Source organism: Micromonospora lupini str. Lupac 08 (assembly GCF_000297395.2).
GTDB classification, from domain to species: domain Bacteria; phylum Actinomycetota; class Actinomycetes; order Mycobacteriales; family Micromonosporaceae; genus Micromonospora; species Micromonospora lupini.
Window position 1 is genome coordinate 1,795,785 of the sequence record NZ_HF570108.1, and the last position, 55,950, is coordinate 1,851,734.

Here is a 55,950-nt window from a genome sequence, read left to right on the forward strand (position 1 = left end):
CTGCGACTCTGAGGAGTGAAGTCGTCACCATCGATGGATTTATCGATGACGCTCTTTACTGTTAATAAAGTTTAAATTACCTTGAGGGCACCTCACCGCACCTGGAGAAGGAGCTGCCCCCATGCGTCGAAGAATCACCGTCCCGCTGGTGGCGGCGGGCGCTGTCGCCGCCACCCTCACCGTCGCCGCGCCCGCCCAGGCGCACGGCTACGTCTCCGCGCCACCCAGCCGGCAGGCGCTCTGCGCGCAGGGCCGGGTGCCCGACTGCGGGCAGATCAAGTACGAGCCGCAGAGCGTCGAAGGGCCCAAGGGCCTGAAGAGCTGCAACGCCGGCATCGCCCAGTTCGCCGTCCTCAACGACGACAGTCGGGGCTGGCCGGCCACATCGGTCGGCAGTTCGCTGACCTTCACCTGGGTCAACACCGCCCGGCACGCCACAAGCAACTGGGAGTACTGGATCGGCAACACCCGCGTCGGCGTGGTCAACGGCAACGGGCAGCAGCCGGGCGCGACGGTCTCGCACACCGTCAACCTGGGCGGCTTCTCCGGCCGGCAGAAGATCCTCGCGGTGTGGAACATCTCGGACACCGCGAACGCCTTCTACTCCTGCATCGACGTGCAGATCGGTGGCGGCGGGTCGACGCCCACCCCCACGCCGACCACCTCGCCCACACCCCGGCCCACCACCAGCCCGACCACCGCGCCGACGACCCCACCCCCCACGGGCGGCAGTTGGACGAGCGGACGGGCGTACCAGGTCGGCGACCAGGTCACCTACGGCGGACTGACGTACCGCTGCCGGCAGGCCCACACGGCGATTCCCGGCTGGGAGCCGCCGAACGTGCCGGCGCTCTGGCAACAGGTCTGACCGCACGGGTGCGGCCCCGGCCGCACCCGTGTCGCCGTCTCATCGGATGATCGGAGCCTCGGCATGCCCCGCGTACACCTGCTGTCGTGGCTGGTCGCGGCGTCACTGCTCGCCGCCTGCGCCGGACCGTCCCCGCAACCGGCGGCACCCGCGTCCCCGGCCGCGTCGGCGGCTGGATCGTCGGCGGTCGGGTCGGCGCCGGCCGGCGCCGAACTGAGCGGCATCGACGTGGTGTTCCTGAGCACGATGGTCGGGCACAGCGAACGCACCCTGCAGATCGTCCGGCTGGCCCGGGACCGGCTGCGCGACCACGCGCTGCGCACCCTGGCCGCCGCCATCGAGGCGACCGAGGCCGACGAGCTGTCGGCCATGCGCGGCTGGCTGCCCACGGCCGGGCCGGGCGTCGGCGCGGCCGGGCACGACCACGCCGGGCACGGCGACGACACGGCGCTCGAGCGGCTACGGGACGTCGGGGACGCCGACGTCGACCGGGTGCTGCGCGAGGTGCTCGCCGAGCACCAGCGGGCCGCCGCCGACCTGGCCCGGGCCCAGGTCGACGTCGGCCGCGACGAGCGGGTCCGCGACCTGGCCCGGCGGATCGAGCGGTCCCGGACCGCCGAGGTCGAGCTGCTCCAGGGGTACGCGGCTCAGATCAGCTCGGCTCCAGCCGAACGGAGATCGAGTTGACGCAGTGCCGGGTGTCCTTCGGAGTGAAGCCCTCGCCGTGGAACACGTGCCCGAGGTGGCTGTCGCAGCGGGCGCAGCGGATCTCCGTACGGGCCATGCCGAGGCTGCGGTCCTCGATCTCCTTGACCCGGCCCGGGATGGCGTCGTCGAAGCTCGGCCACCCGCAGTGCGAGTCGAACTTCGTGTCGCTGGAGAAGAGTTCCAGGCCGCAGGCACGACAGTGGTAGACCCCCTGGGTCTTGGTGTCCACGTACTCGCCGGTCCACGGGCGCTCGGTGCCCGCCTCCCGCAGGACGTGGAACTCCTCCGGGCTCAGGCGGACACGCCACTCGTCCTCGGTCTTGGGCAGGTTGTTGTCGTCAAGACTCACCCGTCAACGGTACGTCGAACGTCGGGGGCGTGGCATAAGGTCGCGGGATGGGTGGCACCAAGGCAGCGGTCGCCGAGGTCGAGGTGGCCGGGCACACCGTACGGCTGAGCAGTCCGGACCGGGTGATCTTCCCGCAGCGGGGGTTCACCAAGGCGGACGTCTTCCACTACTACCTCGCGGTCGGCGACGGCATCATGCGCGCCCTGCGGGACCGGCCCACCACGCTGCAACGCTTCCCCGAGGGCGTCGAGGGTGAGGCGTTCTTCCAGAAGCGCGTGCCCACCCGTGGCGTGCCACCCTGGGTGACCACCGCCCAGATCACCTTCCCGAGCGGTCGCAGCGCCGCGGAGCTGTGCCCGGCCGACCTGGCGCACGTGGCCTGGGCGGCGCAGATGGGCACTATCGTGTTCCACCCGTGGCCGGTACGCGCCGCCGACGTGGACCGCCCCGACGAGCTGCGCATCGACCTCGACCCGCAGCCCGGCACCGACTTCGCCGACGCGGCGCGGGCCGCCGGCGAGGTCCGCGCGGTCCTCGACGAGCTGGGCGCCACCGGCTGGCCGAAGACCTCCGGCGGTCGCGGTGTGCACGTCTACCTGCGCATCCAACCCCGCTGGACGTTCACCGAGGTGCGCCGGGCCACCATCGCGCTCGCTCGGGAGGTGGAGCGCCGCAACCCCGACCTGGTGACCACCGCCTGGTGGAAGGAGGAGCGCGGCCGCCGGGTCTTCGTCGACTACAACCAGATGGCCCGCGACCGCACGATCGCCTGCGCGTACTCACTGCGGGCCAACGCGCGGGCGACCGTCTCCACCCCGGTCACCTGGGCCGAGCTGCCCGACGTCGACCCGGACGACTTCGACCTGCGCAGCGTCCCGACCCGGCTCGCCGAGCAGGGCGACCCGCACGCCGGCATCGACGACGCGCCGTGGGACATCACGCCGCTGCTGGAGTGGGCCGAGCGCGACGCCTCCGCCGGCCAGGGCGACCTGCCGTACCCGCCGGACCACCCGAAGATGCCCGGCGAGCCCAAGCGCGTGCAGCCCAGCCGCGCCAAGCGCACTCCCGACGAGAGCGCCTGACGGTTCTTGACTGACCCGCCACCTCATCCGGGTGGCTGGGCCGTCCACGCCAGGAACCTGGTGAAAAGCTCCTGCGGATCGGGCGGCGGGTCGGGGTTCAGCTTGTACAGGTCGGCCGTGGCGTCGAACAACTGGCTCGCCATGTAGATCGACAGCGCCACTCGGTCGGTCCGGTACTCCACTCGCAGCAACATCCGTGCCGACGGGCACGGCCACGGGTCGCAGCAGACCCGACACAGCCACAGTGGCCGGCGCGGCAGGTGCTGGTGCACCGGGTGAAGGTTGCTCAGAGGGCCGTGGGCATGAGCGTCTGAGTTTGGCGTGGGCATACCCTTTACGGTGACCGGGGCGTTGCCCTGAGTCAAGGAGCTAAGGCAACTGTTTAACGTCCGGCTTATGGACCTAGTAGGTGCTGCGGAGATCCGCGTGATGCTCGGTGGCATCAGCAAGCAGCGGGTTTACGTGATCACCAGCCACCGCAACTTCCCGGAGCCGGTCGCAGACCTGGTGCAGGGCAAGGTCTGGCGGAGGTCGGACGTTGCGGCGTGGATCAGGCAGCACCGCCCGGAGTTGGCTGACGGCGGCGCCTGACCCCGCATTGCCGGTGCGGTCCCTCGATGTTCTGACGGCTGAAAGTGTCGTACACGCGTTCTAAAATTCGGGTGTGATCGATGAGTTGGCGCGGGCGGAAAGTGCGGTGGCGAGCTGCGCAGACGCCGCCCTATGGGCCCTCGCCGAGCACGATGTGATCGCGGTGCTCGACGCCACGCACCGGCTGCAACAGCGACTCGCGGCGGTGCAGTTGGCGGCGGTGCGCGAGCTGGACGGTCGGGGCACCGCTGTCGCGCAGGGCGCATCCTCGACGGCGGTGTGGCTGCGTCATCGGCTGCGCCTCGACGTCTCTGCCGCCCGCCGCCTGGTCGGCGTTGCCGCCTCGCTCGACGTGGCCCCGCCTGGCGTGCGGGCCGCCCTCGCCGACGGGACGGTCACCGTGGAGCAGGCCCGCGTCATCGCCGACACGGCCGCCACCGTGTCGACCTCGGCGGGTGCCGAGGTCGCCGACAAAGCCGTCGGGGTGCTGGTGGAGTGGGCCGAGCAGTTCGACCCCTCGGTGCTGCGCAGAATGGGCACCCGGATCCTCGACCACGTCGCCCCCGATGTCGCCGACGAAGCCGCCGAGGCGGCCCTGAAGGCCGAGGCCGCCCGATCTGCCCGCGACCGACACGTCACCATCTCCGAGCAGACCGGGGGTCGGCTACGGCTCACCGGCACGCTCGACGCGGAGGCCGCCGCCCTGCTGCGCGCTGCCATTGATCCACTCACCGCGCCCTCCGGGCCCGACGACGTTCGCAGCCCCGGGCAGCGCCGCCACGATGCCCTCGCCGACGTGTGCCGGCTCGCCCTGCGCACCGGTGAGCTGCCCGAGAGCGGCGGCGATCCCGCCCAGGTCGTCGTCACCACGAGCTACGACGGGTTGACCCGACAACTTGGTGCCGGCGCTCTCGACATCGGCCCGCAGCTCACCCCCGACACGGTGCGTCGGCTCGCCTGTGATGCCGCCATCCTGCCCGCCGTGCTGGGCGGCGCCGGCCAGGTCCTCGACGTGGGCCGGCAGCGCCGCCTCATCAGCGGTCCGCTGCGTCGGGCACTCGTGCTGCGTGACGGCGGCTGCGCCTTCCCGGGCTGCGACCGGCCACCGCGCTGGTGCGCCGCCCACCACATCCGGCACTGGGTCGACGGCGGCCCGACCAGACTCGACAACGCCGTCCTGCTCTGCGGCCACCACCACCGACACGTCCACAAGAGCGACTGGGCGGTCCGCCTCGGCGCTGACGGCCGCCCGGAGTTCGTGCCGCCGGCCTGGCTCGACCCGGAGCAGCTCCCACGCCGCAACCACTACCACCGACGGACGTGAGCAGCCGGCACCGCGATCCGTCGCACCATCACCACTCGACGAGCACGAAAGCCCAATGAACAAAGAGCACGCTGAGCGCCGCGCTGCGGCGTGGCCTCACCCGGAAGCATCCATGCCGGGCTCTTCTCGCTCTTTCGCCGAACGACCGCCGCTATCGGGGCGGTACGGGTTGTGCCCTCGCATCCGGCTACGGGTGCTCGACCTCGTCGAGCCAGTAACGTTCGTCGAAGGAACCACGAGCCGAACGCTTCTCAGCGGAGGCCCGTTCGACCTGTTCCGCCGTTTAGCCGAGCAACGTGGTGATCGTCGCGAGAACCTCATGGACGTCGGCGAGCTCACCGAGGACGTCCTCCTGGCCGGCTGACCCAAGTTCCTCGGCTTCCTCGTGCAACTTGGCGACAAGGGCCGGCAGGAGCCGCTCCCGAGGAAGGACGCGAAACTTCGGGACCTGGCCGTTTCCCGCGATGAAGTCGGGAATGCGGTCACGTACCAGCTTGCCGTGAAGTGTTCTCCCGATCTGCGCCACGTCAGCATCCTCGCAGTGCCGGATCGCGCGGGGTCACGGCGACTCGCGAAGCATGTCCCATCCGCGCCCCAGCCAGGGCTCCGTCCCCTGCCGAAGCACCTCCGCACAACGCTCGGCCGTGGTCTGCGCAAGCGTCGCGTCGTCCGACGTCATCCAGCCGTGCCGGCACGCCTGTTCGAACTCGTCCCAGTCCTCGATCTCCACACGTCCGTCGCCCTCGTGGCGCACCGGATCCAGCTCAAGATCGACATACCGCCAACCCCCTTCGACGGCCTCTGGCGGGAGGCACACGTCGATCTCCAGCCGCCGATCAGTGGGGTCGCCGACCCACCATGCCACCCACGGGCGGTCCGCGGCCAGCAGCACCACTATCGGCACGGACAGGCCGCCACTGTCGTGTGGAGCGGCCCACGGCGAACCGACCGGACCTCGCAGCCACGTTCCCGCATCGTCGTGGGCGACCTGCTGGAGATCGAACCAGAGGACCCCACCCGGACGCTTGACCTTGCTGAGCCGCACGCTGGTGGGTGTCTCCCCGATGCTCACGGAAGAACCCTAGGCGCAGCTGGGGGCGGCATGCAGGCCGACAACCGATTGACTTTCGATAGGTAACGAGCGAGACTCGATGCATGTTTGTTGAACGTCGAGCGGTAGCCGCTCTCCGAGTCGTTCTCGTGGTGCTGTTCGTGGTCCTGGTCGGGTTCCAGAGCTTCTCGCTGCCGGGGCAGTTCGCGCACATGGCGCAGGAGTCGCCCGACCACGCCTACCTCCGGTGGCCGCTGACCGCCGTGACGGTCTTCTGGGTGCTGTGCGTCCAGGTGGTGATCGTGTCCACCTGGAAGTTGCTCAGCCTGGTCAAGGACGACCGCATCTTCACCGAGGCGTCCCTGAAGTGGGTCGACCTGATCGTGTGGACCATCGGCGCGGGGTGGGTGGTGCTGGTGGGCGTCTTCCTCTACGTCGGCTTCAACGCGGACGACCCGGGCGGCCCGATCCTGCTGTTCCTGTTGACGATGGGCGTCACGGTGCTCGGGCTCCTCATGGTGGTGATGCGCGCGCTGCTGCGGCAGGCCACCACGCTGCGGACCGACATGGAGGCGGTGATCTGATGCCCATCATCGTCCGCATCGACGTCGAGTTGGCCAAGCGCAAGATGAGCGTCGGCGAGTTCGCCGAACGCGTCGGGCTCACCCCGGCGAACGTGGCGGTGCTGAAGAACGGCCGCGCCAAGGCCGTGCGCTTCAGCACGCTGGAAGCGATGTGCCGGGTGCTCGACTGCCAGCCCGGAGACCTGCTGGAGTGGGTCGAGGAGGAAACCCCATGAGGTACGTCGCCGCCATCCTCGTCGTCGCCCTCGGCGTCGCCGCCGTCGTGTACGGAGGAGCCGACGACTCGCCGGGCCTCCAGCTCATCGGCGTCCTGCTCGTCGTGGGCGCGGTGGTGTTCGCCGTACGGACGGCCCGGCGCGGAACGTGACCGTGCCAGCCGTACTCGTAATAACGATCATGTAACGGGCGCGAACCTTTCCCCGTAGGTGACCTGTCTTGAGGTCGTCGGCCCGCCAGGGCCAGGGGAGGCGTCGGATGAAGCTGGTGTGGAGGCGGGCCCGCGAGGCGCGGGGTCTGCTGGTCGCCGCGGTGATCGCCGCGCTGGTGGCCGTAGCGTTGGTCACCGGTCTGTCCGACTACAACCGTCGGGCGGTGGACGCCGGACAGCGGGCGCTTGTCGCCGCCTCGCCGGCCGAGGAGCGCGGCCTGCTGATCAGCGGCGCCGGCGGCCGCGACGCCGCCGAGTTCGCCACCCGCGACAAGGCGGCACGGGCCCAGTTCGCCGACGGGCTCGCCGGGGTCCCGGTCACCGTCGCCGGGGCCCGGTACGGCACCGGCCGGGAGCTGACCGGCGACCTCGGCTCGGTGCCGCGCACGGGCGACGAGCCGATCTTCGCGAACCTGGCCACCCTCGACGACCTGGCCGCGCACGCCGAGCTGACCAACGGAGCGTGGCCGCGTCCCGGAGCGAACCCCGTCGAGGTGAGTCTCCCGGAACGGGTCGCCACGACACTCGGCCTGACCACCGGCGAGCGGATCCCGCTGCGGGACCGCGCCACCGAGAAGTCCAGCGAGATGGTGCTCGCCGGCACCTGGCGGCCCCGCGACCCTACCGAGGCGTACTGGCTGCTGGCCCCCGGTGTGGGCACGGGCAGCGCCGGTTCGGCCACCTCGTACGGGCCGTTCACGCTGGACCCGGCCGACTTCGCGACCGCCTTCCCGGGCTCGGTGACGGCGTCCTGGCTGGCCGAACCGGACCTCGGCGGCGTCGACGCCGGTGACCTCGCCGCGGTGCGGACCGCCGTGAACGCGGCCTCGACGGCGGTGCCCGAGGCCGCCCAGCTGGGCAGCTCGGCGCAGACGCTGACGAAGATGGACCAACTGCTCGACCGGATCGCCCGCGCCGACCTGGTGGGACGCTCCGCGCTGGCCACCCCGCTGCTGCTCATTCTGGTGCTCGGCGGGTACGCGCTGGTGCTGGTCGCTGCACTGCTGCACGAGGACCGTCGTCCGCAGACCGCGCTGCTGCGCGCCCGGGGCGCTGCCCGGCGCCAACTCGCGGGCCTGGCCGCCCGGGAGGCGACGCTCGTGGTGGCGCCGGCCGCCCTGCTCGGCCCGGTGATCGCCGGGGAGGCGCTGCGGTTCGTCCGACCCGGCGGGACGGCGGAACTGTCCACCGCCGGCGGGAACACCACACTGGTCTGGGCGGCTGCCGCGGCGACCGCTGCCGGGTGCCTGGTGGCAATGGTCGCGCCGACGCTGCGGGGGGCCGGCACGTACGTGGCCGACATGGCCGCCCGGTCCCGGCCGAACCGGTCGGCGAGCGTCCAGCGGGCCAGCGTCGACCTGGTGCTTGTCGCGCTCGCCGTGCTCGCCTGGGTGCAACTGCGCCGGTACGCCTCACCGTTGGCCGGCTCGAACGGCCGTCTCGGGCTCGACCCGCTGCTGGTGGCCGCCCCGACGCTCGGTGTGCTGGCCGGGGCCGTGCTGGCGCTGCGGGTGCTCCCGCCGCTGACCCGGTTCGCCGAGCGGTTCGTCGACCGGCGGCCGTGGACGGCCACCATGTTCGGCATGTGGCAGGCCGGCCGGCGTCCGCACGCCGGTCCGGTGCTGCTGCTCGCCCTCGCCGTCGGCGGGAGCACCCTGGCCTGGTCACTTGTCAGTACCGGTGAGCGGTCTCAGGTCGAGCAGGCCGGCCACACGGTCGGCGCCGACCTGCGGGTGTCCGAGCGGGCCGGCGCCGCCCCGTCGACCCGGGCGGGTCAGCTCGCCGCGCTGCCGGGCGTGCGCCGGGCGCTGCCGGCGTGGCGCGACGAGGTACGGGTCGGCCGAACGGACCTGCCCGTCACCGTGATCGGGTTCGACCCGGCCAGTGCCGCCGGCGTCGTCCGGCTCGCCGACCGGCTCAGCGACGAGCCGGTGTCGACGCAGTACCAGCGGATGGTCGCCGGACGGGGCGCCCCCGCCGGCGTCGAACTGCCCGCCGGCACCCGCGCGATCACCGGCACGGCTCGCACCCCCGTCGGCCAGGCCGACCGGCCCGTGCGGATCGCGGTGGCGCTGCTGGTCACCAGCTCCGACGGGCTGGCCTTCCGGCTGCCGGCGGTCAGCGCCACCAGCGACGGACGGGCTGCGCCGTTCACCGTGCAGCTACCCGACGTGGGCGCGGCGCGGCTGCGGCTGGCCGGCTTCGAGGCCGACGGTGGGGCGGCGGCCGGAAACTCGTACCTGCTCCAGGTGGACGGCCTGACGCTCGTCGGCGCCGGCGGCGCCACGCGACCCGCCGAACTGACCGGGGACTGGGTCACGGCGACGGGCCGTCAGGCGACCGGCGGCCAGGCACCCCCCAGGGCGCAGTCCACCGCGACGGGCGTCGCCGCGAGCTTCCCGGTAGAGGTGATCCCCGGCGGGCAGTTCGCCTACCAACCGCCCACCCGGTTCGCCATCGTGCCCGCCGGGCAGATCGCACCCGTTCCGGTGCTGATGACCGCCGCGGTACGTGATGCGTTGAGCCTGCACACCGGCGACACCTTCACCCTGACCCTCTCCGGCGCGTCCGTGCCGGCCCGACTGCTCGGTGAACTGGAGTCCGTGCCGACCACCACCGGCGCGGGCGTGCTGCTCGACCTGCCCACGGCCGTCGACGCGCTGATCCGCAGCGGCGGGACCATCCGACCGGTGCCGGAGTGGTGGATCGGCGCCGACGACCCGTCCGCCGCGGCCCGCGCCACCGCCGAACTGGCCGGCGTCACGGTCCTCGACCGGCGTGCCGTGATCGGGGCCGCCGCCGACGACCCGTACTGGCGCGGGTCGCGTACCGGGATGCTCGCCGCCGCGCTCGGGGCGGTGCTGCTCGCCCTCGTCGGTCTCATGGTCGACGTGTGGGCCACCGCCCGACGCCGAGTGGGCGAGTTCGCGGTGCTGCACACCCTCGGCGCGACACCTCGGTTGCTGGCCCGAGCGTTGCTGGCCGAGCAGACCTTCCTGGCCGGCATCGGCGTCGGGGTCGGGCTGCTGCTCGGCGCCACGGTCGGGGCCACCATGGCTCCGCTGGTCATCCTCACCACGGCCGCCGGCCGGCCGGTGCCCCCGGCGGCATTCGTGCTGCCCTGGGTGCCCATCGGCCTGACCGCGGTCGGCCTGCTGCTGGCGGCGCTCGCCTTCAGCGCGTTCATCGCCGCCGGCATCCGTCAGCGGGTGGCGGCGGTGCAGCTGCGAATCGGGGGAGAACGATGAGCGTCGGCGCGGCCGCCCGCCGGGTCCGGGCGTACGGCGGGCAGTTCCTGCTTCTGGCGGTGCTGACCCTGGTCGTCACCCTGCTGGTCAGCGGAGTGCCCCGACTCGTCAACAGGCTTGCGGAACAGGGGTTGCGGGCGCAGCTCACAAGCGAACCGCCCGCCCGCCGGGACCTCTCGTACACGTCGAACGCCCTGGTCCCCACCACGAAGACGGCGATGGCCGACGCGCAGGAGCGCTTCGACGCCCTCGCCGCCGGCATGCCGCCGCAGGTGCGCTCGGCAATCACCGAGCGGTGGCTCCGGGTGGATATCCCGCCGACCCGCGTGGTCGGGCCGGACCTCGCGGCCCGCAACCTGCTTGTCGACGTGGGCCTGCGGGCCATGCCCGGCGTTCAGGACGTCGGCACCCTCGTCGAGGGCGCCTGGCCCAGTGAGACGTACGTCCCGGACCGGCCGATCGAGGTCGCGCTCGACGTCGACGTGGCCCGCAAGCTCAACCTGCGCGCCGGCAGCCGGCTGCGCATCGGCACTGTCGATCTCGCGGGTACCTTCGGCAACCCCAAACCTCTGGTGGTGTCCGGCTTGTTCCGGCCCATCAACCGCGCGGACGGGGCGTGGGAGGGACTGCCGCAGCTGCTACGGATCATCGAACCGAAAGGCGACAGCGAACCGTTCACCATCACCGGCGTGATCGCCCAGTCCGCAATGAACAAGCGGGCCACCGAGGGCTGGCCGATCCAGTCCGAGTTTCGGTACCGACTGGGGATCGACCGGATCGCCGCAAGCGGTCTGAACCAGCTCATCGACGGCCTGCAGGAGATGCAACGCAACCTCCCGCCCGGCTACGCGTTGACCATCGGCGTCGACGTTCCGCTGCGCGCGTTCGCCGCCCAGGTGAACGCCGCCCGCACCCTCCTCGCGGTCATCGGCGCCGGTGTGCTGGCCACCCTGGCCGGGCTGATCGTGCTCGCGGCCATGCTCGCCACGAGACGACGCCGCTCGGAGTTCGCGTTGATCCGCGCCCGTGGGGGCGCGGCCACCACCGGGGCCCGGCGCAGCCTCGCCGAGTCGCTGCTTGTGGTGCCGGCCGCCGCCCTGGTTGGCTGGTTGCTCGGCACCCTGTTCCCCGGTGAACCGGATCCGACCGCCCCGTACGCCGCGGCGGCGACAGTCCTGGTCACCCTGGCGTTGCCGCTGGCGACGCTGGCGGTGCCGGCCGGTGGGGCGGCCCGCCGTGACCTGGTCCGGATGCGCCCGTCGGCACGCCGGCTCACCGTCGAGGTCTCCCTGCTGCTGCTTGCCGTGCTCGCCGCGGTGCTGCTGCGCCGACGCGGGCTCACCCTCGGCGAGGTGGACCCGCTGCTGGTGTCCGTGCCCGTGTTGCTCGCGGTCGCCGCGGCGGTGCTCGCGCTGCGCGCGTACCCCTGGCCCCTGCGCTTGGTCAGCCGGCTGGCCGCGCGGACCCGCGGCACCGTGACGTTCCTCGGCACCGCACGGGCCGGGAGGTCCGCCGTCGCCGCCCCCCTGGTCGTCGTGGTGCTGGCGATCGGCACGGCGGCGTTCTGCGGGGTCGCCGCCGCCGGCGTCGCCGCCAGCCGCGACCGGGCCGCCGAGCGGATCGTCCCCGCTGACGCGCTGATCCGGGGCGAACGCTTCGCCCCGGACACCGTCGCCGCGCTGGACGGCATGCCCGGCGTCCGGGCCGTCACCCCGGTGCTGATCGAGTCGGACCAGCGGCTGGCAGCCGACGACCTCGGCACCGACGCGCGGATGGGGCAGGCGACCGTGCTGCTGGTCGACGGCCCTGGACTGGCCACGGTGACCGAGGAGTCCGACGTGGACGGCGCGGTGCCGGCCGTGTTGCGTTCGGCTCGAACCGAACCCGGGCCACTGCCCGCGATCGTCTCCCCGGCGGTCGCCGCCGACCTGTCCCGGGGCGGGCTCGCCGACTCGGCGTTCATCTCCGTCCAGGGCCAGCGGTACGAGTTCCGGGTGGCCGGTGCGCAGGACACCTTCCCGCTGTTGGCGGCGAACATCAGCCGGTTCGTCATCCTGCCCTGGCAGGCGCTGCCGCAGCGGAGCACCACGCCGGTGCCGACCAGCCTGCTCGTCGCCGGCGACCGGCTCGACGTCCAGGCGCTGCGGCAGGCCGGTGACCAGGGTCAGTTGCGGTACCAGCAGCAGGGGGCGGTGACCGGCCGGGAACGGCCGCTCGGGGTCACCGTCGACACCCGAGCGGGAGTACGACGGGACCTCGGTGACGGTGGTGCGAACGGTGTGCTGGCCTTCGGATTCGTGGCGGGCGCTGTCGGCGGCACCGTGCTCGGACTGCTGGCCATCGCGTTCACCGTGCTGGCCGGCGCGCGGGCCCGGGGGCAGGTGCTGTCCCGGCTGCGCACCCTCGGCCTGTCCCGCCGGCAGTGGCGAGGGCTGCTGCTGGTCGAGCTGGCCCCGCTGGTCGGGGTGTCGGTGCTGACCGGCGCGCTTGTCGGCGCGGTGCTCCCGCTGGTGCTCAATCCGGTGCTCGGCCTGTCCGCGTTCACCGGCGGAATGCCGGTCCGGGTGGCGTTCGAACCCGGCCTGGTCGTCGCGGTGGTCGCGCTCGGGGCGGTCGCCCTCGGCTTCGCGGTCGCCGTCGAGGCCCTGAACAACCGCCGGTTGCGCCTCGGCGAGGTGCTCCGGCTCGGAGAGGAGAGCTGAGATGACCGTTACCGCACAGACTCCACTGGTGCCCGACCTGGCCGCCCTGCACCAGAGGGCCGCGCAGCGCGCCGCCGAGCGGGCCGGCGGGCAGGACCGACTGCGCGGCCACATCGTCTGCGACGGTCTGGTGCGCATCTTCAAGACCGAGGGGGTGGAGGTCGTCGCCCTGCAGGGTCTGGACCTGGTCATCGACCGGGGTGAGCTGGTGGCGATCGTCGGCGCGTCCGGCTCGGGCAAGTCGACCCTGCTCAACATCCTCTCCGGTCTGGACACGCCGACCGCCGGCATCGCCCGGGTGGCCGACTACGACCTGCTCTCGCTGTCGGCCAAGCGGCGGCTGAGCTACCGGCGTGAGCTGGTCGGGTTCGTCTGGCAGCAGACCGGCCGCAACCTGCTGCCGTACCTGACGGCGTTGGAGAACGTCGAGTTGCCGATGCAGCTGGCCGGCAAGCGCGGCGGCAAGGCCCGCCGGGAACGGGCCCGGGAGTTGCTCGACATGGTCGGCGTGGGCTACTGCGCGGACCGCCGGCCGGGTCAGCTCAGCGGCGGCGAGCAGCAGCGGGTCGCGGTGGCGGTGGCGGTGGCGAACGACCCGGAGGTGCTCTTCGCCGACGAGCCGACAGGCGAACTGGACGAGGCCACCGGCGCGGAGGTCTTCGCGGCGCTGCGCACCATCAACGCCGAACTGGGCGTGACCATCGTCGTCGTCACCCACGACCACGCCGTGGCCACCCAGGTCCGCCGGACCGTCGCGATCCGCGACGGCCGAACCGCCTCCGAGGTACGCCGGACCGCGCGCGTCGACGCCGAGGGCAACACCGAACTGGTGAGCGAGGAGTACGCGGTGCTGGACCGCAACGGCCGGATGCAGCTGCCGGCCGCGTTCGTCGACGCGCTGTCGCTGAAGGAGCGGGTTCGGCTCGATCTGGAGCCCGACCACGTGCAGGTACGGCCCGGTGACCGGGCCTCGGACGAGCGGGAGGCACGGGCGTGAGCCCTCAGGACATGGTGGTGGCCGGAGCGGCCGGGTTCGGCGGCTCCGCGACACCTGCGGACGAGGTGGTGCGGGTCAGCGGCGTGAGCCGGACCTTCGGGCGCGGCGAGCACGCCGTGCAGGCGGTACGGGATGTCTCGTTCACCGCCAACCGTGGTGAACTCGTCGCCATCCGGGGTCGCTCCGGGGCCGGCAAGACGACGTTGCTGAACCTCATCGGCGGCCTGGACCGGCCGGACAGCGGCCAGGTCGTGGTGGCCGGGCACGACGTGACCTCGGCCGGCGAGGCCGAGCTGCTGCGGCTCCGCCGGGGCACCGTCGGGTTCGTGTTCCAGACCTTCGGGTTGGTGCCGATCCTCTCCGCCGCCGAGAACGTGGGTGTGCCGTTGCGACTGGCACAGGTGCCGGCCGCGGAGCGGGAGCAGCGCGTGGCGGTGCTGCTGGAGCTGGTGGGGCTGGGCGGGCACGCCGCGCAGCGCCCGTACGAGCTGTCCGGCGGGCAGCAGCAGCGCGTGGCGGTCGCCCGCGCGCTCGCCAACGAGCCGGACCTGCTCATCGCCGACGAACCCACCGGCCAGCTCGACTCGGAGACCGGCCGCTCCATCATGGACCTGCTGCGCGCGGTGGTGCACGCCCGTGGCATGACGGCCCTGGTGGCCACGCACGACCCGGCCCTGATCGACCTCGCCGACCGGGTGCTCGTCCTGCGCGACGGCCGCCTGGTCGACGGCTGACCGAACCCTTCGGCCGCAGCCCTTCGGCGGCAGCCCTTCGGCGGCAGCCCTTCGGCCGCAGCCCTTCGGCCGTGGCCTCTGGCCGTGGGCCCCGGCCGTGCCTTGTGGCGGTGGCCCTCGGCCGTGCTGCTTTGGTGGTGGCCCGTCGGCCTCGACCCCCGGGCCCTCGGCCTCGGGCCGGTGGTCGCTGGTCGCTGGTCTGCGGGCCACCGGCTGCCGGCCGCGCGGTCGGAGACGACTGGCTGTGGCCTGTTGGCTTCCTGTAGAGCTGCCCCAGATATGGACCGCGTGGTAGGTGCGGAGCGTGCGGTAGCTGTAGGTGTGGGCGTGCTTGCCTGCTGCGGGCGGGGCAAAGGTGTGCGGGCTGGGCGTCGGGTGTGCTGGGCGGCGACGCCCTGGACCGGAGCCCCTGCGTTGTAAGGGCCCCGGCACAGTGGAATGCCGGTGCCGAGGACGACCGGCTCGCCGACGTCGCCGCCGCGGGCCGGGTGCTGGGTGGGGGTGTGCGGGCATGGGCATTCCTGCCGCCGCCGTGGTTCGCTGCCCCACATCTGGGGCAGCTCTACACGGGCGAAGTGGCAACCCGGGGACCTGGCCCCTACAGCGCGCCGAAGCGGCCGATGGGTGGCGAGGTGGTGGTGCGTGCTCGCTGTGGAGTTGATGCCGCAGACGAATCACCGCTCCCGATTCGTTGACGGCATCACCTCCAAAGGGTCCGGGGAGTGGTGGGTGGGGCCGGCCCGGGACCCCACCGAACCGGACCCGGCCCGGTCAGAGCGGGAGCTTCATGCCCTCGTGGCTGGCCACGAAGCCGAGCCCCAGGTAGAAGCGGTGCGCGTCCGCGCGGGTCTTGTCCGTGGTGAGCTGCACCAGGGCGCAGCCGCGCTCGCGGGCCCGGTCGATGGCCCAGGTCATCAGCTCCCGACCGAGCCCCTGGCCGCGTCGGTCCGAACGGATCCGCACCGCCTCGATCAGGGAGCGCTCGGCGCCGTGCCGGCCCAACCCCGGGATGTAGGTGATCTGGAGGCACCCGACCAGCTCGCCGCCCTGCTCGGCGACGATCAGCAGGTTGCGCGGGTCGGCACTGATGTCGGCGAACGCCCGCTCGTACGTCTCGTCGACCTCGGTGAAGTCGCGGGCCCTGCCCAGGACGTCGTCGGCGAGCAGGGCGATGACTGCGGGCAGGTCGGCGCGGACCGCCTCCCGGTAGGTCACATCGGTCATGCCGTGAGCCTGGCACAGCGAAACCGGCGGATGGGTCGGTGCCGCTTGCGGGCAACGGGCAGCATGGGGCGGCATGGAGCTAGTGCTGCTGCCGTTCCGCTGGATCTACCGGGCGCTTGTGTGGTTCGCGAACTCGCCCCGCACGCTGATCTCCTCGTACCTGCTGATGATCGTGGTGGCCGGGATCACCTACGGGGAGGTCGAGCAGCGCAGCGCGGCGGACGCCGTCTGGTGGGCGGTGGTGACCGCCTCCACCGTCGGGTACGGCGACATCTCGCCGACCACCTGGGCGGGTCGGACGCTTGCCGCGCTGCTCATCTCGACCATGGTGTTGCTGGTCATCCCGCTGATCACCGCACACTTCGCGAGCCGGCTCATCGTCGACGACGACGCCTTCGAGCATGAGGAGCAGGAACAGCTCAAGGCCGACGTGCGCCGGATGCGGGCGTTGCTGGAGGAGTTGGCCACCCGGCAGGGGATCGAGCTGCCCCCACTGCCGCCGACCCGACCGGTCAGCGGGCCGGGCAGCGGAGCCCCTCCCTGGGCACGGTCAGGTCGACCAGGTAGGCGTCGACCGCGTCGGTGATGCAGGAGGTCTGCGGGTACGCCGTGTGCCCCTCACCCTCCCAGGTGAGCACCCGGCCCACCCCCAGCATCGAGGCGAGGCGGCCGGTCTGCTCGTACGGCGTCGCGGGGTCGCCGGTCGTGCCGACCACCACGATCGGCGGCGCGCCGTCGGCCCGGCCGGTCGGGTACGGGTCCCGACCACCCGGCCACTCGACGCAGCTCACCATGCCGACCGCGAGCGCCGGACCGAACAGCGGATACTTCGTGCGCCACTGCGACTGCAACTGGCGGATCTGCTCCCGGCTCGGCTTCTCGGTCTCGTCGGCGCAGTTGATGGCGAGGTTGGCGTCGAACAGGTTCGAGTAGTGCCCGTCGCCCTCCCGGCCGGCGTACGAGTCGGCGAGGCGGAACACGTCCTTCGGGTCGCCCTCGGCCAGCCGGTCGATGGCGCGGGCCAGCTCCTGCCAGCCGGCCTCGGTGTAGAGCGAGGAGATGACCGCGTAGAAGACCCAGCCCGCAGTGGCCTCCCGCCCGTCGTCGCCGCGCACCGGGGAGACCTTGGCCTTGTCGATGGCCGAGGTGACTGCGGCGCGGGCGTCCGGGGCGATCGGGCAGCGCGCGGCGTTGGCGGCGCACCAGCGGGTGAAGTTGTCGAAGGCCCGTTCGAAACCGCGGGCCTGGCTCTCCGAGCCGGCGACCAGCCGCTGTTGCGGGTCGACGGCGCCGTCGAGCACAAGTGCGCGCACCCGCTGCGGGTAGAGCTGGGCGTAGATGGCGCCGAGCAGGGTGCCGTACGAGTAACCCAGGTAGGTGAGCTTGTCGTCGCCGACGGCGGCGCGGACCGCGTCCATGTCCCGGGCGGCCTGCTCGCTGCCGTACAGCGGCAACTGGTCGCCGTAGCGGTCCCCGCAGCCGCGCCCGATGCGCTGGCTCAACCCGGCGAAGCCGTCGAACGCGGCCTGGCTCGCCGGATCCGGGTCGTAGCCGAAGCTGGCGTCCAGGTCGGCGTCGGAGATGCACTTCACCGGACTGGACCGGGAGACACCGCGCGGGTCGAAGCCGACGATGTCGAAGCGTTCGGTGACCGAGGCGGGCAGCCCACCGAACTGGGGGCCGAAGGAGAGGTAGACGGCGGTGTCCACACCGGAGCCGCCCGGGCCGCCGGGGTTGACCACAAGCGAGCCGATCCGGTCCCGCTGTTTGGTGGACCGGGCGCGCAGCAGGGCGATCTCGAAGGTCTGCCCGGCGCCCGGCCCGGCGGTCGCCCCGCCGCCGGTGCCCCAGTCCCGGGGAACCGTGATCCGGGCGCACTCGTAGCGCATGTCCGGCGCGCCCCGCCCGACCAGGTCCTCGGCCGCCTCCGGGCAGGCCCGCCAGGTCGCCGAGGAGCCGGCCGGCGCCGCCGCACCCTCCACGTCGGTGCGTGGCGCGAACGCCGGCAGCGTGCAGCCGGCGGTGAGCAGCGCCGCCACGGCGAAGGCGACGAGGCTGCGACGGACCCGGCGACTGGTCGCCATCCGAGGCTGGTCGGCGGTGGGGCTCACGTGATCCTCCGGTGTCGGGTCGACGGCCAGGCTACGCCGGACCGGTTGCGGCCCGATCGAGGGTGACCGTCGGATCGCCGCGCAGCACCTGGTCCACGTCGAAGCGGATCGGGCGGTCGAGCTGGTCGTAGCGGCAGGAACGGGGGTCGCGGTCCGGCCGCCACCTGACGAACTGGGCGGTGTGCCGGAACCGCTCGCCCTCCATCGCGTCGTAACCCACCTCGACCACCAGCTCCGGGCGCAGCGGCTCCCACTCCAGGTTCTTGGTGCCGGTCCACCGGCTCACCCCACCCGGAATGCGCTGGCCACGCTCGTGGTCGCCGTGCACCCACGGGTGCTCGCCGCCGGTGTCCCGGTAGGGGGCCAGCTCGTCGAGCAACTCGGCACGACGGGCCATGCTGAACGACGCGCTCACCCCGACGTGGTGCAGGACGCCCGCGTCGTCGTAGAGGCCGAGCAGCAGCGAGCCCACCACCGGGCCGGACTTGTGCCAGCGGAAGCCGGCCACCACCGCGTCGGCAGTACGGGCGTGCTTGACCTTGAACATCAACCGCTTGCCCGGCTCGTACGGCAGGTCGGCCGGCTTGACGATCAGCCCGTCCAGCCCGGCGCCCTCGAAGACGTCGAACCAGCGGCGTGCCGTGTCCGGGTCGGTCGTGACCTGGGTGACGTGCACCGGCGGACGCACCCCGGCCAGCGCCTGGACCAGCCGCTCCCGGCGGCGCGGATAGGGCTGGTCGAGCAGTGCCTCGTCACCGATCGCCAACAGGTCGAAGGCGACGAAGTCGGCGGGAGTGGTCTCGGCGAGCATCTTCACCCGCGACGCCGCCGGGTGGATGCGCTGGGCCAGCAGCTCGAAATCCAGCCGGGGCTGGCCGGACGGCCCGTCCCGTCGGATCACGATCAGCTCGCCGTCGACGGCGCACCGCTCGGGCAGCTGACGGAGGGCCTGCTCGACCACCTCGGGGAAGTAGCGGGTCATCGACTTGCCGCCCCGGCTGGCCAGCTCGACCTCGTCGCCGTCACGGAACACGATGCACCGGAACCCGTCCCACTTGGGCTCGTAGGTCACCCCGGCGGTGGTGGGCAGCTTCGGGACGCTCTTGGCCAGCATCGGCTCGACGGGCGGGTTGATCGGCAGGTCCACGGCGACCAGTCAATCAGACGGGGCCGACAGTCGTGAGGCAGATCACCGTGGGTGCGGCGGTGGCGTGTCCGCCGGCGCGACGCCCGTCCCGGGTGGGCGAATCGGATAACCGCAGGTCAGAGCTAGTTTCGCGGGGTGTCCGAGTGGGTCTGTGACTGCTGCGGGCGGTGGCGGGTGAGCGTGGAGCTGATCCGGGGCCGCTACCGCTACCGGCTGACCCGCCGTTACCCGCAGCGGTTCGGCGGTGGCCGCAACGTGCTCGGCGAGGTCGGCTCGGTGGCGGAGCTGGAGGAGCTGCTGCGTCGGCGTACCCCGTTGAGCCTGGCGGACCTGCGCGAGGCCGCCTGATCCCGCGCGGCCGGCGGACCCGCGGGCCCCCCCGACGCCCGCGCGACGATCGGACCGGCCGGTGGATGCCGCCGTCACGATCCACCGGGCAGCGTCGTCGGCAGGGCGTGGCGCCGGCCGGCGCCGCCGGGAGGGGACGTGATGCGGTTCGAAGCGGGTACGGAGATCGCCGCCGATGCCGAGCTGGTCTGGGCGGTGCTCGTCGACGTGGCGCGGTGGCCAGAGTGGACGGCTTCGGTGAGTCGGGCCGAGCGGGGTGAGTCGGGGCCCCTCGCGGTCGGCGCGACGGCCCGCCTCACCCAGCCGAAACTGCGGCCGGCGATGTGGCGGGTCACCGAGCTGACCGAGGGGCGGGAGTTCACCTGGGTCTCCGACACCCCGGGCGTACGGACCCGTGGCGAGCACCGGCTGCTGCCGCTGCCCGACGGGCGTACCCGGGTCGAGTTGGCAATCGACCAGGCCGGGCCGCTCGCCCGGCTGATCGGCTTGCTGTACGGCGGCCTGCTGCGCCGCTACCTGCGCCTGGAGGCCGACGGGCTCAGGGCCCGAGCCGAGCGGGGCTGACCTTCGGCTTCTCGAGCACGGCGAGCGAGATGCCCTCCCGGCCCGGCCGGTGCGTCACGACCCGGTAGCCCCGCCGCTGGTAGAGCCGGAGATTGCCGGTGCTGTCCGCGCCGGTGAACAGGGTGAACAGGGCCACCTCGGCGGGGCAGGCCGCCTCGATCGCGGCGAGCAGCGCCGCGCCGATGCCGCGCCCCTGCTGGTCGGGGGCGACCGACAGTCGCCCGATGTGCGCGGTCCGCCCGTCCAGGCGGGCCCGCACGGAGCCGACCAGCCGGTGGCCCAGCCGGGCGGCGAGGACTGTGGTCGGGCCGGTCAGCACCGCCCGGACCTCGTCCAGCGTCTCGGTGAGCGGCGGCAGGAACGGATCGGTGTACTGCTGTGCCTCGGTCAGGTACGCGGCGCGCTGCACGGTGAGGATCTCACCGGCGTCCGCGACACCGGCCGGGACGATGCGGGGCTCGACGCTCATCGCCGCAGCACACCACAGCCACCCGCCTCGTCCACCGGCGGCCCGCCCGCGCCGGCCGTACCCTGGCCCGTGTCCGGACGACGGGGAGGGGGAGCGGTGGCCGAGCTGACGTACCCGGAGGTGGGGCGGACCCGGCACGGCGCGCTGCCCGACGGATACCACCACCTGCGCCACCGGACGCCGCTGCCGGCCGGCTGCTTCGAGGTCGCGGCCGAGGCGGTGCTGACGTGGCGGCTGCACCGCGCCGCAGGGGTCCGGATGCGCACCGACGCGACGCGGGCCACCGAGGGCGTGCTGGTCACGGCCGGCCTCGGTGTCGGGCCGGCCCGTCTCTGGGGGCCCTGCCGGGTCGTCTGGAGCGAGTCGTCGCCCACGCTCGCCGGCTTCGGCTACGGCACCCTTCCCGGTCACCCCGAGCGGGGCGAGGAGGCGTTCGTGGTCGGTCGCGACGACGCCGGCGCGGTCTGGTTCGAGATACGCGCGTTCAGCCTCCCGGACCGCTGGTTCACCCGCGCCGCCGGCCCTACCGTCCAAGCGGCGCAGCACGCGTACGCCTGGTGGCTCGGCCGTACCCTGCGTCGGCTCTGCGCCGGCCGCTGACTGGCCTCAGAACCGGGCGAACGAGCGGATCGGGGCGCGCGGGCCGTACTTCGGCGCCTGGATTCCGGCCGCCGCCAGCAGCAGACAGACCCGACCCCGGTGCCCCCGGAACGGCTCCAGCAGGGCCAGCATCCGAGCGTCGTCACCCCTCGGTTCCCCGGCGAGCGCCCAGGCCACCGTGTTCGGGATGTGGTAGTCGCCGACGCTCACCGCGTCCGGGTCGCCGTAGGCGATGCGGACCACCTCGGCGGCGGTCCACGGGCCGATGCCCGCGATGGCTGTCAACCGGCGGGTGGCCTCGGTGGCGTCCACGCAGCGCTCCAGCCGGTCGGCGAGCGCGGCGGCGCGGCGCAGCGTGTCGGCCCGGCGCTGCTCCACGCCGAACGGGTGGAACACCCAGTACGGGGTGGCGGCCACCGCGGCGGCCTCGGGCGGCAGCAGCAGCGGTTGCAGCGGGCCGGGCGCCGGCTCCCGGAAGTGCCGCACGGTCGCCGCGTACGCCCGGTACGCCTCCTTGCCGGTGACCTTCTGCTCGAAGACCGCCCGCAGCAGCCGGGGGAAGACCTGCCCGGTGGTGGGCATCCGCAGCCCCCGGTGCTCCCGGGCCAGCCGGGCGACGAGCGGGTGCGCCGCCGCCAGTTCGGCGAAGCCGGTCAGGTCGTCGTGCAGCCCGGCGATCGCGTCGGCGCGGGCCACCACGTGCTCGGCGCCCGGCCCGTACCCCTCGGCCAGCAGCTCACCGCCGGCCGGCCGCAGAGCGAGGGTGGCCGGCCCGTCCGGGGTGCGGGTCGCCCACCAGAAGGTGCTGGCGGCGACGCGCGCACACGGGTCGTACGGGCTGAAGGTCAGGGCGCGGACCGACGCGGCAAGCCGGTACCCGACCGGCGGGTGCAGCACCCGGGTCGCGGCGGGCTCGGTGTCGGTCACCCCGCCACTCTGCCAGGTCGGGGCGCGACCACGGTCACCGCAGGCCCCCGGGTACGACGGTGGCCGGCCGCGCCCTCCCCGGCTGCGACCGGCCACCGTGCGTGGCGTTGTTCCGATCAGTACGAGTAGCCCGAGCCGCCGGAATCGCTCGTCCCGCTGTCCGCCGGCGGGGCGACTGCCTTCGGCGTGGAGGTGGGCAGGCAGGTGAGGTTCTTCTTGCCGTTCTGGTCGACCACGAACCAGGTGCCGCCGACGGCCTGGCCCTTCCACTGGCCGGGCTTCTTGTCACCGATGTAGCGGTACACCGGCCAGCCGCCGATGGTGAGCTGCCGGGTGCCGTCCTGTCGGGTGACACTGCCGACCTTGTCGTCGGAGAGGCCGGTGAGCTGCGGGTTGCCGTCGGTCAACGCCGGCGGCCACACCTGCGCGCACTTGTCGACGCAGTTCGACGCGGGCGGGTCGGCGGTGTCCTTGTCGAAGCGGTACAGGACCCAGCCGTCCTGGTCGGTCACCACGTTGCCCATCCGGGCGATCTTCTTGCCGATCAACTGCTCGGTCAGGTCGACGTCCGCGGGCGGCGGCGCGTCGGCGACCGGCGCCTCCGCGGATGCCGACGCCTCGGGTTCCGCCGACGCGGTGGGTTCGGCCGCGGCGACGGCGACCGGCTCGGCCGCGCTCGAGTTCGCCCCGTCGTAACCCGCGGGAGCGCAGGCCGTTAGTGCGACCATCGCGCTCGCGACGATGACGGTCCGCTTCATCTGTGCCACGTGCCCTCCTCATTCTTGGCAGTTCACCCATAGGTACGGCGGGTGGGCTGTCAAGGTTGAAGTAGTAACAGTGGTCAATTTCACTCGATTGGATTGAACCAATCCGGGCGGCCATCCGTACGCGTCGGCACGGGACCTCGGCGACACAGAAAAATCGGCGCCGGCCATTGGGAAATGACCGGCGCCGAGGATCGTACGCGACCCTACATGGGCACCGTGACCAGCGGGCTGGCCACACCGTTGCCGTCGACCGACTGCACCTGGAGCTGCTTGATGTCACTCGTCAACGCGGACGTCGACGCACTCAGCTCAAGACCCTGCGGACGACTGTTCGTGCCGTACCCGCCGTCGGGCACCGACCACGTCGAAATAACCTCAGTGGTGGCGTTCTTGCGCACCACCACCAGTCGGCAGACTCGTGGGCCGGGCAATTTCCGCAGGCTGAAATTGATGCGGGTGCCGTATTCCCGCTCGACCAGGAACATGGTCGTCTGCACGCCGGTCGTCGGATCGGTGGCGTCGACCTGGTCGCCCTCCTCCTCGGTGCCGCCGACGCCCGGCCCGCTCGGCCGCCCGGTCGGCGCGCTCGTCGGCGGGTCGTTGGCCGCCGCGCTCGTCGTCGGATCGGCGAGAACCCCCGGCGTCTCGTCACCTGCCACGTTCACGAAGCCGTAACCCGTCAGACCACCGAAGACCACCACCGCCGCGGCGGTCGCGAGCAACTGACGAAACCGGGTGCGCCGCCGGTCGGCCCGGACCGCGACCAACGTCCGGTCCAGCAGCGCCGGATCGGTGGCGGTCTGCTCCAACGCCATCATCGTCTCGCCGTCGATGCCGGAGAGCAGCCCGACCACCGGCACCATCGTCTCCAGCTCGGCCGCACACGCCCAGCACGCGGCGAGGTGCTCCTCGAACCGCTCGGTGTCCTGCTCGTCGAGCACGCCGAGCGCGTACGCGGCGACGTCCATGTGGTCTGGCCGGCTCATTCTGTCACCCCCCGCTCCTGCAGAGCCGTGCGCAGCGCGCGCAGCGCGTAGTAGACCCGCGACTTGGCGGTGCCCAGCGGAAGCCCCAACTCCTCGGCAGCCTCCGGCACCGTCCGCCCCCGGAAGTACGTCGCGATCAGGATCTCCCGATGCGACTGACTCAGCGTACGCAGCGCGTCCGCCACCGTCATCGTGCGCAGCACCCGGTCGGTGCTGTCCGCCTCGGCGAACGCGGTCAGGTCCCGGTCGTACGTCTCCGGCGGCCGGGCCTCCTGGCTGCGGTGCTCGTCGATGGCGATCCGGCGGGCCACCGTGACCAGCCACGGCCGCAGCGAGCCCTGCCCCTGCGCGCCGAGGCGGTGCGCGTTGCGCCAGGCCCGCAGCAGCGTCTCCTGCACGATGTCCTCCGCGCGCTGCCGGTCCCCCCCGGTGAGCCGCATGACGAACATCAGCAACGGGCCGGCGTGCTCCGCGTAGAGCAGCCGGATCAACTGGTCGGAGTGGTTCGCCTCGGTTGTCGTCGCCTGGTGGCGCCCGGGCGCCGGTCGGGGCGTCACCGGACCATTTTGGCGAGACGTGGCTCGGGCGTCGACCCCCCGGGCAGACGAGGTCGGCCGCGACGACGACCGCGCGGACAACCAGTCTGCGCGAACCGCGTCGCCGTGCCAACCGGCCGCCACCGCATGCATGCAGACCTCCGGGATGTCCGTTACCAACGCCGCCCCCACAAGGCGGGCCGCCCGGTGGTACGCAGCGCCGCCCCGAGCGGATCAACAAACCGCGAAAAAAAGTTCGACGGCGCGGTCGGCGGGCCGGCCGGCGGACGCCGGTGGGCCGGTCAGCGGCGGACGGAGAACAGCCCCGGCGGCGGCGGATCCGAGCCGGTGGCGTCCGCGTCGCGCACCACCGCCGCGCCACCGACGAAGCGGTCCAGCTCGTCGCCGGCCACCACCCGGCCGGGGAACCAGTCCCCGGCCGCCCGCCGCGTCAACGCCGGCACCGGGGGAGTCGTCCGCCCGGCGACCAGCACCAGATTGCCGTACCGGCGACCGCGCAGCACCGCCGCGTCACCGACCAGGCACGCCTGGGGCAGCACCGAGCGGATCGTGGCGACCTGGCCGCGGGCGTACCGCAGTGGCGGACCGTCGGCCAGGTTCGCCAGCAACCAGCCCGCCGGGCGGAGCACCCGGGCCACCTCGGCGGCGTACTCCACCGACGTGAGGTGCGCCGGGGTGCGGGCGCCGGCGAAGACGTCGGCGACCACCACGTCGTAGCTGGCGTCCCGGGTGGAGGCCAGCACGGCCCGCGCGTCCTGTACGCGGACCCGCAGCCGCGCGTCCGCCGGCCAGGGCAACGCGCGGCGCACCAGCTCCACCAGCGCACCGTCCACCTCGGACACCCGCTGCGTGGACCCGGGCCGGGTGGCGGACACGTAGCGGGGCAGGGTCAGCGCGCCACCGCCGAGGTGCAGCACCCGCAGTGGCTCACCGGACGGCGCGACCAGGTCCAGTGCGGCGCCCAGCCGCCGGACGTACTCGAACTCCAGATGCGTGGGGTCGGTCAGGTCGACGTGCGACTGCGGCGCCCCGTCCAACAGCAGCGTCCACGAACCGGCCCGGTCCGGCGACGGCACCAGCTCGGCCCGCCCGGTGTCCACCTGCTCGACCACCCGGTCGTCCGCTCGTTTGCGCCCCACCGCGACCCGTCCCCGCTCAGCGGCCGACGCGGGCCGCGGTGGTCAACGCGCGGTGCAGCAGACGGGAGTCGCCGAGCAGCGCCCGCAGGCGACGCTCCAGACCGGCGATCGGGACGAGGTTCTGCGGCGCCCGTGGATCCTTGTACGGAGTCGACGCGAACCGGGGCAGCGTGACAAGCGACAGGTCGGCCAGGTCGATCGCCGCCTCGACGGGCAGGTCGGCGGAGCACTCCACCCGGACGATCCCGGCCCACGGCGCACCCGCGACCACGGGCAGCCGCAAATACCACGACCAGCCACCCCAGGCCGTGCCGAGCCGGAACACCGGTGACCGCTCACCGGACGCCAGGCCGGTCACCACCGCCGTCAGCCGGGCGTCCAGGTACTGGCTGTGCTGGGTCTTGATGTAGCCGAGCGTGCGCGGCAACTGGCGGCGGCTGCGCAACGGGCCGTCCACCACCAACAGGTCACCGTCGACCCGGGCCGCGTCGGACACCGCCACCTCCAGCGCGGTCAACGGGCCCTGCACGGCCGCCGGCAGCTTCGCCAGCTCGCCGGTGCCGCCTACCCGGTGCACCGGGTAGCGGATCGAACCCGCCACCACGTCCTGCGCCGACGGACTGGCCGTGAACAGACCCCGGCCCACCCGCGTACCCGCCAACTGGGCCGCACCCCGGCCGAGGTCGCAGCGGACCACCCCGGCCGCGTACGAGGCCGCCACACCGGGAAACGACCCGCCGTCCGCCTCGGCCGTCCAGATGCTCGCGTCGATCCGGCGAACCCCGTCGACAAGCAGCACCACGTCCGGGGCCCGCACGTCCGCGCGTACCCCGATCGCCCGCCAGTCGACGGCCGGCAGCTCCACGTCGGCGTCGACCTGCGCGCTGCTCGGCGCCGCCGGCCCGGACGCGGACGCCTCGAACGACGCCCCGTACGCCGGATCCCACGAGTCGACGAAGAACGCGGCGTCGCCCGGCACGCTCACCGGCCCGTCCGTTCGACGCGCGCCGAGCGGGCATCCTTGCGCACCTCGAAGCGGACCGGGATCCGCTCGGCCAGCGCCGAGACGTGGGTGACCACGCCGACCATCCGGTCACCCCGGGCCGCCAGGTTCTCCAGGGTCGCGGCCACCGTGTCCAGCGTGGCCGCGTCCAACGTGCCGAAACCCTCGTCCAGGACTATCGACTCCAGACTCGCCGCCGTCGTCGACATGCCGGCGAGCTGCTCGGAGAGCGCCAGCGCCAACGCCAGCGACGCCTGGAACGTCTCACCACCGGAGAGGGTGCGCACGCCCCGGCGCAGCCCGGCGTCGTGGTGGTCGACAACGAAGAACTCACCCTTGTCGTGCACCAGCTCGTACTGCCCCGAGGACAGCTCCCGCAGGATGCCCGACGCGCCGTCGACAAGCAGGTCCAACGCCTCGGCCAGCAGCCACCGCTCGAAGTTGTTGGCCCGCAGGTGCCCGGCCAGCGCCCGCGCCACCTGCGCCTCGCGCTCGTGCCCGGCCCGCTGCTCGCGCAACGTACCGGCCTGCTCGCGGCGCTCGGCCAGCCGGCGGCGGTCGGCCTCGGCCCGCTCCACCGCCACGGTCGCGGCGTGCACCGGGTCGTCGCCGACCGGCACGTCGGCGGCGGCGAAGATGTCGGCGATCCGCCGCTGCACCGCGTCGGCCGCCTCCTCCGCCTCGGCGACGACCGTGGCCCGGCCGGCCCGGTCGGCGCGGCGGCGCTCGACCTCGGCCGTCGCCCAGTCGGTGAGCGCCGCCCACGAGGCCGCGACGTCGTCCCGGTCGGCCGCGGGCGGACCGAACCGCGCCAGCCCGTCGCGCGCGGTGTCGAAGCCCCGCCAGGCCGCCCGCAACCGCTCCTCGGCCGCGTCCACACCCGCGCGCGCCTGACGGGCGCTGTCCCGGCCGGCCCGCACGGCGGTCGCCGCCTCCTCCAGGGCGCGTCGCAGCCGGGCGTGCTCGGCCAACTCCCGGCGCAGCACCGCCGGCTCGGCCGCGCCCGCGAGCTGCCCGCCCAGCTCGGCCANCCGGGCGTCCACCTGCTCCTGCCGGGCGTGGGCCTGCACCAGCAGCCGTTCCAGGTCACGGGCTGCGGCATCGCGCTGCTGCACCGCCGCCTGCGCCGCCTTGGTGGCGGCGCGCGCCGCCTTGCCGGCGGCCGTCGCGGCGGCCACCGCCGAATCCGCCGGGACCGCCGGCACCTCGGCCACCGGGTGCTCGCATACCGGGCAGGGCGCGCCGGGGTGCAGGTGCACCCGCAGGCTCACCGCCAGGTCGGTGGCCTTGGCCTCCTCGTGCGCCCGGAAGGCCGCCTCCAACTCGGCGTCGGCCCGCTCGGCGTCCACCCGGGCCGCGGCCAGCGCCGCCACCGCCGTCGCGTGCTCCTCGTCCGCCGCGCGCACGGCCGCGCGGACCGTGTCGGCCTCGCCGGTCAGTCGATCCCGGTCGTCGTACGCCCGCAGTTGCAGGCGCAACGCGCTCTCGTCACCGGCGCCGGCCAGCTCACCGCGCAGCTTCTCCTCCCGCTCCTCGGCCAGCGACACCGTCGTGGCCGCCGCGTCGGCCTCGGCCCGCGCCGCCGTCACCGCGCGGGCCACCTCGGCCACCCCACGCGGGGCACGCACCCCGGACAGCACACCCAACTCGTCGTCGAGCGCGGTCAGCGCGGCCGCCGCCTCCCGCGCGCGTGCCCGGGCCGCGGCCAGCTCCGGTACGGCCCCGGTCACCGCCTCGGCCAGCTCGACCATCCGGCCCACCCGGGCGTCGGCCTCGGCCAACGCCTCGTCGTCCACCCCGGTCAGACCGGCGAGCACCTGGTCGACCGCGTCCAGCCGGGCCTCCGCCTGCGCGGCGCGCGCCGTCGCCCGCTTCTGCACGTCCTCGTAGACACCGAGGCCGAGCAGGTTGACCAGGATCTGCTGCCGGGTCGCCGGCTTGGCGTGCAGGAAGTCGGCGAACTGCCCCTGCGGCAGCACCACGCAGCTGGTGAACTGCTCGTACGGCAGCCCGACCGCCTCCAGCACCGCCTGCTCCATCTCGGCGGGCGTCCCGGCGATCACCTCGCCGAGGTCGTCCGGGCTCAACCCGGTGTCGAGCTTGGTCACGTCGAAGCCGGCCGGCATCACCTGCAACCCGGCGTTCGCGGTCTTCACGTTGCCCCGGCCGTCGCGGCGCACCACCCGGGTCGCCACGTACCGGGCGCCGCCGGACTCGAAGACCAGCCGGACCCGGGCCTCGGTCGCCGACGGCGCCAGCGCGTTGGCCAGGCCCCGGGTGCCGCCCCAGCGGGGCACCGTGCCGTAGAGGGCGAAACAGATGGCGTCCAGCACTGTGGACTTGCCCGAGCCGGTGGGGCCGATCAGCGCGAAGAAGTCGGCGTCGGTGAAGTCGACTGTCGTCTCGTCCCGGAAGACGGTGAAACCGGCCATGTCCAACCGCATCGGCCGCATCAGTGCTCGACCTCCTCGAAGAGCTCGTCGAAGAGGTCCCGTACGCCCTCGTCGGCGTGGCCCCGGCTGTCCAGGTAGTCGCCGAACAGTTCCCGGGGTGAACGCCCCGACCGCTGCGCGATGCGCGCGCCGCTGCCCGGCGCGGCGAGCAGCTCCGGGTCGATCCGGATCTCCAGCGCCCGGGGGAGCAGCTCCTGGATCTCCTCGCGCAGGCCGGCGCGGGGCTGCTCCCGGACGAACACGCGCAGCCAGGCGTCCGGCGCCTCGATCTCGGCGAGCTGGGCCAGGGTGCCGCGCACCGTCCGCAGCGCGCTCGCGGCGGTCACCGGCACCTCCCGCACCCGGGCGGCCGTGCTCGCGGTCACCTCGACCACCGTCACCGAGGGCACGTTCTCCTGTTCGCCGAAGTCGACGGCGAGCGGGCTGCCGCTGTAGCGCACCGGGCACGGGCCGGCGACCTGCTGCGCCCGGTGCAGGTGGCCCAGCGCCACGTAGTGGGCGGTCGCGGGGAAGACGGTGGCCGGCACCGCGTAGCCGAGCACCGTGTGCGCGTCCCGCTCACCGCCACCTGCCGCCGCGCCGGTCACCGTCAGGTGCGCGGTGACCAGGTGCACCCGGTCCGGCTCGGCGAAGCCCTCGGTGAGGCGGCCCAGCACGCGGCCCAGGTGGTCGGCGTACGTCTGGTTGGCCTCCGCGGCGGTCAGCTCGTACATCTCCAGCGCGCGGATCGCGTACCGCTGGGACAGGAACGGCAGCGCGGCCAGCTGCCACCGTTCCCCGCCGGCCGTGGTGCCGTCGATGACGTGCTCCGCCGGGTTTTCCCGCACGCCGCCGCGCAGCGTGATGCCGGCGGCCTCGGCCCACGGCCGCAGAGCGTCCAGCGCCGGGCCGTTGTCGTGGTTGCCGCCGATCGCGACCACGTCCGCGCCGGTGCGACGCAGCGCGGTCAACGCCCGGGTGACCAGCCGGGTCGCCTCCGAGGTCGGCGCGGCCGTGTCGTAGAGGTCACCGGCGACGATCACCAGATCCGGCTGTTCGGCACGGGCGATGTCGATCACCCCTGCCAGTACGGCCTTGTGCTCCTCGGCCCGGGACTGCCCCTTGAGCACCTTGCCCACGTGCCAGTCGGAGGTGTGCAGGATCTTCACAGTTGCACCGGCCCCTACCTAGAACGGGATGTCGTCGTCGGTGCCGCCGCCGGAGCCCACCACGGCGAACGGGTCGGCGGACTGGGTGATCGAGCGCAGCGTCTCCGAGGGGGCGCGGCCCGCCTCGGAAACCCGGGTGGCCCACGCCGGGAACGGGAACTCCAGGCAGAGCGGCACCGGGATGTCCGGCTGGTTGACGAACATGGTGCCCGGCTTGGCGAGCAGCGCCCGCTGCCGCTGCGCCGGCGGCAGGAAACCGTACTCCGGACGGGACGCCTCGGCCGGGTCGAGCCGGCCGACCACCCGGATCGCCGAGTTGGTGACGATGCGCCGCTCCACCTCGCTCGCCGTCTGCTGGGCGCCGATCAGGATGACCCCGAGCGACCGCCCACGCTCGGCGATGTCGAGCAGCACCTCCTTGATGGGGGAGGAGCCCTCCCGGGGCGCGTACTTGTTGAGCTCGTCGAGGACGACGAACAGCAGCGGCTTGGCCGTGCCGGACTTCTCCTTGCGCTCGAACTCGCTCTTGAGCGTCACACCGACCACGAACCGCTGGGCCCGGTCCGGAAGGTTGTGCAGGTCCACCACCGTGACCTGGGCCGACTCGCTCGTGTTGATCGAGTGCGGGCGACGGGTCGCCAGGTCGCCACGGATCAGCCGGGCCAGGTCCTTCTTGCTGCCGATCAGCCGGCGGGCGAACGCGTTGACGGTGCCCAGGCCGACCGCGCTGCCCGCCCAGTCGGAGCGGGTCTCGTCGTCGTTGAGCGCATCGACGATGTGGTCGACCAGGTCGCCGTAGGAGCCCAGCCGGACCCCGTCGATGCTGACCCCGCCGTCGGCGGGCTGGGCGTGGCGGGCCAGGTGCGCGGTGACCGAGTGCACGACCATCGTGTACTGCTGGCGCTCGTCGTCGGCGTCGGCGAAGACGTACGGCAGCAGGCGGTCGGCGCAGAACTCGCTGAGCGTCCAGTAGAAGGCGTCCACCCCGGTGAGCCGGCTGCTCACGTCCGGTGTGCCGGCCGCGTCGCCGACCCGCGGCGGGGCGTACACCCGCACGTCGGGGAAGGCGCCGGCGCTCAGGCCCAGCTTCGCGTACGCCGCCCGGGTCGGCTCGTCGAGGCGCAGGTTGGGGTGGTCGAGGAACAGCAGGTCCTCGCCCTTGACGTTGAAGATCAGCGCCTTGGCGTTCACCGCGTCGCCGCCCAGGACGCCGGAGCGGAAGACCGAGTAGAGCAGGAACGTGGCGAAGCTCGTCTTGGTGGCCACCCCGGAGATGCCGGAGATGGAGACGTGCGCGCCCCGGCTGCCGTCGAGGAAGTCGGCGTTCAGGTAGACCGGAACCCCGTCGCGGCCCATGCCCATCGGGATACGCCGCTCCATCCGGTCGAAGTGCAGCGCGCGGGCCCGCGCGTCGCCCTCGGCCCGGTGCACCACCGCCCCCGGCGTCGGCGGCACGTAGAACTCCGGGTCGACCCGGGTGGTGGTCACCTCGGCCGCCTCCTGCACCTGCGCGGGCAGCGTGCCGTCGGCGATGGCGAACACGTCGGAGTCGAACTGGGCGCCCTCGTGCCGAGCGCGGACCTGGGTGACCACCCCGGCGATCGTCACCGGCTCCCGGTCGGGCAGCTCGCGGCGGGTGACCACCACGTCGTCGAGCTGGAGGTAGCTGCCGGGCGCCACGGCCGTCCAGAACTGCAACGGGGTGGCGTCGGCGGTGCCGAGCACCCGGCCGACCGGCTGGCCCGGGCCGTCCAGGCCGTCGTGGTCGACGTCGGTCATCGGGCGGGGTGGGTCGGTCGGGCAACGCGGTCGGGGCACATGCCCGTCATCCTGCCCGAGGAGTACGACAGGTCGCCACGCGACGCGGCGGAGGACACGATGCCCGGTCACACTCGCGACGCTGGGTGTGTGACCGGGCGACGGTTCGTCACCCGCGGGCGTGGCGGAGCATGAGGACGCCGTCGTCGGCGGCGAGCACGTGCCGCAGCGGCAGGTGCCGGGGCGCGCCGGCGTCGCCGGCGGTGATCCGGCCCGCGCCGGGGCCGGCGAGCAGCGGCGCGACGGTGAGGCACAGCTCGTCCACCAGGTCGGCGGCGGTGAGCGCGCCGAGCAGGTGCGGGCCGCCCTCGCAGAGCAGTTGGGTCAGCCCGCGCCGGTGCAGCTCGGCGAGGCCGGCGGCGAGGTCGACCCGGTCGGTCCCGCAGCGCAGCAGGTCGGCGACGTCGGTCAGGCCGGGCGGCGGGTCGGCGTCGGCGCGGGTGAGCACGATCGGCCGGACCGGGGCGTCGGCGAAGGCGGCCTGCGCCGGGTCCAGGTCGAGAGAGCCGGAGACGACCACCAGAGTCGGGTACGCGGCCACCCCGTTCGCCCGACGCCAGGCGCGTCGGCCCTCGTCGAGGCGGACCGCCCGGTACCCCTCGTGGCGCAGGGTGCCGGCGGCCACCACCAGGGCGTCGCAGAGCATCCGCAGCAGGCCGAAGACCCGCTTGTCCGGCTCGCCGGACAGGCCGGCGGAGTAGCCGCCCACACTTACCGCGCCGTCCAGGCTGGCGACGAAGTTGACCCGCAGCCGGGGCTGGTCGCCGCGGCGGTAGAGCGCGGTGAGCGCGGCGTCGTCGAGCGGCTCGGTGGACGGCTCGGGCCAGAGCCGCCGGATCGGGATTCCGACCGTCATTCGCCGGCCGGACCGGTGACCGGAGGGGTCGGTTCGGCGGTACGGTGCTGGCAGTCGCACCAGTTCCGGCCCGGGCAGTCGTCGTGCCGCCGGGCCCGGCACGCTCGGCAGATCATGCTCGCAGCCTAAGCCGCCGGAGGACAGGACAGCATGCCGCGTCAGATCTTCCAGTTGAAGATGTCCCTCGCCGGCGTACGTCCGCCGGTGTGGCGTCGGGTGCTCGTCCCGGCCGGCTACACGCTGGACCGGCTGCACCGGGTCGCCCAGCACGCCATGGGCTGGCGGGACTGCCACCTGCACTCGTTCGAGATCGACGCGGTGGCGTACGGCGAGCCGGACCCGGACGGGGGTCTGGCGCTGCACGACGAGCTGGACGTCCGGCTGGACGCGGTGCTCGGCAAGGGCAGCAGGTTCTCCTACACCTACGACTTCGGTGACTGGTGGGAGCACGACCTGGTCGTGGAGGACGCGCTGACCGCCGACCACGACGAGCGGTACCCGATCTGCCTGGACGGCGAAATGGCCTGCCCCCCGGAGGGCATCGGTGGGCCGCCCGGCTACCAGGCCCTGCTCGCGGCGCTTGCCGATCCGACCCGTCCGGAGTCCGCCGTGCTGCGGGGCTGGGCCGGCGACGCGTTCGACCCGACGTTCTTCGATCCGACCGTCGCCACCACGCTGCTGCGCCGCTTCTGCTGACCCCGCCTGGGCGTACGAGCCGACGTTTGTCACCTCGCGTGCCGGTCCGAAACAGGGCGGTAACGATCTGGGAACGCTCCCAATGGTCTATTGACACCCTGGTAGCGCCCCGGCAATCTCATGGGAGCGCTCCCGGGGGAGTGGCCGAAGTCTCCTTCACAGTTCTCCCCAGATCGCCCACGACCACCGGTCCGGCGACGGCAGGGGCGCTGCAGCACCCCCCACCACGCACGACACACCAAGCCTCACCACTTGAGAGGGGTCAGGATGAGCGTCACCTCACGTCGCCGCTTTGCGGCGATCGCGCTCGCGTCCGTCGCCGTACTCGCCTCGGCGACCGCCTGCGGCGGCGACGACTCGTCGTCCGACAAGGACGGCGGCAAGGTCACTCTGGTCGTCGACGTCTTCGGCGACCAGGGCTTCGGATACGAAGATCTTTACAAGCAGTACCAGACGGAGCACCCGAACGTCACCATCCAGGAGCGCGGCAAGGGCCTCGGTCTGGGTGACTACAACACCCGGCTCACGCAGCAGATCACCGCGGGCGCGGGCGCCGGCGACGTCGTCGCCCTCGAAGAGGGCACGATCGTGCAGTTCTTCGCGCAGGCCGACAAGTTCGTGAACCTGGCCGACCACGGCGCCAACGACCTCAAGGGCAACTTCCTGCCGTGGAAGTGGGAGGGTGGCCTCACGCCGGACGGCAAGGTGCTCGGTCTCGGCACCGACGTCGGCGGCATGGCCGTCTGCTACCGCAGCGACCTCTTCAAGGCCGCCGGTCTGCCGACCGACCGCGAGCAGGTCGGCGCCCTCTGGCCGACGTGGGACGCCTTCATCGAGCAGGGCAAGAAGTTCACGGCCGCCGACTCGAAGCACAAGTTCGTCGACTCGGCCACCAACTTCTACAACATCGTGCTGATGCAGACGGCGGGCGCCGGCAACGGCTACACCTACTTCGACAAGAGCAACAAGCTCGTCGTCGGCGAGAACCAGGACGTGCAGGCCGCGTTCCAGCAGACCACCAAGATGATCAGCGCGGGTCTGTCGAACAACCTGCGCAGCTTCTCCAACGAGTGGAACGCCGGCTTCAAGAACGGCAGCTTCGCCACGATCGGCTGCCCGGCGTGGATGACCGGTGTCATCAAGGGTCAGGCCGGTGACGCGGCGGCCGGCAAGTGGGACGTCGCCAAGGCGCCGGGCAACGGCGGCAACTGGGGCGGTTCCTGGCTGGCCGTGCCGAAGTCCAGCAAGCACCAGAAGGAAGCCGCCGAGCTGGCCAAGTACCTGACGACCGCCAAGAGCCAGACCGAGGCGTTCAAGAAGGTCGGTAACCTGCCCTCGTCGCCGCAGGCGCTCAACGACCCGGCAGTGCTCTCCGCCACCAACGACTACTTCAGCAAGGCGCCGATCGGCAAGATCTTCGCCGCCGGCGCGAGCGAGCTGAAGCCGGTCTACCTCGGCCCGAAGAACCAGGCGGTCCGGGACGCGGTCGAGAACGCGCTGCGCAGCATCGAGCAGGGCAAGGCCGCTGACGCCGCTTGGCAGGACGCGGTGAAGAACGGCCAGGCCGCAGGCAAGTAACGGCTGTGACGCGCTCACGGGTGGTGCCGGACTCCGGCACCACCCGTGAACCCGCGTCGGAACGCCCTGCCGCGGCGCCCGCGACGGTGCCGCCGAGTGTGAAGGAACGCTCATGAGCTCCCTGAAGACCCCCGCGCCACCGGGTGCGTCGGCCCGCCGGTCGCGCCCCGCCCCGCGGCACTCACCGGCGCGCCGCCGGCAGCTGAACCGGCTGGACCTGCGCGTCACCCCGTACGTCTTCGTCCTGCCGTTCTTCGTGCTCTTCGCGATCTTCGGCGTCTACCCGATCGTCTACACGTTCTGGATCGCGATGACCGACAGGTCACCGATGAACGCGACGATCAGCTTCGTCGGGCTGGACAACTTCGTCGAGCTGTTCACGAACGATCCGCAGTTCTGGAACGCGGTGGTGAACACCTTCGGGATGTTCGCGCTCTCCACCATCCCGCAGCTCGTCATCGCCCTGCTGCTGGCGAACGCGCTGAACCGGCGCATCCGCGGCCAGATGTTCTTCCGGTTGGCCATCGCGATGCCGATCATCACCTCGACCGCCGTGGTGGCGCTCATCTTCTCGATGATCTACGCCCGCGAGTTCGGCCTGATGAACTGGCTGCTCGACCTGGTCGGCGTCGGCCCGATCGACTGGCGGGCCAACCGCTTCGCCTCCTGGTTCGCCATCGCGACGATGGTCGACTGGCGGTGGGTGGGTTACAACGCGCTGATCTACCTCGCGGCGATGCAGTCGATCAACAAGGACGTGTACGAGGCCGCCGCCCTGGACGGGGCCTCCCAGCGCCGGCAGTTCTGGTCGATCACCATCCCCCAGCTGCGTCCCACAATCATCTTCACGCTGATCATCTCGACCATCGGCGGTCTGCAGCTCTTCACCGAGCCGCTCATGTTCACCAGCGGCTCGGGCGCACTCTCCGGTGGCACGGAGGGGCAGTTCCAGACGATCACGATGTACCTGCTGGACGTCATGAACCAGCGGTTCCGGTGGGGATACGCGGGCGCCGTCGCGCTTGTGCTCTTCCTGCTGATCGCGTCCGTCTCGTTCCTCAACTACCTGCTGGCCCGCCGAATCAGCTCCGACAAGTGAGGGTGGCCCACCCATGACCAGTACCACTCTGCGACCGCCGGCGGTCCAGCCACCTGCCAGTCGCCCCGGCATGCGCCACCGGGCGGAGAAGCTCTGGACGGCCAGTCCGCTCACCTGGTTCGGCCTCGTCCTCGGCGTGATCCTGTCGCTCTTCCCGTTCTACTGGATGATCGTCATCGCCTCGCGGACCAGCGACGCCGCGAACTCCTGGCCGCCGCCGTTCCTGCCGGGCGGCAAGCTGGGCGAGAACATCCAGCGGGTGCTCGACAACGGTGACGCCAACATCGTCAAGGGCCTGCTGAACTCGTTCCTGGTGTCGGGCACGATCACGGTGGCTACCGTGTTCTTCGGCTCGCTCGCCGGGTTCGCGTTCGCGAAACTGCGTTTCCGCGGCAAGAACGCGCTGTTGCTGATCATCCTGGCCTCGATGATGATTCCCATTCAGCTCGGCGTGCTGCCGCTGTACATCCTGATGGCGAAGCTGGAATGGCTGAACACCATGCCGTCGGTGACCGTGCCGTTCCTGATCGGCGGGTTCGGCATCTTCATGATGCGCCAGTACGCCGAACAGGCCGTGCCCAACGAGCTCATCGAGGCGGCCCGGGTCGACGGCTGCTCCACCTGGCGCGTCTACTGGCACGTGGTCGTGCCGGCGCTGCGACCCGCGGCGGCCGTGCTCGGACTGCTCACCTTCATGGAGCAGTGGAACCAGTTCTTCTGGCCATTCGTGGTGCTCGCCGACCCGGCCAATCCGACCGTGCAGATCTCACTGCGCAGTCTGAACACCGCGTACTTCGCGGACAATTCTCAGATCTTCGCGGGTACGCTCATCGCGACCCTTCCGTTGTTCATCGTGTTCGTTCTGTTCGGCCGCCAGATCATTGGCGGGATCATGGAAGGTGCCGTCAAGTCGTGAGCAACCCCGCCAGCCCACCCGCCGTCGACGTCCTCGACGAGCGCCCCGGGCTGACCTTCCCACCCGCCTTCCTGTGGGGCGCCGCGACCGCGGCTTACCAGATCGAGGGGGCGGCGGCCGAGGGCGCCCGCACCCCGTCGATCTGGGACACCTTCAGCCACACCGAGGGTCGGGTGGTCAACGGACACACCGGTGACGTGGCCTGCGACCACTACCACCGGCTCCGTGACGACGTCGCGTTGATGGCCGAGCTGGGCCTGAAGTCGTACCGTTTCTCGGTCTCCTGGCCCCGGGTGCAGCCCGGCGGCTCGGGCGCGGCCAACCCGCAGGGTCTGGACTTCTACAGTCGTCTGGTCGACGAGCTGCTGGCCCACGACATCGAGCCGTGGCTCACCCTCTACCACTGGGACCTGCCGCAGGAGCTGGAGGACGCCGGCGGCTGGCCGTCGCGGGACACCGCGGCGCGCTTCGCCGACTACACCACGCTCGTCGCCGACGCCCTCGGCGACCGGGTGCGCTACTGGACGACGCTCAACGAGCCCTGGTGCTCGGCGTTCCTCGGGTACGGCTCCGGCGTGCACGCCCCGGGCCGGTCGAACGGCGCGGACGCGGTCCGCGCCGGGCACCACCTGATGCTCGGGCACGGCCTGGCCGTGCAGGCGCTGCGGGCCGCCCGACCCACCGCCGAGGTGGGCGTGACAGTCAACCTGTACCCGGTCGACCCGGCCAGCGACGCTCCCGCAGACATCGACGCGGCCCGGCGTATCGACGGGCTGGCCAACCGCTTCTTCCTCGACCCGCTGCTGCGCGGGTCGTACCCGGCGGACCTGGTGGCCGACCTGCGCACGGTGACCGACTTCGACCACGTACGAGACGGCGACCTGGCGACCATCGCCACGCCGCTGGACGTGGTCGGGATCAACTACTACAGCCGGCACGTGGTCGCCGCGCCGGTCGAGGCCGCCGAGCCCGAGCCGTCCTGGCGGGAACCGTCCTGCTGGCCGGGCAGTGAGGACGTCCGCTTCGTCAGCCGGGGCTTCCCGGTCACCGACATGGACTGGGAGATCGACGCCCCGGGTCTGGTCGAGACGCTGCGGCGGGTGCACGAGGAGTACACCGACCTGCCCCTGTACGTCACCGAGAACGGCTCCGCGTTCGTCGACACGGTCGTCGACGGGCAGGTCGACGACGTTGACCGGCTGGCCTACTTCGACGCCCACCTGCGTGCCTGCCACGAGGCGATCGACGCGGGCGTGCCCCTGCGGGGATACTTCGCCTGGTCACTGATGGATAATTTCGAGTGGGCCTGGGGTTACACCAAGCGCTTCGGCATGATCCACGTCGACTACGACAGCCAGCTTCGCATTCCCAAGTCCAGCGCCAGGTGGTACGCCTCGGTGATCCGACGCAACGGTCTGGCCGCACAATAGGCTCGGGCCAGCCATCAGGGCGGTCCTGGTGTCCACCTTTCGCTGGTGGCGCCAGGCCCGCCCGCCGTCGGAGGAGCAGACGATGACAACGCAGCGCACCCGGTCGCTCGGGCGCCCGACCCTCGACGCGGTCGCGGCGCGCGCCGGCGTGGGTCGAGGCACGGTCTCCCGCGTGGTCAACGGCTCGCCCCAGGTCAGCCCGGAGGCCCGGGCCGCGGTCCAGCAGGCCATCGCCGAGCTGGGGTACGTGCCGAACCGCGCCGCCCGCGCGCTCGTCACCCAGCGGACCGACTCCGTCGCCCTGGTGGTGTCCGAATCCGGCGAGCGGGTCTTCACCGAGCCGTTCTTCGCCGCGATCGTGCGGGGGATCAGCTCCGGTCTGCTGGAGACGCCCATGCAGCTCTGGCTGGCGATGGCCCAGTCGCCGGTCGAGCGGGAGCGCGTCGAGCACCACCTCACCAACCAGCACGTCGACGGCGTACTGCTGCTGTCGTTGCACGACTCCGACCCGCTGCCCACCCTGCTGGAGGAGCGCGGCCTGCCCGCGGTGCTCGGCGGCCGGCCGGCCCGGATGCTGCAACCCGGGGCGCAACCGGCCTGGTTCGTCGACGTGGACAACGTTGGCGGCGCACGGCAGGCGGTGGAGTACCTGACCGGTCAGGGGCGGCGGCGGATCGCCACCATCGCCGGCCCGCAGGACATGGGCGCGGGCCTGGCCCGTCTGGCCGGCTACACCGAGGCCGTCAAGGCCACCGGCGCCGGCGTCAACCCGGACCTGATCGCGTACGGGGACTTCAGCGAGGGCAGCGGCGCGACCGCCATGCGCCGGCTGCTGGACGCCTGCCCGGACCTGGACGCCGTCTTCGTCGCGTCCGACCTGATGGCGTTCGGCGCGCTGCGGACCCTGCGTGACGCCGGCCGGCGTGTCCCCGCGGACGTCGCCGTGATCGGCTTCGACGACGCGCCGGTCGCCCGGCAGGCGGATCCGCCGCTGACCACTGTGTTCCAGCCGGTGGAGGAGATGGGTCGGCAGATGGCCCGACTGCTTGTCGCCCGCATCCGCGGCGACGACCTTCCCGCCCCGCACATCCTCCTGGACACCCAACTGGTCCACCGCGCCTCCGCCTAGGGCCCGCCGCAGGCCGGCCCGGGGCTTTGACACGGGCCCTCAGCGGCGGTGGGTTCAGGCCCAGCGGCGGAGTTCGCGTTTGGCGAGGGAGTTGCGGTGCACCTCGTCGGGGCCGTCGGCGAGACGCAGGGTGCGGGTCTGCGCCCAGAGGGCGGCAAGTGGGGTGTCCTGGCTGACACCGGCGCCGCCGTACCCCTGGATGGCCTTGTCGATCACCCACTCCGCCATCGCCGGTGTGCCGATCTTGATGGCCTGGATCTCGGTGTGCGCCCCCTTGTTGCCGACGGTGTCCATCAGCCAGGCCGTCTTGAGCACCAGCAGGCGGGCCTGCTCGATGCGCACCCGCGACTCGGCGATCCACTCTCGGACGACGCCCTGCTCGGCGAGCGGCCGGCCGAACGCGACCCGCTCGTTGGCCCGGCGGCAGAGCAGCTCCAATGCCCGCTCAGCCATTCCGATCAACCGCATGCAGTGGTGGATCCGGCCCGGGCCCAGCCGCGCCTGGGCGATGGCGAAGCCGGTGCCCTCGGCGCCGATCAGGTTCTCCGCCGGAACCCGGACGTCTGTGAAGTCGATCTCGGCGTGCCCACCGTGTGAGCCGTCGGTGTAGCCGAAGACGGTCATGCCCCGACGGACGTGCACCCCGGGGGTGTCCCGGGGGACAAGCACCATGCTCTGCTGGCGGTGCCGATCGGCGTCCGGGTCGGTCTTGCCCATCACGATGAAGATCTCGCAGCGCGGGTCCATCGCGCCGGACGACCACCACTTGCGGCCGTTGATGACGTACTCGTCGCCGTCGCGGACGATCCGGGTGGCGATGTTCGTGGCGTCGGAGGACGCCACGTCCGGCTCGGTCATGCAGAACGCGGAGCGGATCTCGCCCTCCAGCAGCGGCATCAGCCAACGCTGCTGCTGCGCCGGGGACCCGAACTCGGCCAGCAGCTCCATGTTGCCGGTGTCCGGCGCCGCGCAGTTGACCGCCTCGGGCGCCAGGTGCGGGCTGCGCCCGGTCAGCTCGGCGAGCGGCGCGTACTGCAGGTTGGTCAGACCGGCGCCGTAGCGCGGATCGGGCAGGAACAGGTTCCACAGGCCGCGCTTGCGGGCCTCCGCCTTCAGCTCGGCCAGCACCGGGGTACGCGACCACGGGTCACCCGCGGCGACCTGCTCGGCGTGCACCGCCTCGGCCGGGTAGACGTGGTCGGTCAGGAACCGGGTCAGCTCGTCGCGCAGCTCCTCGGTCCGGGTGTCGTACGAGAAGTCCATCACCGCTCCCTGGCGGCGGTCAGCCCGTGCGCGACCAGCGGTGCCACCATCTCGCCGATCCGGTCGAAGCCCTCGCCGAGCGTCTGCCCGAGCGTGTGGCGGTAGTGGATGCCCTCGCAGATCACCGCGAGCTTGAAACAGCCAAGCGCCACGTGCCAGTGCAGCGGCCCGACGTCCACGTCGCTGCGCCCGGCGTACCGCTCGATCAGCTCGGCGCCGGTGGGGAAGCCGGCGCGCGGCCCGAGCCCGTCGGCGACCGGGTTGCCCTCGGCCGTGTCGCTGCCGCCGAGCACGTCCCAGTACGTCAGGAGCAGCCCCAGGTCGGCGAGGGGGTCGCCGAGGGTGGCCATCTCCCAGTCGAGGACGGCGTGCACGGCCACCGGGTCGGCCGAGGCGAGAAGATTGTCCAGTCGGTAGTCGCCGTGCACGATCCGGCCGGCGTTCGCGCCCTCCGGGGCGGTCGCGGCCAGCAGGTCACGCAGCTCGTCGATGCCGGGCAGGTCGCGGCTGCGCGAGCGGTCGAGCTGCCCGGCCCAACGGCGGACCTGCCGGGCCAGGTAGCCCTCGGGGCGGCCGAAGTCGCCGAGCCCGACGTCGGCCGGTTCGACGGTGTGCAGCGCGGCGAGCGTGTCCATCATCGCCATGGCGAGCGCCCGTCGTCGCTCGTCGCCGAGCGGGTCGGTCTGCGCGCGGGTGCGGAACACCTCGCCGGGCATCCGCTCCATGAGGTAGAACGGCGCGCCGATCACCTCGGGGTCGGTACAGAGCAGCAGCGCACCCGGCACCGGCACCTCGGTCGGGGCCAGCGCCGAGATCACCCGGAACTCGCGGGACATGTCGTGCGCGGTCGCCAGCACGTGCCCCAGCGGCGGCCGGCGCAGCACGACCTCCCGGTCGCCGAGGCGCAGCAGGTAGGTGAGGTTGGACTTGCCGCCCGCGATCAGGTCGGCGCGCACCGGTCCCACGGCCAGCTCGGGTCGGTGCGCCGCCAGATAGCCGGTGAGTCGATCGAGGTCGAGCCCGGCGGGGGAGGCCGGAACCACGCCCGGCCGGAGCGCGCTGACGGCCGGATCGGTCATCCGACTAGTTGATGGCAGGCCGCTCACGTTGTCAAGGTCAGATTTTCCCCTCGGGACATGCCTCGGCAACAGGGACGAAATGGTCAACAGGCAGGCTGTGACGCAGCCTGCCGGCCGCTTGTCGCCGGCCCGCCGAGCGGAGGGACAGACATGTTGCTGCGAGTTCGGGTCACCCTGCCGGACCGTCCGGGCACCCTCGGCCAGGTCGCCCGCACGCTGGGCGTCTCCGGCGCGGACATCGTCCAGGTGGTGGTCCTCGAGCGTCTCGGCGGGCGCGCGGTGGACGACTTCACCGTGGTGTGGCCCGGCGCGGCTCGGGTCGAGCGGCTGCTGGCGGGCCTCGCGGCGATTCCGGGCGTGCGGGTGGACGGGGTGTGGCGGGCGATCGGCGCGCCCACCACCACCGGCCAGGACGCGGAGTTGCTGGCGCAGGTCGCGGCCAATCCGGCCGACGGGCTGGCGACCCTTGTCGACGCCGTGCCGGGGCTGCTGGCGGCCGACTGGGCGGTCGCCGCGGTGGTCCCGGTGGACTGGGCGTCCCGCAGCGGGGGTGGTGGTGCCACCGTGGGCCACGCGAGCTGGCGTGCCCCCGTGCCGACGCGGTTGCCCGAGGTGACCCCGCTGCGTGGCCGGTCGATGACCACGCCCGACGGCACCCACCACGCGATCGCCCCGTTCGGCCGGGCCGGCCTGGTGCTGGTGGTGGCCCGGGAGCACAACGACACCCTCTGCGCCGCGAATTTCCACAGCACCGAGGTCGACCGGCTCACCCAGCTCGTCCGCGCCAGCGCGGTGATCCTCGGCGACCGACTGGACCTGGTCGGCACGCCGCCGGTGGTCGCCGGTCCCTGAGCACGTCGCCGGCCCTGAGCGGCCCCAGGGCCTGTTCCCGGGCCGACACGGCCGAGCAACCGGGCGGCAACAGCCGGGGGCGAGGCTCTGAGGTGGGGAAGGGAGCCAACCATGACGTTGTGGCGGATTCGGGCCACCGTGGACGACCGGCCGGGTTACCTGTCGGTTCTCACGGCGAGCCTCGCGCTGCGTGGGGTCAACATCCTCAGCGTGCAGGTGCAGCCCACCGAGCAGGGCGCGGTGGACGATTTCCTGGTCGACGCGCCGGACGCGCTCGACGAGGCCGAGTTGATCGCGGCCGTCGAGCGGGGTCGTGGTCGGGACTGCTGGGTGGCGCGCAGCGAGGCGCGCGGCCTGGCCGACCAGCCGACCCGGGTCCTCGGACTGGCAAACCGGCTGGTGCGTGACCCGGACGCGGCGGGTGCGGCGCTGCGGACCCTGCTCGGCGCCGACTCGGTCAGTTGGCGGCCGGCGTCGACAGGCGACGAACGGGGCATCACCGGCACCACAATGCTGCTGGCCGACCCGGCGGGCGGCACGTTCGCGCTGCGCCGGGCCGCGCCCGCCTTCACCCCGGCGGAGTACGCCCGCGCGCAGGCCCTTGTCGAACTGGCCGCGACCGTGGTGCGTCGGGCCGCCGAACAGGTCACAGTGGTGCTGCCCGACGGTGCCGAGGTGACCGTGCGGCCGGCCTGCGCGGACGACCTGTCCGCCGTGGTGGAGCTGCACGAGGGGTGCTCGCCACGCAGCCGGCAACGGCGTTACCTGGGCGGGGCGGCTCTGCCGCGGCCGGCCCGCCTGCGCCGGCTGCTGGAGCCGAGTCGCGGGCTGACCCTGGTCGCCACGACCACCGACGGGGCCGGCGGGCTGGTCGCGATGGCGAACCTGACCGGCGAGGGCGACGAGGCCGAGGTGGCGCTGCTGGTACGCGACGACTGGCAGCGCCGCGGCCTGGGCTCGACGCTGCTGCGGCGGCTGGTCCGGCACGCCGACGAGGCCGGGTACGCGGCGCTGGTGCTGCACGTCCAGGCCGACAACGCCCCGATGCTGCGGACGCTGCACCGGCTGGGCCGGCCCGCCGCGGCGGAGCGCGACGGTGGGCTGCTCACCCTCACCGTTCCGCTCACCGCGGATCGCACGGGCGTGTCCCTGACGTCGGGAGCGTAGGGAGGGCCCTGGTCACCCGGTGTGCGGCAGGGCCCCTCGCCCCGCACGAGGCGTCGACGAGGGGCCCCTCCCGGCACAGCGGTCAGGTGGCGGGGTAGCTGGTGTAGTCGGGGAAGTTGCCGTAGAGCCGGCCGTCGCCGCCCACCGTGACCGCCTGCACCAGCAGGTCGCCGCCGACGAACGCGCCCTTCCAGGACGCGCCCCGGCCCCCGAACGGCTCGTCCCGGTCGCCGCGCGAGCGCGGCTTGTTGATGCCCACCTTGAACGCCTGGAGGTCCACCGCGAGCTTGCCGGCCTCGTCGGTGTCGTCGCAGGCCAGCGATGCGACGAGCGCGCCGTTGGAGGCGTTCATCGCGGCCAGCAGCTCGTCGGTGGTGTCCACCACGACGATCGTGTCGACCGGGCCGAACGGCTCGGCGTGCATCAGCCGGGACCGGCCGGGCGGGGCGAGCAGCACCGACGGCGCCGCGTACGCCGAGGTGTCCTGCCCGGGCAGGAACGGCGCTCCGGTCAGCTTGCCCCGGTGCAGCGGCACCGCGCCGCCGCGTACCGCCTCGTCGACCTTCCGGCGCAGCTCGTCGGCCTTGGCGGCGCTGATCAGCGGCCCGAAGTCCAGCTCGGGCAGCGGGTCACCGGCCGTCCAGTCGTCCCCGACCGCGAGGGGGTGACCGAACCGGACCGAGCGCACGACCGGCAGGTACATGTCGAGGAACTCGTCGACCAGGTCGCGCTGCACCACGAACCGGGGGTACGCGGTGCAGCGCTGCTTGCCGTACTCGAAGCCCTTCTTCAGGTGCGCGGCGAGCAGGTCCCACTGGGAGAAGTTCCAGATGCCCCAGGCGTTGAGGCCCTCCTGCTCGATGAAGTGCCGCTTGTCGCTGTCGAGCAGCGCGGCGGCCACCTTGCCGCCGTTCGAACGGCCGCCGACGAACGCCACCGCCCCGATCTCGGGTGCCCGGACGAGCACCTCGGACAGCTCCTCGCCGCCGCCGGACACGAGGGTGGCGGGCAGGCCGGCGCGGCGCAGCAACGCGTGCGCGACGGTCAGGCAGACGGCGCCGCCCTGGGACGGGGTCTTGGCGATGACCGCGTTGCCGGCCAGCAGTTGGACCAGTTCGGCGTGCACGAGGACGCTCATCGGGTAGTTCCACGAAGCGATGTTGCTGACCGGACCGGCCAGGGGCTCGCGGCCGTCGGCGAGCATCCGGTCGATCTCGCCCGCGTACCAGCGGACGCCGTCGAGGGCCCGGTCCACGTCGGCGCAGGCCAGCCGCCACGGCTTGCCGATCTCCCAGACGAGCAGCAGCGCGAGCAGGTCACGGTGGGCCGTGAGGGCGTCCAGGGCGTCGGAGACCCGGGCCTTGCGGTCGGCCAGCGGAGTACGCGCCCAGGCCCGGTGCGCGGCGGCGGCGTGCGCGACCGCGGCGCGGGCGGTGTCGGCGTCCAGCCTCGACAGGTTGATGACGACGCTGTTGTCGACGGGAGTGCGGCCCGGCGCCGGGTGGCCGACGGCTCTCCACTCACCCTCGACGAGGTTGTGCAGCGTGACGACGCCGTCCACCTCGGCGCCGAACGCCTCGGGTGTGGCGGCGACCGCCCGGGCGAGGACGTCGGACCAGGCGGTGCCGTCGGCGAGTCGTAGTGCCATCGCGTTCTCCTCAGGGTTGACCGGGGAGCGGCGGCGTCGACGGCACCGCTGATGAGCCGTACTGTCTCGCGCTCGGTAGTCGGTCAGCAACCGTACGTCTGTCTGGCTGGACGTCGGCCGCCCGAAGCCGCTCGATGGCCGACTCGGAGAGAGGGGCCGCGACCAGCCAGGATGGCAATCGACTCATTGACGTGTGTAAATGATGTGAGGTTGTTGGCTGGGTTACCCGTGAGTACGAAAGTCGGGCGGGGCGTCCGGTGTGGAGGCAGGCGAAACGCCCACGACCGGTCCTCGGGGCGATGTCCGGGGGCCGGTCGTGGGCGTTCGTCGATCAGCTGGTGAAGGTGATCCGGTCGCGACGGCGACGCATCATCAGCAGGGCGCCGCCGGCGATCAGGGCGACACCGCCGAGTGCGAAGCTGGTGACGGCCACGCCGGTGAGCGGGAGGCTGCCACCGTTGTCGCCGCCGCCCGCCCCTCCCGGGGTCGAGGTCGATCCGCCGGGCGCGGTGGACTCCGACGGCGGGACCGACTCCGACGGCGGGACCGAGCCCGACGGCGTCGACGTGGCCGGGGTGGTAGGCGTCGGCGAGCCCGTGGTCGGCGTCGGCGTCGGGGACTCCGTGCTCGGCGTGGTCGGCGTCGGGGTCGGCGACGCCGTGGTGCCGGTGCCGGCGCACGTGTGGCTGAGGTTGAACTTGTCGCCCTCGCCGCTGACCAGGGCGCTGCCGCCGGTAAGCGTCCACCCCGACGGGGTGAAGAGATAGGCGTGCTTCACCTGCTTGTCGCCGCCGCCGTTGGCGGACAGGAAGTCGGTGTACGCGTCCGCGGGGTTCGGCACGGTCACCGTCACGGAGACGCTTGCGGTGTCCTTGAAGGTCAGGGTCAGGCTCTGGAAGTCGCCGGCCTGCTTGGTGGGCAGCACGAAGTGCCAGCCGTCCTGGTTGGTGGGTCGCGTACCGAACCTGGGGTCCCGACACTCCTGCTGGAACGTCCCGGCCGTCGCGCCGGCGTGAGCGGGGTTGAGGGGAACGACGCTCGATGCCCACGCCGGGGAGGCGATGGCGAGAACGGCCGTGGCGGCGGCGGTGGAGACTGCCGTGCGCGTCAGGCGCCGACGCAGTGGCATGAGGATTCCTCCGGTACTGGTCGAGGGGGCCGCTCATGATCCCATTCCTGGGGCCCGCCGGCGGCATCGGCCAACCGGCCTGAGCTGGGGCGACGTCTCGGTCGGGAAGTCCCTGCCGGGTCGGTGTTCCGTGCCGCCGCGCGCGTGTCGCCGTAACGCCCGGGAGTGCCGTGGCGCTGGCCCGCAACACGGGCTTCCCAATCGACGACGTGCACATTACATTGTCGGTTATCCATGGGAGCGCTTCCACGACTCCCCGTGGTCACACCGCCACCCCGCTGTCGCCGGTGGCCGTGCCGCCCCCACGCCGTCCCGCGTCGGTGCGACCGCCGGCGGCGCCTCCGACAGGAGCCCTTCATGCGCCACCTCACGCGGCCGTCCACCGGCCACCCCGGCCGGTCGCCGGTCGCCGACCAGCCCTGGCCCCGGCGGTTGCTGGCCGCCGGTGTCGCCCTGCTCACCGGGCTGTCCCTCGCGGTCACCGCGCCGGCCGGGCCCGCGTCCGCCGCGCCGGCCTTCAACTACGCCGAGGCGTTGCAGAAGTCGCTGCTCTTCTACGAGGCGCAGCAGTCCGGCAAGTTGCCCGACTGGAACCGGGTCTCCTGGCGCGGCGACAGCGCGCTCACCGACGGCGCCGGCGCGGGGCTGGATCTCACCGGCGGTTGGTACGACGCCGGCGACCACGTGAAATTCGGTTTCCCGATGGCGTTCAGCGCCACCATGCTCGCCTGGGGTGCGGTGGAGTACCGCAGCGGCTACACCTCGTCGGGGCAACTGCCGCACCTGCTCAACAACCTGCGGTTCGTCAACGACTACTTCATCAAGGCGCACCCGTCGGCGAACGTCCTCTACGGTCAGGTCGGCAAGGGCGACGACGACCACAAGTGGTGGGGTCCGGCCGAGGTGATGCCGATGGCGCGGCCCGCGTACAAGATCGATGCGAGCTGTGGCGGCGCGGACCTGGCGGGGGAGACGGCGGCCGCGATGGCCGCGTCCTCGATGGTGTTCCGGCCCACCGACGCGACCTACGCCGACAAGCTGCTCACCCACGCCCGGCAGCTCTACACCTTCGCCGACACGGTGCGGAAGTCCTACAGCGAGTGCATCACCGACGCGGCGTCGTTCTACAAGTCGTGGAGCGGCTGGCAGGACGAGCTGGTGTGGGCCGCCATCTGGCTCTACCGGGCCACCGGCGACGCCAGCTACCTGACCAAGGCCGAGAGTGAGTACGACAAGCTCGGCACCGAACCCCAGTCCACCACGCGTTCCTACAAGTGGACCATCGCCTGGGACAACAAGCAGTTCGGCGCGTACGTGCTGCTGGCGAACCTGACCGGCAAGCAGAAGTACGTCGACGACGCCAACCGCTGGCTGGACTACTGGACCGTCGGGGTGAACGGGCAGCGGGTTCCGTATTCCCCCGGTGGGATGGCGGTGCTCGACTCCTGGGGCGCGCTGCGCTACGCGGCCAACACGTCCTTCGCCGCGCTTGTCTACAGCGACAAGACCACCGACGCCACCCGCAAGGCGCGCTACCACGACTTCGCCGTCCGGCAGATCAACTACGCGCTCGGCGACAACCCGCGCAGCTCCAGCTACGTCATCGGGTTCGGCGCCAACGCACCGAAGAACCCGCACCACCGCACCGCGCACGGGTCCTGGTGGGACAGCCAGACCGTGCCCGTGCAGACCCGGCACACCCTCTACGGCGCGCTTGTCGGCGGCCCGTCCTCGGCAAACGACGCGTACAACGACAGCCGGTCCGACTACGTGATGAACGAGGTGGCCACCGACTACAACGCCGGCTTCACCTCGTCGCTGGTGCGGCTGACCTCCGAGTACGGCGGCACCCCGCTGGCCAACTTCCCGGTCGCCGAGACGCCCGACATGGACGAGCTGACCGTGGAGACCACAGTGACGCAGGCCGAGCCGCGGGCCACCGGGCTCAAGGTGATGGTCTACAACAAGTCGGCGTTCCCGGCCCGGGCCCTCACCAACGGCAAGTTCCGGTACTACTTCCGGCCCGACGGCACCGGCAGCGTGCAGGTCACCCCCGGCTACACCCAGGGTTGCCCGTCCCCGACCACTGCCAAGCAGTTCAGCGGCGACATCTGGTACGTCGAGGTCGACTGCACCGGGTACACCATCGCTCCGGCCGGTCAGTCGCAGCACCGGATGGAGGTCCAGTTCAAGATCGGCGTGCCGGAGGGCGGCACCTGGGACCCGACCAACGACCCGTCGTACCAGGCCACCGCCGGGCCCAACCGGAAGGTGCCGCTCTACGCCGGCACCACCCGCGTCTGGGGCGACGAGCCGGGTCCGGTCGTGCCGGACACCACCGCGCCGAGCGTCCCGGGCACGCCTGTCGCGTCCGGCCTCGCGCCCCGCTCGGTCACCCTGACCTGGGCCGCTTCCACCGACAGTGGTGGCAGCGGGCTGGCCGGCTACGACGTCCGTGAGGTCCTGGTCGGCGGCGACACGGTGGTGAACCGGCCCGTCACCGGCACCACGCTGACCATCTCGACGCTGCTGCCGGAGCAGACGTACCAGTTCAGCGTCGTGGCCCGTGACGGCGCCGGCAACCGGTCGGCGGCGTCACCGGTGCTCACCGTGACCACGCCGCCGACCGGCTCGGCCGACACGACGGTGCCGAGCACGCCCGGCACTCCGGTCGCCTCGGCGGTCACCGCCACCGGGCTCACCCTGGCCTGGACCCCGTCGACCGACAACGTGGGCGTCACCGGCTACCGGGTCTACCGCGAGGCCGGCGCCACCGACGCGCTCGTCGGCTCGCCGAGCGGCAGCACGCTCGCCGTCACCGGGCTGACGGCCTCGACGGCGTACCAGTTCTACGTGGTGGCCGTCGACGCGGCGGGCAACACCTCCGCGGCGTCCGCGCCGGTCGCGGTGACCACCGCGCCCCCGCCGGTCGGCGGCACCTGCTCGGTGGGGTACGCCACCACCGACTGGAGCACCGGCTTCACCGCCACGGTGACGATCACCAACACCGGCGCCACCGCGATCAACGGCTGGACGTTGCGGTTCAGCTTCGGCAGTGGGCAGACCGTCAGTCAGGGCTGGTCGGCGACGGTCAGCCAGACCGGCGCGGCGGTCACCGCGACGAACCTGTCGTACAACGGCACGATCGCGCCGGGCGCGTCGGCGAGCTTCGGCTTCAACGGCAACCACACCGGGACCAACCCGAAGCCCACGGCCTTCACCGTCAACAACGCCACCTGCACGGTGGCCTGACCCGAGCCACGACCAGATCGTGGACAGTTTCCGTCGAGCGTCGACGGAAACTGTCCACGATCTGCGCCCGCGTACGCGCACCGTCGTACCCGGGATGACGTCGCCGGGCGCCGGGGTGTTCGCCACCAACGCCGCCCGGCGGGTGCCGCAGCGGTCGGAACCCACCGCACCGCTCGCCTGACCCCGGATCGTGGACGGTTGCCGTGCTCTCGCCGCGGACCGGGGATAAGCCGGCGGGATTCTGGGCATGCCAGCGTCGTGGGAGGGTTGCTGACTGTCGGGCACGGCACCGCCGACCGGGTGCGGCTGGGCGACCTGCTGGCCGAGGCCGGGGTGGACCTGGTGGTGGACGTGCGGCGGTACCCGGCCAGCCGCACCACCCAGGACGTCCGGCGGGAGGAGCTTGAGCGGTGGTTGCCCGAGCGGGGCATCGACTACCGCTGGGAGCCGCGCCTCGGCGGACGCCGGCACACCCCCGCCGGAGAGCCGGAGCCGGACACCTGGTGGACGGTCGCGGCCTTCCGGGCGTACGCCAGGTACACCCGCACACCGGAGTTCGAGGCGGCGCTGGCCCAGGTGCTGGCGGACGCGGGCCGGCGGAGCACCGCGGTGATGTGCAGCGAGAGCCTCTGGTGGCGCTGCCACCGTCGGCTGATCGCCGACGTCGCGGTGCTCGGCCACGAGACGCCGGTGACGCACCTCCTGCCGGGCGGACGACTCAGCCCACACCAGCCCGCCGAGGGCGCACGCCGGCGGCCGGACGGGCACGTGTACTGGGTTGGTTGAGCCCTGTCACTCCGTGAGGTCGTCGGCGAGCAGGTCAATGAGCAGGGCGTCGTGCCAGCGGCCGTCCTCGCCCCGCTGGTAGCGGCGCATGATGCCCACGGGACGGAAGCGCGGCTCCAGCGTCCCGGCCGCCGCAGCGTAGTTCCGAAACTTTTCCGAAACATCTTTGCCGGGTCGGCATGTGGTGAAAGCATCGACTGAGTTAGATACCACCACTGAGACATCCGGTCGTCCCCGCCTCGGCGGCCCGGGTGTCGGCCAACAAGGAGACCGAGATGGCAATGAGCCCATCCGTTCATCAGGGCGGGGCTCGGCGACGGCGATCGCCCGCCGTCCGAGCGCTGCTCGCCGGCGCGTTCAGCGTCGTGACCGTAGCCGCCGTCGCGGTGATGATGCCCTCGGCGAACGCCGCCGCGACCACGCTCGGCGCGGCCGCCGCGCAGTCGGGCCGGTACTTCGGCACGGCGATCGCGGCGGGCCGGCTGGGCGATTCCACGTACAGCACGATCGCGGCGCGTGAGTTCAACATGATCACGGCCGAGAACGAGATGAAGCCGGACGCGACGGAGCCCCAGCGGGGCCAGTTCAACTTCAACTCCGGTGACCAGATCTACAACTGGGCGACCCAGCGTGGCCTGAAGGTCCGTGGGCACACCCTGGCCTGGCACGGGCAACAGCCGGGGTGGATGCAGAGCCTGAACGGCAGCGCCCTGCGTCAGGCGATGATCGACCACATCAACGGCGTGATGGGCCACTACCGGGGCAAGCTCGCCGCGTGGGACGTGGTGAACGAGGCGTTCAACGAGGACGGCAGCCGTCGTTCGTCGAACCTCCAGGGCACCGGCAACGACTGGATCGAGGTGGCGTTCCGCACCGCGCGGGCGGCCGACCCGTCGGTCAAGCTCTGCTACAACGACTACAACATCGAGAACTGGTCGTACGGCAAGACGCAGGGCGTCTACCGCATGATCCAGGACTTCAAGTCCCGTGGCGTGCCGATCGACTGCGTCGGGTTGCAGACCCACTTCACCGGCGGCAGCTCGCTGCCGAGCAACTTCCAGACCACGCTGTCCAGCTTCGCCGCGCTCGGCGTGGACGTGGCGCTGACCGAGGTCGACGTCACCAACTCCTCCACCACCCAGTACGCCGGGCTGACCCAGGCGTGCCTCAACGTGCCGCGCTGCATCGGCATCACCGTCTGGGGCGTACGCGACAGCGACTCCTGGCGCTCCAACGAGAGCCCGCTGCTCTTCGACGGCGGCGGCAACAAGAAGGCCGCCTACAACTCCGTCCTCAACGCGCTCAACGCGGCCCCCCCGACCTCGAGCCCGACCGCCAGCCCGACGGTGAGCCCGACCGTGAGCCCGACGGTGAGCCCGACCACGAGCCCGCCGCCGAGTGGCGGCACCGGCCGGATCACCGGTGTGCAGTCGGGACGCTGCATCGACGTGCCCAACGCCACCCAGACCAACGGCACACGCGTCCAGCTCTACGACTGCAACAGTCAGTCGAACCAGCAGTGGACGTACACCGCGAGCAAGCAGTTGCGGGTCTACGGCAGCAAGTGCCTCGACGCGAACGGCGCGGGCTCGGCGAACGGCACCGGAATCATCATCTGGGACTGCAACGGCCAGCCGAACCAGCAGTGGAACATCAACTCCAACGGCACCATCAGCGGCGCGCAGTCCGGCCGGTGCCTGGACGTCTGGGGCACCGGCAACGGCCAGCAGGTTCAGCTGTACGACTGCCACGGGCAGACCAACCAGCAGTGGCGGACCGACTTCGGTGGCACCACGCCGCCGACGTCGACCCCGCCAACGTCGACGCCTCCGACGTCGACGCCGCCCACCACGGCGCCGCCGGGCGGCTGCGCGCTCCCGTCGACCTACCGGTGGTCGTCGACAGGCGCGCTGACGAGCCCGAAGAACGGCTGGCTCTCGGTCAAGGACTTCACAAACGTCGTCTACAACGGCAAGCACCTGGTCTACGCGTCGAACGTCAACAGCAGCGGCTCGTACGGCTCGATGAACTTTGGCCTGTTCACCAACTGGTCCGACATGGCCTCGGCCAGCCAGACCGGAATGAGTCAGGGCACGGTGGCGCCCACGCTGCTGTACTTCGCCCCGAAGAACATCTGGGTGCTGGCGTACCAGTGGGGACCGACCTCGTTCAGCTACAAGACGTCGAGCGACCCGACCAACGCCAACGGCTGGTCCTCGGCGCAGACGCTGTCCACCGCCAACCTCCCGGACGCCCCGTACGGCGTGATCGACCAGACCCTCATCGGCGACGACCAGAACATGTACCTGTTCTTCGCCGGGGACAACGGCAAGATCTACCGGTCGAGCATGCCGCTCGGGAACTTCCCGGGCAGCTTCGGCTCGAGCTACACGACTGTCATGACCGACTCGACGAACAACCTGTTCGAGGGCGTCGAGGTCTACAAGGTGCAGGGCCAGAACCAGTACCTCATGCTCGTCGAGGCGATCGGAAGCCAGGGGCAGCGCTACTTCCGGTCGTTCACGTCCAGCAGCCTGGGCGGCTCGTGGACCCCGCAGGCCGCCAGCGAGAGCAACCCCTTCGCCGGCAAGGCCAACAGCGGCGCGACGTGGACCAACGACATCAGCCACGGTGACCTGGTCCGCACCAACCCCGACCAGACCAAGACCGTCGACGCCTGCAACCTGCAGTTGCTGTACCAGGGCAAGGACCCCAACGCGAGCGGCGACTACAACCGGCTGCCGTGGCGGCCGGGTGTGCTGACCCTCCAGCGCTAGGCGTCACTCCGTTCGCGGAGAACCGGGGCGTGTCCGGCACCGTGCGGTGCCGGGCACGCCCGTCCCATTCAGCCGGCCAGGTCCTCGGCGAGCAGGTCCATCAGCAGGGCGTCGTGCCAGCGGCCGTCCTCGCCCCGCTCGTAGCGGCGCATGATGCCGACCGGGCGGAAGCCCACCTTGGCGTACGCCCGGATGGCCGCGCTGTTGGCGGCGGCCGGGTCGATGGTGAACCGGTGGTGGCCGTACTCGTCGATCAGGTGCCGGGCCAGGGTGCGGATGGCGTCCCCGCCCAGACCCGCGCCGCGCGCCGCCGGGTCGAGGAAGATGTCCAGGCTGGCGTGCCGGTAGTCCGGGTCCGGTTCGGCGTACCACTGGATCGCGCCGATCAGCCGGCCGTCGTGCTCGATGGCGTACAGGGCGAGGTCGTCGTCGTTGAGGTCGGCCTGGACGGCGGCGGCCAGGTCGTCGCCGCCGCGCCACCACCGGCGTACCTCCGGGTCGGCCCGGATCGACGCGAGGGCCGGCACGTCAGCGACCGTCGCCGGTCGGAGGGTCACCGCACGCCCACGCAGCATCGGGCTCAGCCTCGACTCTCGCCGTGCTCGACGCACACCGCCGACCAGCCGACCGGCAGCACCTGCACCTTCATCCGGCGTCGGCAGCGCGGGCAGTAGCGCGGCGGCTCCAGCGTCCGGGCCACCGCGCACGACTCGTGCCCGGTGGCCGACGCGTCCTCGCCGCAGCGGTCACACCAGCGCTGCGCTGCCACAACCTCGGTCACGTCGTCCTCACCGGTCAGCTCAGAGGGTCGCGGACAGGGCCTTGACCGGCATCTTCAGCTCGTCGAGCAGGTCGAGGTCGGCGGTCGCCGGCCGGCCCAGGGTGGTCAGGTAGTTGCCGACGATCACCGCGTTGATGCCGCCGAGCAGACCGTCGCGGGTGCCCAGGTCACCGAGGGTGATCTCCCGGCCTCCCGCGTACCGGAGGATGGTGCGCGGCATGGCCAGCCGGAACGCGGCGATGGCCCGCAGCGCGTCCTTGCCCTCCACCACCGGTCGGTCGCCGAGCGGGGTGCCGGGGCGCGGGTTGAGGAAGTTGAGCGGCACCTCGTGCGGGGCCAGCTCGGCGAGTTGCGCGGCGAACTCGGCCCGCTGCTCGACGGTCTCGCCGAGGCCGAGGATGCCGCCGCAGCACACCTCCATGCCGGAGTCGCGGACCATGCGCAGCGTCTCCCACCGCTCCTCCCAGGAGTGGGTGGTGACCACGTTCGGGAAGTACGACTTGCAGGTCTCCAGGTTGTGGTTGTAGCGGTGCACGCCCATGTCGACCAGGTCGTCGACCTGCTCCTGGGACAGCATCCCCAGCGACGCGGCGACCTGGATGTCGACCTCTGCCTTGATGGCGGCGACGCCCTCGCGCATCTGCTTCATCAGCCGGTCGTCCGGGCCACGCACCGCCGCGACGATGCAGAACTCGGTCGCCCCGGTCTTCGCCGTCTGCTTCGCGGCCTCGACAAGCGACGGGATGTCCAGCCAGACCGAGCGCACCGGAGAGGTGAACAGGCCCGACTGCGAGCAGAAGTGGCAGTCCTCCGGGCAGCCGCCGGTCTTGAGCGAGACGATGCCCTCGACCTCGACCTCCGGGCCGCACCACCGCATCCGCACGTCGTGGGCGAGCTGGAGGGCGGCGGGCAGGTGCTCGTCGGGCAGGTTCAGCACGGCGAGGACGCCGGCCTGGTCGAGGCCGACGCCGTCACCCAGGACCTGGGTGCGGGCCTGGTCGAGGATCTCTGGCATGGCTCGTACCCTACAAGGCCCCCGGTCAGGCGGGTACGACCTGCCGTCCGGTCGATCTCCACCAGCGACGCCGGGTCAACGGCGCAGTGGCAGCGTGTCACCGGCTGTTGACGTTACGTGGTCGCACACTTCTCGGCTTCGTCCCTGGGTGGCCCCGGGTGCCGTGGATTCGCCGGGTCGGTGGCGGCGGGTGGTAATTTCGCCCGGCGGGTGTCGGCGTGACCGGCGCGGACGGCGGTGAAGGGGTGACGGTGGCGGACTGGCTGGCGGCGCTCGATCGTCGCGCGCAGTTGCGGGCGAAGGCCGGCCTGACCCGTCGGCTGCACCCGCGTCCCGCCGACGACCGGATGACCGACCTCGCCGGCAACGACTACCTCGGCCTGGCCACCCACCCGGAGGTCACGGCCGCGGCCACGGCGGCGCTGTCGGCGTACGGGCTGGGGGCGACCGGGTCGCGGCTGGTGCGCGGCTCGACCGACGCGCACGAGGCCCTGGAGGACGAGCTGGCGCAGTGGCTGGGCACCGACCGGGCACTCGTCTTCTCCTCCGGATACCTGGCCAACCTCGGCGC

At 72.4% G+C, this 55,950-nt stretch carries 54 protein-coding genes and 1 pseudogene (2 of these 55 running past the window's edge); 29 read left to right on the plus strand and 26 right to left on the minus strand.

Going from position 1 to position 55,950, the window contains the following annotated elements; translation table 11 throughout:
• The 3 genes from MILUP08_RS09420 to MILUP08_RS09430 form a co-directional block, all read left to right on the plus strand.
• Positions 1-12: the 3' portion of an early set domain-containing protein gene (locus MILUP08_RS09420; protein WP_007456994.1), read on the plus strand. The gene continues 264 nt to the left of window position 1, outside the view; the window shows 12 of its 276 coding nt (coding positions 265-276); the start codon falls outside the window, past its left edge; its stop codon occupies positions 10-12.
• 109 nt (positions 13-121) lie between these two features.
• Entirely contained in the window at positions 122-868 is a 747-nt protein-coding gene (locus MILUP08_RS09425; protein WP_007456997.1) for a lytic polysaccharide monooxygenase, read from the plus strand.
• Positions 869-931: 63 nt separating this feature from the next.
• Positions 932-1,555 (plus strand): DUF305 domain-containing protein, encoded by a 624-nt coding sequence (locus MILUP08_RS09430; protein ID WP_007456998.1) that lies wholly within the window; start codon positions 932-934, stop codon positions 1,553-1,555.
• Here MILUP08_RS09430 and msrB read toward each other — a convergent pair.
• Positions 1,521-1,925 carry a peptide-methionine (R)-S-oxide reductase MsrB gene (gene msrB / locus MILUP08_RS09435; protein WP_007457001.1) on the minus strand — a complete coding sequence of 135 codons (405 nt, stop codon included), beginning with the start codon at positions 1,923-1,925 and terminating at the stop codon, positions 1,521-1,523. The genes MILUP08_RS09430 and msrB overlap by 35 nt on opposite strands.
• A gap of 47 nt (positions 1,926-1,972) precedes the next feature.
• Here msrB and ligD point away from each other — a divergent pair, with 47 nt between their 5' ends.
• Positions 1,973-3,007: a non-homologous end-joining DNA ligase gene (gene ligD, locus MILUP08_RS09440; RefSeq protein ID WP_007457004.1), complete on the plus strand. Its 1,035-nt coding sequence runs from the start codon at positions 1,973-1,975 to the stop codon at positions 3,005-3,007.
• 23 nt (positions 3,008-3,030) lie between these two features.
• Here ligD and MILUP08_RS37370 read toward each other — a convergent pair whose 3' ends face one another.
• Positions 3,031-3,189: a hypothetical protein gene (locus MILUP08_RS37370; protein WP_377555384.1), complete on the minus strand. Its 159-nt coding sequence runs from the start codon at positions 3,187-3,189 to the stop codon at positions 3,031-3,033.
• A 214-nt stretch (positions 3,190-3,403) separates the two neighbouring features.
• Here MILUP08_RS37370 and MILUP08_RS09450 point away from each other — a divergent pair, with 214 nt between their 5' ends.
• Positions 3,404-3,598: a hypothetical protein gene (locus tag MILUP08_RS09450; protein ID WP_039905699.1), complete on the plus strand. Its 195-nt coding sequence runs from the start codon at positions 3,404-3,406 to the stop codon at positions 3,596-3,598.
• Between the two features lie 73 nt (positions 3,599-3,671).
• Complete coding sequence (locus MILUP08_RS09455) at positions 3,672-4,922, plus strand: HNH endonuclease signature motif containing protein (protein ID WP_007457010.1); 1,251 nt, start codon at positions 3,672-3,674, stop codon at positions 4,920-4,922.
• 283 nt (positions 4,923-5,205) lie between these two features.
• Here MILUP08_RS09455 and MILUP08_RS09460 read toward each other — a convergent pair whose 3' ends face one another.
• A complete protein-coding gene (locus MILUP08_RS09460; protein WP_237747045.1) occupies positions 5,206-5,448 on the minus strand; it encodes a nucleoside triphosphate pyrophosphohydrolase in 243 nt (80 codons plus the stop codon).
• Positions 5,449-5,481: 33 nt separating this feature from the next.
• Entirely contained in the window at positions 5,482-5,994 is a 513-nt protein-coding gene (locus MILUP08_RS09465) for a ribonuclease FAU-1 family protein (protein ID WP_007457014.1), read from the minus strand.
• A gap of 83 nt (positions 5,995-6,077) precedes the next feature.
• On the opposite strand from MILUP08_RS09465, the gene MILUP08_RS09470 reads away from it, so the two are divergent.
• The 7 genes from MILUP08_RS09470 (at position 6,078) to MILUP08_RS09495 (ending at position 14,665) form a co-directional block, all read left to right on the plus strand.
• A complete protein-coding gene (locus tag MILUP08_RS09470) occupies positions 6,078-6,557 on the plus strand; it encodes a DUF2975 domain-containing protein (protein ID WP_007457016.1) in 480 nt (159 codons plus the stop codon).
• Positions 6,557-6,772, plus strand: a complete 216-nt coding sequence (locus tag MILUP08_RS09475) for a helix-turn-helix domain-containing protein (RefSeq protein ID WP_007457017.1) — start codon at positions 6,557-6,559, stop codon at positions 6,770-6,772. Before MILUP08_RS09470 ends, MILUP08_RS09475 begins: the two co-directional genes overlap by 1 nt.
• Entirely contained in the window at positions 6,769-6,924 is a 156-nt protein-coding gene (locus MILUP08_RS35810; RefSeq protein WP_167626036.1) for a hypothetical protein, read from the plus strand. Before MILUP08_RS09475 ends, MILUP08_RS35810 begins: the two co-directional genes overlap by 4 nt.
• Before the next feature lie 107 nt (positions 6,925-7,031).
• Positions 7,032-10,232, plus strand: coding sequence for an FtsX-like permease family protein (locus tag MILUP08_RS09480; protein WP_007457018.1), 3,201 nt, complete (start codon positions 7,032-7,034; stop codon positions 10,230-10,232).
• Positions 10,229-12,934, plus strand: coding sequence for an FtsX-like permease family protein (locus tag MILUP08_RS09485; RefSeq protein ID WP_007457019.1), 2,706 nt, complete (start codon positions 10,229-10,231; stop codon positions 12,932-12,934). Before MILUP08_RS09480 ends, MILUP08_RS09485 begins: the two co-directional genes overlap by 4 nt.
• A gap of 1 nt (position 12,935) precedes the next feature.
• Positions 12,936-13,931 carry an ABC transporter ATP-binding protein gene (locus tag MILUP08_RS09490; protein WP_007457020.1) on the plus strand — a complete coding sequence of 332 codons (996 nt, stop codon included), beginning with the start codon at positions 12,936-12,938 and terminating at the stop codon, positions 13,929-13,931.
• A gap of 11 nt (positions 13,932-13,942) precedes the next feature.
• Complete coding sequence (locus MILUP08_RS09495; protein ID WP_051065683.1) at positions 13,943-14,665, plus strand: ABC transporter ATP-binding protein; 723 nt, start codon at positions 13,943-13,945, stop codon at positions 14,663-14,665.
• 771 nt (positions 14,666-15,436) lie between these two features.
• Here the strand turns inward: MILUP08_RS09495 and MILUP08_RS09500 are convergent.
• Complete coding sequence (locus MILUP08_RS09500; protein ID WP_007457023.1) at positions 15,437-15,889, minus strand: GNAT family N-acetyltransferase; 453 nt, start codon at positions 15,887-15,889, stop codon at positions 15,437-15,439.
• Positions 15,890-15,962: 73 nt separating this feature from the next.
• Here MILUP08_RS09500 and MILUP08_RS09505 point away from each other — a divergent pair, with 73 nt between their 5' ends.
• Complete coding sequence (locus MILUP08_RS09505; protein WP_007457024.1) at positions 15,963-16,475, plus strand: potassium channel family protein; 513 nt, start codon at positions 15,963-15,965, stop codon at positions 16,473-16,475.
• Here MILUP08_RS09505 and MILUP08_RS09510 read toward each other — a convergent pair.
• Both MILUP08_RS09510 and MILUP08_RS09515 read right to left on the minus strand, forming a co-directional pair.
• Positions 16,402-17,973: an alpha/beta hydrolase gene (locus MILUP08_RS09510; RefSeq protein ID WP_039905707.1), complete on the minus strand. Its 1,572-nt coding sequence runs from the start codon at positions 17,971-17,973 to the stop codon at positions 16,402-16,404. The two genes, MILUP08_RS09505 and MILUP08_RS09510, sit on opposite strands and share 74 nt — an antisense overlap.
• Before the next feature lie 58 nt (positions 17,974-18,031).
• Positions 18,032-19,147, minus strand: a complete 1,116-nt coding sequence (locus MILUP08_RS09515; RefSeq protein ID WP_007457028.1) for an ATP-dependent DNA ligase — start codon at positions 19,145-19,147, stop codon at positions 18,032-18,034.
• Positions 19,148-19,282: 135 nt separating this feature from the next.
• Between MILUP08_RS09515 and MILUP08_RS09520 the strand changes: the two genes are divergently transcribed.
• Complete coding sequence (locus tag MILUP08_RS09520; RefSeq protein ID WP_039905709.1) at positions 19,283-19,495, plus strand: hypothetical protein; 213 nt, start codon at positions 19,283-19,285, stop codon at positions 19,493-19,495.
• Between the two features lie 141 nt (positions 19,496-19,636).
• Complete coding sequence (locus tag MILUP08_RS09525; protein WP_007457030.1) at positions 19,637-20,059, plus strand: SRPBCC family protein; 423 nt, start codon at positions 19,637-19,639, stop codon at positions 20,057-20,059.
• Here the strand turns inward: MILUP08_RS09525 and MILUP08_RS09530 are convergent.
• A complete protein-coding gene (locus MILUP08_RS09530; RefSeq protein WP_007457031.1) occupies positions 20,034-20,528 on the minus strand; it encodes a GNAT family N-acetyltransferase in 495 nt (164 codons plus the stop codon). The genes MILUP08_RS09525 and MILUP08_RS09530 overlap by 26 nt on opposite strands.
• Positions 20,529-20,624: 96 nt before the next feature.
• Here MILUP08_RS09530 and MILUP08_RS09535 point away from each other — a divergent pair, with 96 nt between their 5' ends.
• Complete coding sequence (locus tag MILUP08_RS09535; protein WP_007457032.1) at positions 20,625-21,128, plus strand: DUF1990 family protein; 504 nt, start codon at positions 20,625-20,627, stop codon at positions 21,126-21,128.
• A gap of 6 nt (positions 21,129-21,134) precedes the next feature.
• On the opposite strand, the gene MILUP08_RS09540 is transcribed toward MILUP08_RS09535, so the two are convergent.
• The 10 genes from MILUP08_RS09540 to MILUP08_RS09585 form a co-directional block, all read right to left on the minus strand.
• Positions 21,135-22,055: a DNA-3-methyladenine glycosylase family protein gene (locus tag MILUP08_RS09540; RefSeq protein ID WP_007457033.1), complete on the minus strand. Its 921-nt coding sequence runs from the start codon at positions 22,053-22,055 to the stop codon at positions 21,135-21,137.
• Positions 22,056-22,171: 116 nt separating this feature from the next.
• The gene (locus MILUP08_RS09545; protein ID WP_007457034.1) at positions 22,172-22,822 is read right to left on the minus strand and encodes a COG4315 family predicted lipoprotein; all 651 of its coding nucleotides are present in this window, start codon (positions 22,820-22,822) and stop codon (positions 22,172-22,174) included.
• A gap of 203 nt (positions 22,823-23,025) precedes the next feature.
• Positions 23,026-23,808 carry an anti-sigma factor family protein gene (locus tag MILUP08_RS09550; RefSeq protein WP_007457035.1) on the minus strand — a complete coding sequence of 261 codons (783 nt, stop codon included), beginning with the start codon at positions 23,806-23,808 and terminating at the stop codon, positions 23,026-23,028.
• Positions 23,805-24,497: a sigma-70 family RNA polymerase sigma factor gene (locus tag MILUP08_RS09555; RefSeq protein WP_007457036.1), complete on the minus strand. Its 693-nt coding sequence runs from the start codon at positions 24,495-24,497 to the stop codon at positions 23,805-23,807. Before MILUP08_RS09555 ends, MILUP08_RS09550 begins: the two co-directional genes overlap by 4 nt.
• A gap of 149 nt (positions 24,498-24,646) precedes the next feature.
• Entirely contained in the window at positions 24,647-25,504 is an 858-nt protein-coding gene (locus MILUP08_RS09560) for a spermidine synthase (protein WP_007457037.1), read from the minus strand.
• A gap of 16 nt (positions 25,505-25,520) precedes the next feature.
• On the minus strand, positions 25,521-26,489 hold the full coding sequence (locus tag MILUP08_RS09565) for a hypothetical protein (protein ID WP_007457038.1): 969 nt from the start codon (positions 26,487-26,489) through the stop codon (positions 25,521-25,523).
• Positions 26,486-28,960, minus strand: a complete 2,475-nt coding sequence (locus tag MILUP08_RS09570; RefSeq protein ID WP_007457041.1) for an AAA family ATPase — start codon at positions 28,958-28,960, stop codon at positions 26,486-26,488. Before MILUP08_RS09570 ends, MILUP08_RS09565 begins: the two co-directional genes overlap by 4 nt.
• Complete coding sequence (locus MILUP08_RS09575) at positions 28,960-30,108, minus strand: exonuclease SbcCD subunit D (protein WP_007457043.1); 1,149 nt, start codon at positions 30,106-30,108, stop codon at positions 28,960-28,962. Before MILUP08_RS09575 ends, MILUP08_RS09570 begins: the two co-directional genes overlap by 1 nt.
• A gap of 18 nt (positions 30,109-30,126) precedes the next feature.
• Positions 30,127-31,887, minus strand: a complete 1,761-nt coding sequence (locus tag MILUP08_RS09580) for an ATP-binding protein (protein WP_007457045.1) — start codon at positions 31,885-31,887, stop codon at positions 30,127-30,129.
• A 148-nt stretch (positions 31,888-32,035) separates the two neighbouring features.
• Positions 32,036-32,782, minus strand: a complete 747-nt coding sequence (locus tag MILUP08_RS09585) for a pyrimidine reductase family protein (protein WP_007457047.1) — start codon at positions 32,780-32,782, stop codon at positions 32,036-32,038.
• 150 nt (positions 32,783-32,932) lie between these two features.
• Here MILUP08_RS09585 and MILUP08_RS09590 point away from each other — a divergent pair, with 150 nt between their 5' ends.
• The 6 genes from MILUP08_RS09590 to MILUP08_RS09615 all read left to right on the plus strand — a co-directional run bounded on the left by MILUP08_RS09590 (position 32,933) and on the right by MILUP08_RS09615 (position 39,630).
• A complete protein-coding gene (locus MILUP08_RS09590) occupies positions 32,933-33,478 on the plus strand; it encodes a plasmid pRiA4b ORF-3 family protein (protein ID WP_007457049.1) in 546 nt (181 codons plus the stop codon).
• Positions 33,479-33,745: 267 nt separating this feature from the next.
• The gene (locus MILUP08_RS09595) at positions 33,746-35,056 is read left to right on the plus strand and encodes an ABC transporter substrate-binding protein (protein ID WP_007457051.1); all 1,311 of its coding nucleotides are present in this window, start codon (positions 33,746-33,748) and stop codon (positions 35,054-35,056) included.
• Between the two features lie 112 nt (positions 35,057-35,168).
• A complete protein-coding gene (locus MILUP08_RS09600) occupies positions 35,169-36,155 on the plus strand; it encodes a carbohydrate ABC transporter permease (protein ID WP_007457053.1) in 987 nt (328 codons plus the stop codon).
• Positions 36,156-36,225: 70 nt separating this feature from the next.
• Positions 36,226-37,071, plus strand: a complete 846-nt coding sequence (locus MILUP08_RS09605; protein ID WP_039905712.1) for a carbohydrate ABC transporter permease — start codon at positions 36,226-36,228, stop codon at positions 37,069-37,071.
• Entirely contained in the window at positions 37,068-38,501 is a 1,434-nt protein-coding gene (locus tag MILUP08_RS09610) for a GH1 family beta-glucosidase (RefSeq protein ID WP_007457057.1), read from the plus strand. Before MILUP08_RS09605 ends, MILUP08_RS09610 begins: the two co-directional genes overlap by 4 nt.
• 82 nt (positions 38,502-38,583) lie before the next feature.
• Entirely contained in the window at positions 38,584-39,630 is a 1,047-nt protein-coding gene (locus MILUP08_RS09615; RefSeq protein ID WP_007457059.1) for a LacI family DNA-binding transcriptional regulator, read from the plus strand.
• A gap of 54 nt (positions 39,631-39,684) precedes the next feature.
• Here MILUP08_RS09615 and MILUP08_RS09620 read toward each other — a convergent pair whose 3' ends face one another.
• Together MILUP08_RS09620 and MILUP08_RS09625 are read right to left on the minus strand one after the other, a co-directional pair.
• Complete coding sequence (locus MILUP08_RS09620; protein WP_007457060.1) at positions 39,685-40,893, minus strand: acyl-CoA dehydrogenase family protein; 1,209 nt, start codon at positions 40,891-40,893, stop codon at positions 39,685-39,687.
• Positions 40,893-41,972 (minus strand): phosphotransferase family protein, encoded by a 1,080-nt coding sequence (locus MILUP08_RS09625; protein ID WP_007457062.1) that lies wholly within the window; start codon positions 41,970-41,972, stop codon positions 40,893-40,895. The genes MILUP08_RS09620 and MILUP08_RS09625 overlap by 1 nt, the downstream gene beginning before the upstream one ends.
• 150 nt (positions 41,973-42,122) lie before the next feature.
• Here MILUP08_RS09625 and MILUP08_RS09630 point away from each other — a divergent pair, with 150 nt between their 5' ends.
• Together MILUP08_RS09630 and MILUP08_RS09635 are read left to right on the plus strand one after the other, a co-directional pair.
• On the plus strand, positions 42,123-42,824 hold the full coding sequence (locus MILUP08_RS09630; protein WP_007457065.1) for an ACT domain-containing protein: 702 nt from the start codon (positions 42,123-42,125) through the stop codon (positions 42,822-42,824).
• A gap of 111 nt (positions 42,825-42,935) precedes the next feature.
• Positions 42,936-43,991 (plus strand): GNAT family N-acetyltransferase, encoded by a 1,056-nt coding sequence (locus tag MILUP08_RS09635; RefSeq protein WP_007457066.1) that lies wholly within the window; start codon positions 42,936-42,938, stop codon positions 43,989-43,991.
• Positions 43,992-44,073: 82 nt separating this feature from the next.
• Here MILUP08_RS09635 and MILUP08_RS09640 read toward each other — a convergent pair whose 3' ends face one another.
• Positions 44,074-45,639, minus strand: a complete 1,566-nt coding sequence (locus MILUP08_RS09640) for an aldehyde dehydrogenase family protein (RefSeq protein WP_007457069.1) — start codon at positions 45,637-45,639, stop codon at positions 44,074-44,076.
• Positions 45,640-45,970: 331 nt separating this feature from the next.
• Entirely contained in the window at positions 45,971-46,768 is a 798-nt protein-coding gene (locus tag MILUP08_RS09645; protein WP_007457073.1) for an LPXTG cell wall anchor domain-containing protein, read from the minus strand.
• 357 nt (positions 46,769-47,125) lie between these two features.
• Here MILUP08_RS09645 and MILUP08_RS09650 point away from each other — a divergent pair, with 357 nt between their 5' ends.
• The gene (locus MILUP08_RS09650; protein ID WP_007457075.1) at positions 47,126-50,020 is read left to right on the plus strand and encodes a glycoside hydrolase family 9 protein; all 2,895 of its coding nucleotides are present in this window, start codon (positions 47,126-47,128) and stop codon (positions 50,018-50,020) included.
• A 258-nt stretch (positions 50,021-50,278) separates the two neighbouring features.
• Positions 50,279-50,806, plus strand: coding sequence for a DUF488 domain-containing protein (locus MILUP08_RS09655; RefSeq protein ID WP_007457077.1), 528 nt, complete (start codon positions 50,279-50,281; stop codon positions 50,804-50,806).
• A 6-nt stretch (positions 50,807-50,812) separates the two neighbouring features.
• Here the strand turns inward: MILUP08_RS09655 and MILUP08_RS37265 are convergent.
• A pseudogene (locus MILUP08_RS37265) lies at positions 50,813-50,950 on the minus strand (GNAT family N-acetyltransferase); the annotation flags it as partial.
• Positions 50,951-51,081: 131 nt separating this feature from the next.
• On the opposite strand from MILUP08_RS37265, the gene MILUP08_RS09660 reads away from it, so the two are divergent.
• Entirely contained in the window at positions 51,082-53,583 is a 2,502-nt protein-coding gene (locus MILUP08_RS09660; RefSeq protein WP_007457081.1) for a non-reducing end alpha-L-arabinofuranosidase family hydrolase, read from the plus strand.
• Positions 53,584-53,651: 68 nt separating this feature from the next.
• On the opposite strand, the gene MILUP08_RS09665 is transcribed toward MILUP08_RS09660, so the two are convergent.
• From MILUP08_RS09665 to bioB, 3 genes are read right to left on the minus strand one after another with little or no spacing between them, the layout of a single operon-like run.
• Positions 53,652-54,158, minus strand: coding sequence for a GNAT family N-acetyltransferase (locus tag MILUP08_RS09665; RefSeq protein ID WP_007457082.1), 507 nt, complete (start codon positions 54,156-54,158; stop codon positions 53,652-53,654).
• 5 nt (positions 54,159-54,163) lie between these two features.
• Positions 54,164-54,382: a biotin synthase auxiliary protein BsaP gene (bsaP, locus tag MILUP08_RS09670; RefSeq protein ID WP_039905718.1), complete on the minus strand. Its 219-nt coding sequence runs from the start codon at positions 54,380-54,382 to the stop codon at positions 54,164-54,166.
• 1 nt (position 54,383) lies between these two features.
• Positions 54,384-55,379, minus strand: a complete 996-nt coding sequence (gene bioB, locus MILUP08_RS09675; RefSeq protein WP_007457086.1) for a biotin synthase BioB — start codon at positions 55,377-55,379, stop codon at positions 54,384-54,386.
• Between the two features lie 251 nt (positions 55,380-55,630).
• Between bioB and MILUP08_RS09680 the strand changes: the two genes are divergently transcribed.
• On the plus strand, positions 55,631-55,950 hold the start of the coding sequence (locus MILUP08_RS09680; RefSeq protein WP_039907566.1) for an 8-amino-7-oxononanoate synthase. It continues 817 nt past the right edge of the window; the window shows 320 of its 1,137 coding nt (coding positions 1-320); its start codon is at positions 55,631-55,633; its stop codon lies off the right edge, out of view.

Bases quoted from the DNA above. Each gene is read 5' to 3' on its own strand.
- MILUP08_RS09425 (WP_007456997.1), top strand. From the start codon at position 122: ATGCGTCGAAGAATCACCGTCCCGCTGGTGGCGGCGGGCGCTGTCGCC.
- MILUP08_RS09430 (WP_007456998.1), top strand. From the start codon at position 932: ATGCCCCGCGTACACCTGCTGTCGTGGCTGGTCGCGGCGTCACTGCTC.
- ligD (WP_007457004.1), top strand. From the start codon at position 1,973: ATGGGTGGCACCAAGGCAGCGGTCGCCGAGGTCGAGGTGGCCGGGCAC.
- MILUP08_RS09450 (WP_039905699.1), top strand. From the start codon at position 3,404: ATGGACCTAGTAGGTGCTGCGGAGATCCGCGTGATGCTCGGTGGCATC.
- MILUP08_RS09470 (WP_007457016.1), top strand. From the start codon at position 6,078: ATGTTTGTTGAACGTCGAGCGGTAGCCGCTCTCCGAGTCGTTCTCGTG.
- MILUP08_RS09475 (WP_007457017.1), top strand. From the start codon at position 6,557: ATGCCCATCATCGTCCGCATCGACGTCGAGTTGGCCAAGCGCAAGATG.
- MILUP08_RS35810 (WP_167626036.1), top strand. From the start codon at position 6,769: ATGAGGTACGTCGCCGCCATCCTCGTCGTCGCCCTCGGCGTCGCCGCC.
- MILUP08_RS09480 (WP_007457018.1), top strand. From the start codon at position 7,032: ATGAAGCTGGTGTGGAGGCGGGCCCGCGAGGCGCGGGGTCTGCTGGTC.
- MILUP08_RS09485 (WP_007457019.1), top strand. From the start codon at position 10,229: ATGAGCGTCGGCGCGGCCGCCCGCCGGGTCCGGGCGTACGGCGGGCAG.
- MILUP08_RS09490 (WP_007457020.1), top strand. From the start codon at position 12,936: ATGACCGTTACCGCACAGACTCCACTGGTGCCCGACCTGGCCGCCCTG.
- MILUP08_RS09495 (WP_051065683.1), top strand. From the start codon at position 13,943: ATGGTGGTGGCCGGAGCGGCCGGGTTCGGCGGCTCCGCGACACCTGCG.
- MILUP08_RS09500 (WP_007457023.1), bottom strand. From the start codon at position 15,889: ATGACCGATGTGACCTACCGGGAGGCGGTCCGCGCCGACCTGCCCGCA.
- MILUP08_RS09505 (WP_007457024.1), top strand. From the start codon at position 15,963: ATGGAGCTAGTGCTGCTGCCGTTCCGCTGGATCTACCGGGCGCTTGTG.
- MILUP08_RS09510 (WP_039905707.1), bottom strand. From the start codon at position 17,973: ATGGCGACCAGTCGCCGGGTCCGTCGCAGCCTCGTCGCCTTCGCCGTG.
- MILUP08_RS09525 (WP_007457030.1), top strand. From the start codon at position 19,637: ATGCGGTTCGAAGCGGGTACGGAGATCGCCGCCGATGCCGAGCTGGTC.
- MILUP08_RS09530 (WP_007457031.1), bottom strand. From the start codon at position 20,528: ATGAGCGTCGAGCCCCGCATCGTCCCGGCCGGTGTCGCGGACGCCGGT.
- MILUP08_RS09550 (WP_007457035.1), bottom strand. From the start codon at position 23,808: ATGAGCCGGCCAGACCACATGGACGTCGCCGCGTACGCGCTCGGCGTG.
- MILUP08_RS09555 (WP_007457036.1), bottom strand. From the start codon at position 24,497: ATGCATGCGGTGGCGGCCGGTTGGCACGGCGACGCGGTTCGCGCAGAC.
- MILUP08_RS09580 (WP_007457045.1), bottom strand. From the start codon at position 31,887: ATGACCGACGTCGACCACGACGGCCTGGACGGCCCGGGCCAGCCGGTC.
- MILUP08_RS09585 (WP_007457047.1), bottom strand. From the start codon at position 32,782: ATGACGGTCGGAATCCCGATCCGGCGGCTCTGGCCCGAGCCGTCCACC.
- MILUP08_RS09590 (WP_007457049.1), top strand. From the start codon at position 32,933: ATGCCGCGTCAGATCTTCCAGTTGAAGATGTCCCTCGCCGGCGTACGT.
- MILUP08_RS09595 (WP_007457051.1), top strand. From the start codon at position 33,746: ATGAGCGTCACCTCACGTCGCCGCTTTGCGGCGATCGCGCTCGCGTCC.
- MILUP08_RS09600 (WP_007457053.1), top strand. From the start codon at position 35,169: ATGAGCTCCCTGAAGACCCCCGCGCCACCGGGTGCGTCGGCCCGCCGG.
- MILUP08_RS09605 (WP_039905712.1), top strand. From the start codon at position 36,226: ATGCGCCACCGGGCGGAGAAGCTCTGGACGGCCAGTCCGCTCACCTGG.
- MILUP08_RS09615 (WP_007457059.1), top strand. From the start codon at position 38,584: ATGACAACGCAGCGCACCCGGTCGCTCGGGCGCCCGACCCTCGACGCG.
- MILUP08_RS09620 (WP_007457060.1), bottom strand. From the start codon at position 40,893: ATGGACTTCTCGTACGACACCCGGACCGAGGAGCTGCGCGACGAGCTG.
- MILUP08_RS09625 (WP_007457062.1), bottom strand. From the start codon at position 41,972: ATGACCGATCCGGCCGTCAGCGCGCTCCGGCCGGGCGTGGTTCCGGCC.
- MILUP08_RS09630 (WP_007457065.1), top strand. From the start codon at position 42,123: ATGTTGCTGCGAGTTCGGGTCACCCTGCCGGACCGTCCGGGCACCCTC.
- MILUP08_RS09635 (WP_007457066.1), top strand. From the start codon at position 42,936: ATGACGTTGTGGCGGATTCGGGCCACCGTGGACGACCGGCCGGGTTAC.
- MILUP08_RS09640 (WP_007457069.1), bottom strand. From the start codon at position 45,639: ATGGCACTACGACTCGCCGACGGCACCGCCTGGTCCGACGTCCTCGCC.
- MILUP08_RS09645 (WP_007457073.1), bottom strand. From the start codon at position 46,768: ATGCCACTGCGTCGGCGCCTGACGCGCACGGCAGTCTCCACCGCCGCC.
- MILUP08_RS09650 (WP_007457075.1), top strand. From the start codon at position 47,126: ATGCGCCACCTCACGCGGCCGTCCACCGGCCACCCCGGCCGGTCGCCG.
- MILUP08_RS09660 (WP_007457081.1), top strand. From the start codon at position 51,082: ATGGCAATGAGCCCATCCGTTCATCAGGGCGGGGCTCGGCGACGGCGA.
- MILUP08_RS09665 (WP_007457082.1), bottom strand. From the start codon at position 54,158: ATGCTGCGTGGGCGTGCGGTGACCCTCCGACCGGCGACGGTCGCTGAC.
- bioB (WP_007457086.1), bottom strand. From the start codon at position 55,379: ATGCCAGAGATCCTCGACCAGGCCCGCACCCAGGTCCTGGGTGACGGC.